At 52.4% G+C, this 57,671-nt stretch carries 48 protein-coding genes and 1 other RNA gene (1 of these 49 running past the window's edge); 34 read left to right on the top strand and 15 right to left on the bottom strand.

Annotated features, from left to right (window positions below):
• The 5 genes from OGX97_RS09570 to fucO all read left to right on the top strand — a co-directional run.
• A protein-coding gene (locus OGX97_RS09570) for a PTS transporter subunit IIC (protein ID WP_235127390.1) crosses the window boundary here: on the top strand, nucleotides 1-529 show its 3' end. Its footprint begins 851 nt before the window's first position; only the last 529 of its 1,380 coding nucleotides appear in the window; its start codon lies beyond the left edge, outside the window; the stop codon is at nucleotides 527-529.
• A 28-nt stretch (nucleotides 530-557) separates the two neighbouring features.
• Nucleotides 558-1,553: an aldo/keto reductase gene (locus OGX97_RS09565; RefSeq protein WP_279850657.1), complete on the top strand. Its 996-nt coding sequence runs from the start codon at nucleotides 558-560 to the stop codon at nucleotides 1,551-1,553.
• Between the two features lie 47 nt (nucleotides 1,554-1,600).
• Complete coding sequence (locus OGX97_RS09560; RefSeq protein WP_048216226.1) at nucleotides 1,601-2,701, top strand: mandelate racemase/muconate lactonizing enzyme family protein; 1,101 nt, start codon at nucleotides 1,601-1,603, stop codon at nucleotides 2,699-2,701.
• Between the two features lie 29 nt (nucleotides 2,702-2,730).
• Entirely contained in the window at nucleotides 2,731-3,627 is an 897-nt protein-coding gene (locus OGX97_RS09555; protein WP_235127392.1) for a dihydrodipicolinate synthase family protein, read from the top strand.
• A gap of 79 nt (nucleotides 3,628-3,706) precedes the next feature.
• The gene (fucO, locus tag OGX97_RS09550) at nucleotides 3,707-4,858 is read left to right on the top strand and encodes a lactaldehyde reductase (protein WP_235127393.1); all 1,152 of its coding nucleotides are present in this window, start codon (nucleotides 3,707-3,709) and stop codon (nucleotides 4,856-4,858) included.
• Between the two features lie 53 nt (nucleotides 4,859-4,911).
• On the opposite strand, the gene OGX97_RS09545 is transcribed toward fucO, so the two are convergent.
• Entirely contained in the window at nucleotides 4,912-5,523 is a 612-nt protein-coding gene (locus tag OGX97_RS09545) for a GntR family transcriptional regulator (protein ID WP_048216229.1), read from the bottom strand.
• A 529-nt stretch (nucleotides 5,524-6,052) separates the two neighbouring features.
• Between OGX97_RS09545 and OGX97_RS09540 the strand changes: the two genes are divergently transcribed.
• The 4 genes from OGX97_RS09540 to OGX97_RS09525 are packed head-to-tail and all read left to right on the top strand — an operon-like array spanning nucleotide 6,053 to nucleotide 9,990.
• Nucleotides 6,053-6,973, top strand: coding sequence for a helix-turn-helix transcriptional regulator (locus OGX97_RS09540; protein WP_057066756.1), 921 nt, complete (start codon nucleotides 6,053-6,055; stop codon nucleotides 6,971-6,973).
• Nucleotides 6,974-7,011: 38 nt separating this feature from the next.
• Nucleotides 7,012-8,109: a hypothetical protein gene (locus tag OGX97_RS09535; RefSeq protein WP_048216231.1), complete on the top strand. Its 1,098-nt coding sequence runs from the start codon at nucleotides 7,012-7,014 to the stop codon at nucleotides 8,107-8,109.
• Between the two features lie 46 nt (nucleotides 8,110-8,155).
• On the top strand, nucleotides 8,156-9,727 hold the full coding sequence (locus OGX97_RS09530; protein ID WP_279850654.1) for a cobalamin adenosyltransferase: 1,572 nt from the start codon (nucleotides 8,156-8,158) through the stop codon (nucleotides 9,725-9,727).
• Nucleotides 9,724-9,990 (top strand): YkgJ family cysteine cluster protein, encoded by a 267-nt coding sequence (locus tag OGX97_RS09525; protein ID WP_128612290.1) that lies wholly within the window; start codon nucleotides 9,724-9,726, stop codon nucleotides 9,988-9,990. Before OGX97_RS09530 ends, OGX97_RS09525 begins: the two co-directional genes overlap by 4 nt.
• 167 nt (nucleotides 9,991-10,157) lie before the next feature.
• Here the strand turns inward: OGX97_RS09525 and ychF are convergent, their stop codons facing one another.
• Nucleotides 10,158-11,252 carry a redox-regulated ATPase YchF gene (gene ychF / locus OGX97_RS09520; RefSeq protein ID WP_003020818.1) on the bottom strand — a complete coding sequence of 365 codons (1,095 nt, stop codon included), beginning with the start codon at nucleotides 11,250-11,252 and terminating at the stop codon, nucleotides 10,158-10,160.
• A 115-nt stretch (nucleotides 11,253-11,367) separates the two neighbouring features.
• Complete coding sequence (gene pth / locus OGX97_RS09515; protein WP_003020814.1) at nucleotides 11,368-11,952, bottom strand: aminoacyl-tRNA hydrolase; 585 nt, start codon at nucleotides 11,950-11,952, stop codon at nucleotides 11,368-11,370.
• A 274-nt stretch (nucleotides 11,953-12,226) separates the two neighbouring features.
• On the opposite strand from pth, the gene ychH reads away from it, so the two are divergent.
• Nucleotides 12,227-12,508: a stress-induced protein YchH gene (gene ychH / locus OGX97_RS09510; protein WP_003833480.1), complete on the top strand. Its 282-nt coding sequence runs from the start codon at nucleotides 12,227-12,229 to the stop codon at nucleotides 12,506-12,508.
• 126 nt (nucleotides 12,509-12,634) lie between these two features.
• On the opposite strand, the gene lysC is transcribed toward ychH, so the two are convergent.
• Entirely contained in the window at nucleotides 12,635-13,996 is a 1,362-nt protein-coding gene (lysC, locus tag OGX97_RS09505; protein WP_048224056.1) for a lysine-sensitive aspartokinase 3, read from the bottom strand.
• 608 nt (nucleotides 13,997-14,604) lie between these two features.
• On the opposite strand from lysC, the gene OGX97_RS09500 reads away from it, so the two are divergent.
• Both OGX97_RS09500 and OGX97_RS09495 read left to right on the top strand, forming a co-directional pair.
• Nucleotides 14,605-15,990, top strand: coding sequence for a diaminobutyrate--2-oxoglutarate transaminase (locus tag OGX97_RS09500; RefSeq protein ID WP_008784983.1), 1,386 nt, complete (start codon nucleotides 14,605-14,607; stop codon nucleotides 15,988-15,990).
• A gap of 15 nt (nucleotides 15,991-16,005) precedes the next feature.
• On the top strand, nucleotides 16,006-17,469 hold the full coding sequence (locus OGX97_RS09495) for a pyridoxal phosphate-dependent decarboxylase family protein (RefSeq protein WP_424953284.1): 1,464 nt from the start codon (nucleotides 16,006-16,008) through the stop codon (nucleotides 17,467-17,469).
• A gap of 97 nt (nucleotides 17,470-17,566) precedes the next feature.
• On the opposite strand, the gene dauA is transcribed toward OGX97_RS09495, so the two are convergent.
• From dauA to lolB, 4 genes are all read right to left on the bottom strand, one after another.
• Entirely contained in the window at nucleotides 17,567-19,249 is a 1,683-nt protein-coding gene (gene dauA / locus OGX97_RS09490) for a C4-dicarboxylic acid transporter DauA (RefSeq protein WP_008784981.1), read from the bottom strand.
• A 124-nt stretch (nucleotides 19,250-19,373) separates the two neighbouring features.
• Nucleotides 19,374-20,321 (bottom strand): ribose-phosphate diphosphokinase, encoded by a 948-nt coding sequence (gene prs / locus OGX97_RS09485; protein WP_001518537.1) that lies wholly within the window; start codon nucleotides 20,319-20,321, stop codon nucleotides 19,374-19,376.
• 269 nt (nucleotides 20,322-20,590) lie between these two features.
• A complete protein-coding gene (gene ispE / locus OGX97_RS09480) occupies nucleotides 20,591-21,442 on the bottom strand; it encodes a 4-(cytidine 5'-diphospho)-2-C-methyl-D-erythritol kinase (RefSeq protein ID WP_032943712.1) in 852 nt (283 codons plus the stop codon).
• Nucleotides 21,439-22,062, bottom strand: a complete 624-nt coding sequence (lolB, locus tag OGX97_RS09475; protein ID WP_279850652.1) for a lipoprotein insertase outer membrane protein LolB — start codon at nucleotides 22,060-22,062, stop codon at nucleotides 21,439-21,441. Before lolB ends, ispE begins: the two co-directional genes overlap by 4 nt.
• Before the next feature lie 211 nt (nucleotides 22,063-22,273).
• Between lolB and hemA the strand changes: the two genes are divergently transcribed.
• The 6 genes from hemA to kdsA are packed head-to-tail and all read left to right on the top strand — an operon-like array spanning nucleotide 22,274 to nucleotide 27,578.
• A complete protein-coding gene (gene hemA / locus OGX97_RS09470) occupies nucleotides 22,274-23,530 on the top strand; it encodes a glutamyl-tRNA reductase (protein ID WP_003833420.1) in 1,257 nt (418 codons plus the stop codon).
• A gap of 41 nt (nucleotides 23,531-23,571) precedes the next feature.
• Complete coding sequence (gene prfA, locus OGX97_RS09465) at nucleotides 23,572-24,654, top strand: peptide chain release factor 1 (protein WP_003020786.1); 1,083 nt, start codon at nucleotides 23,572-23,574, stop codon at nucleotides 24,652-24,654.
• Nucleotides 24,654-25,487, top strand: coding sequence for a peptide chain release factor N(5)-glutamine methyltransferase (gene prmC, locus OGX97_RS09460; RefSeq protein WP_235127397.1), 834 nt, complete (start codon nucleotides 24,654-24,656; stop codon nucleotides 25,485-25,487). Before prfA ends, prmC begins: the two co-directional genes overlap by 1 nt.
• A complete protein-coding gene (sirB2, locus tag OGX97_RS09455; protein ID WP_125362582.1) occupies nucleotides 25,484-25,876 on the top strand; it encodes an invasion regulator SirB2 in 393 nt (130 codons plus the stop codon). The genes prmC and sirB2 overlap by 4 nt, the downstream gene beginning before the upstream one ends.
• A gap of 2 nt (nucleotides 25,877-25,878) precedes the next feature.
• Complete coding sequence (sirB1, locus tag OGX97_RS09450) at nucleotides 25,879-26,688, top strand: invasion regulator SirB1 (protein WP_003020775.1); 810 nt, start codon at nucleotides 25,879-25,881, stop codon at nucleotides 26,686-26,688.
• Nucleotides 26,689-26,723: 35 nt separating this feature from the next.
• Nucleotides 26,724-27,578: a 3-deoxy-8-phosphooctulonate synthase gene (gene kdsA / locus OGX97_RS09445; protein ID WP_003020772.1), complete on the top strand. Its 855-nt coding sequence runs from the start codon at nucleotides 26,724-26,726 to the stop codon at nucleotides 27,576-27,578.
• Between the two features lie 67 nt (nucleotides 27,579-27,645).
• On the opposite strand, the gene bdcA is transcribed toward kdsA, so the two are convergent.
• Nucleotides 27,646-28,359 carry an SDR family oxidoreductase gene (gene bdcA / locus OGX97_RS09440; protein WP_008784974.1) on the bottom strand — a complete coding sequence of 238 codons (714 nt, stop codon included), beginning with the start codon at nucleotides 28,357-28,359 and terminating at the stop codon, nucleotides 27,646-27,648.
• Nucleotides 28,360-28,431: 72 nt separating this feature from the next.
• On the opposite strand from bdcA, the gene OGX97_RS09435 reads away from it, so the two are divergent.
• Both OGX97_RS09435 and OGX97_RS09430 read left to right on the top strand, forming a co-directional pair.
• On the top strand, nucleotides 28,432-29,025 hold the full coding sequence (locus tag OGX97_RS09435; protein WP_008784973.1) for a TetR/AcrR family transcriptional regulator: 594 nt from the start codon (nucleotides 28,432-28,434) through the stop codon (nucleotides 29,023-29,025).
• A gap of 91 nt (nucleotides 29,026-29,116) precedes the next feature.
• Nucleotides 29,117-29,443, top strand: coding sequence for an amidohydrolase family protein (locus tag OGX97_RS09430; protein ID WP_323849069.1), 327 nt, complete (start codon nucleotides 29,117-29,119; stop codon nucleotides 29,441-29,443).
• Nucleotides 29,444-29,497: 54 nt separating this feature from the next.
• Here the strand turns inward: OGX97_RS09430 and chaA are convergent, their stop codons facing one another.
• A complete protein-coding gene (gene chaA, locus OGX97_RS09425) occupies nucleotides 29,498-30,598 on the bottom strand; it encodes a sodium-potassium/proton antiporter ChaA (RefSeq protein WP_003833407.1) in 1,101 nt (366 codons plus the stop codon).
• A 400-nt stretch (nucleotides 30,599-30,998) separates the two neighbouring features.
• Between chaA and chaB the strand changes: the two genes are divergently transcribed.
• Both chaB and OGX97_RS09415 read left to right on the top strand, forming a co-directional pair.
• On the top strand, nucleotides 30,999-31,229 hold the full coding sequence (gene chaB, locus OGX97_RS09420) for a putative cation transport regulator ChaB (RefSeq protein ID WP_008784971.1): 231 nt from the start codon (nucleotides 30,999-31,001) through the stop codon (nucleotides 31,227-31,229).
• A 196-nt stretch (nucleotides 31,230-31,425) separates the two neighbouring features.
• Nucleotides 31,426-32,121 carry a gamma-glutamylcyclotransferase gene (locus OGX97_RS09415; RefSeq protein WP_060682116.1) on the top strand — a complete coding sequence of 232 codons (696 nt, stop codon included), beginning with the start codon at nucleotides 31,426-31,428 and terminating at the stop codon, nucleotides 32,119-32,121.
• A 54-nt stretch (nucleotides 32,122-32,175) separates the two neighbouring features.
• Here the strand turns inward: OGX97_RS09415 and OGX97_RS09410 are convergent, their stop codons facing one another.
• Together OGX97_RS09410 and OGX97_RS09405 are read right to left on the bottom strand one after the other, a co-directional pair.
• Entirely contained in the window at nucleotides 32,176-32,421 is a 246-nt protein-coding gene (locus OGX97_RS09410) for a DUF1883 domain-containing protein (RefSeq protein WP_003020763.1), read from the bottom strand.
• Nucleotides 32,422-32,683: 262 nt separating this feature from the next.
• The gene (locus tag OGX97_RS09405; RefSeq protein WP_003833402.1) at nucleotides 32,684-33,037 is read right to left on the bottom strand and encodes a DsrE/DsrF/TusD sulfur relay family protein; all 354 of its coding nucleotides are present in this window, start codon (nucleotides 33,035-33,037) and stop codon (nucleotides 32,684-32,686) included.
• 73 nt (nucleotides 33,038-33,110) lie between these two features.
• Here OGX97_RS09405 and nasR point away from each other — a divergent pair, with 73 nt between their 5' ends.
• The 7 genes from nasR to OGX97_RS09370 all read left to right on the top strand — a co-directional run bounded on the left by nasR (nucleotide 33,111) and on the right by OGX97_RS09370 (nucleotide 45,609).
• A complete protein-coding gene (nasR, locus tag OGX97_RS09400) occupies nucleotides 33,111-34,292 on the top strand; it encodes a nitrate regulatory protein NasR (protein WP_279850650.1) in 1,182 nt (393 codons plus the stop codon).
• A 222-nt stretch (nucleotides 34,293-34,514) separates the two neighbouring features.
• On the top strand, nucleotides 34,515-35,774 hold the full coding sequence (locus OGX97_RS09395) for a CmpA/NrtA family ABC transporter substrate-binding protein (RefSeq protein ID WP_057066736.1): 1,260 nt from the start codon (nucleotides 34,515-34,517) through the stop codon (nucleotides 35,772-35,774).
• A 1-nt stretch (nucleotide 35,775) separates the two neighbouring features.
• Nucleotides 35,776-36,651, top strand: coding sequence for a nitrate ABC transporter permease (ntrB, locus tag OGX97_RS09390; protein ID WP_032943702.1), 876 nt, complete (start codon nucleotides 35,776-35,778; stop codon nucleotides 36,649-36,651).
• A 9-nt stretch (nucleotides 36,652-36,660) separates the two neighbouring features.
• Nucleotides 36,661-37,449: an ABC transporter ATP-binding protein gene (locus OGX97_RS09385; protein WP_218659195.1), complete on the top strand. Its 789-nt coding sequence runs from the start codon at nucleotides 36,661-36,663 to the stop codon at nucleotides 37,447-37,449.
• A gap of 10 nt (nucleotides 37,450-37,459) precedes the next feature.
• The gene (gene nirB / locus OGX97_RS09380; protein ID WP_279850649.1) at nucleotides 37,460-41,524 is read left to right on the top strand and encodes a nitrite reductase large subunit NirB; all 4,065 of its coding nucleotides are present in this window, start codon (nucleotides 37,460-37,462) and stop codon (nucleotides 41,522-41,524) included.
• On the top strand, nucleotides 41,521-44,121 hold the full coding sequence (locus OGX97_RS09375; RefSeq protein WP_279850648.1) for a nitrate reductase: 2,601 nt from the start codon (nucleotides 41,521-41,523) through the stop codon (nucleotides 44,119-44,121). The genes nirB and OGX97_RS09375 overlap by 4 nt, the downstream gene beginning before the upstream one ends.
• A 102-nt stretch (nucleotides 44,122-44,223) precedes the next feature.
• Nucleotides 44,224-45,609, top strand: a complete 1,386-nt coding sequence (locus tag OGX97_RS09370; RefSeq protein ID WP_395227570.1) for a YchO/YchP family invasin — start codon at nucleotides 44,224-44,226, stop codon at nucleotides 45,607-45,609.
• Between the two features lie 21 nt (nucleotides 45,610-45,630).
• On the opposite strand, the gene narL is transcribed toward OGX97_RS09370, so the two are convergent.
• The gene (gene narL, locus OGX97_RS09365) at nucleotides 45,631-46,281 is read right to left on the bottom strand and encodes a two-component system response regulator NarL (protein ID WP_003833392.1); all 651 of its coding nucleotides are present in this window, start codon (nucleotides 46,279-46,281) and stop codon (nucleotides 45,631-45,633) included.
• Nucleotides 46,274-48,070, bottom strand: a complete 1,797-nt coding sequence (gene narX / locus OGX97_RS09360) for a nitrate/nitrite two-component system sensor histidine kinase NarX (RefSeq protein WP_003833391.1) — start codon at nucleotides 48,068-48,070, stop codon at nucleotides 46,274-46,276. The genes narL and narX overlap by 8 nt, the downstream gene beginning before the upstream one ends.
• 340 nt (nucleotides 48,071-48,410) lie before the next feature.
• Here narX and OGX97_RS09355 point away from each other — a divergent pair, with 340 nt between their 5' ends.
• The 5 genes from OGX97_RS09355 (at nucleotide 48,411) to narI (ending at nucleotide 56,859) form a co-directional block, all read left to right on the top strand.
• Entirely contained in the window at nucleotides 48,411-49,802 is a 1,392-nt protein-coding gene (locus OGX97_RS09355; protein ID WP_003833390.1) for a NarK family nitrate/nitrite MFS transporter, read from the top strand.
• A 394-nt stretch (nucleotides 49,803-50,196) separates the two neighbouring features.
• Nucleotides 50,197-53,940, top strand: a complete 3,744-nt coding sequence (locus OGX97_RS09350; protein WP_279850647.1) for a nitrate reductase subunit alpha — start codon at nucleotides 50,197-50,199, stop codon at nucleotides 53,938-53,940.
• A complete protein-coding gene (gene narH, locus OGX97_RS09345; protein WP_003833388.1) occupies nucleotides 53,937-55,475 on the top strand; it encodes a nitrate reductase subunit beta in 1,539 nt (512 codons plus the stop codon). The genes OGX97_RS09350 and narH overlap by 4 nt, the downstream gene beginning before the upstream one ends.
• Nucleotides 55,472-56,182, top strand: coding sequence for a nitrate reductase molybdenum cofactor assembly chaperone (gene narJ / locus OGX97_RS09340; RefSeq protein ID WP_048216248.1), 711 nt, complete (start codon nucleotides 55,472-55,474; stop codon nucleotides 56,180-56,182). Before narH ends, narJ begins: the two co-directional genes overlap by 4 nt.
• Nucleotides 56,182-56,859 (top strand): respiratory nitrate reductase subunit gamma, encoded by a 678-nt coding sequence (narI, locus tag OGX97_RS09335; protein ID WP_003833386.1) that lies wholly within the window; start codon nucleotides 56,182-56,184, stop codon nucleotides 56,857-56,859. Before narJ ends, narI begins: the two co-directional genes overlap by 1 nt.
• Nucleotides 56,860-57,417: 558 nt before the next feature.
• Here narI and OGX97_RS09330 read toward each other — a convergent pair.
• Nucleotides 57,418-57,548, bottom strand: a non-coding RNA gene (locus tag OGX97_RS09330) — RtT sRNA.
• Nucleotides 57,549-57,671: the final 123 nt, after the last annotated feature.

Here is a 57,671-nt window from a genome sequence, read left to right as displayed (position 1 = left end):
TCCAACAAAGTCACTTTATTTTGGTATCAGCGGTGAAATTGCTTTTAAAAACCCTGCGGTATTGTCTGTAGGTATTTTGATGGTGCCACTCACGATCCTGATTAGTACTATTTTGCCTTTTAATACCATGATGCCATTCGCCGATATTCCTTATCTGCCGATATTTGTTGTCTTTGGCACGGTTGCATGCAACGGAAACATGTTCCGTGGATTAATTAATGGCATTGTCATCGTGTGTGGGATCCTGTGGTTTGGTTCGGATCTCGCTGTAGTGTCGCAGGCTTTGGCCGAAAAGGCACAATTGAATGTGCCAAAAGAGATGATGGCCTCATCAATCGATGGTGGCTCACACGCTATATCTTATATCTTCTACAAAATGTTCGAGCTGTTAAAAGGAATGAATCCTGCGCTCTTGTGTCTTTTTTCTATCGTAGTAACCGGGATTATTATTTATGTGCTGAAGTTGATTTTTAATATTAATAATAAATCAACGGCCGCGGCCTCATTAACTGCAAACAAAGTTGACTAAGAATACTGATAAACATCAGGGGAATATTATGATCACTCAGAATACAATTAAAAGTGTAGGGCTTAGTGTACCTTCTTTAACCTTCGGCGCAGCCAGCCTGGCTAATTTATTCAGAACGCTGAGCAATAACGAAGCCATGGACATTGTTGATAAGGCCATTCAGGTTGGCTGGCGCTACTTTGATACTGCACCACATTATGGCAGCGGACTTTCTGAGTTGCGTTTAGGTCTGGGATTACGTGGACTGGAGCGTAGTGAATATGTTTTGTCCACCAAGGTTGGTCGCCTGCTGCAATCCCGGAAACAAGAGCCAGGCCTTGAAGCAGGAGAATTTTTTTATGATGAGAACCCTTTTAACCGACAGGCTGATTACTCCTATGAGGGCATCATGCGCTCATACGAAAACTCTATCCAGCGGCTGGGAACCCGTTATATCGACATTCTCTATGTACACGATCTCGGCACTTATACCTACGGCAATACGGAACTGGAACGCCAACATTTTAAAACCTTCTGCGAGTCAGGGCAGAAGGCTTTAGAAGAGCTAAAGCGCAATGGTGATATCAAAGCCTGGGGCGCAGGCGCGAATGAAGAGGCAATCCTGATGGAGGTGATGGATAACGCTGCCCCGGATATCTTAATGCTCGCCAACCGCTACAACCTGCTGGAAACAGACCGCCATGCGTTCTTTGCCAAATGTGAAAGCAACAATGTTTCGGTGGCTGTTGCTGCACCTTTCGCTACCGGAGTTTTAGTCGCGAAAGATAAATCGAAGGCGTTGTATGAATACGGTTCCGCGCCAGCGCAGGTTATTGAAAAAGTAAATGCGATAGAAGCGCTATGCGCAAAACATGCCGTACCGATTGGTGCTGCGGCGCTGCAATTCCCATTAAGAAACCAAAATGTGGTCACCGTAACCTGCGGCGTTCAATCCGTAGAACAAGCGTTGACTAATTTTGCCTGGGCTAACTGGGATATTCCGCAGGAATTGTGGGATGAACTGGCCAGCATTGGTATTCAGTAAGCGTCATTTGTAATTGTGCGACAAAATTAACAGATATTGAGGATGTAATGAAAATAGTTAAAGCCGAAATCTTTATGGTTGATTTGAAACCTAAAGTAAAACGTGTCGATGCGATTCAGTCTTTTGTCTCACAAGAGACGCCGATTATTCGTTTAACAACATCGAGTGGAGAAATTGGTGAGGGCTATACCTACACAATTGGCACTGGCGGCTCATCTGTGGTTGCGCTGTTACGAGATCACCTGTTACCGAAATTGATTGGTCAGGATGCGACGATGATTGAGGGCATCTGGGAATCATTGCTGTTCTCAACTCATGCGACCTCGGTTGGCGCCATTACGTCTCTGGCATTGGCAGCCATTGATACCGCATTATGGGATTTGAAGTGTAAGCGCATGAATTTGCCGCTGTATAAAGTCGCAGGTGGTGCGAAGTCGCGCATGAAGTTATACACCACCGAAGGGGGCTGGCTGCATTTAAGCACTCAGGAATTAGTTGATGATGCGCTGGCTGTTAAGGCGCAGGGATTCTGCGGTTCTAAAATCAAAATTGGTTCTGAAAGTCCGGTGCGTGATATCGAGCGTTTGACTGCTGTACGTGAAGCGGTGGGGGATGAGTACGTGATCATGACTGATTGCAACCAGGCGTTTAAATTCTCGGAAGCCAAACAGCGCGCAGCGTTGTTGGAGCATATTAATCTTTCATGGATTGAAGAGCCGTTTCTGGCGCATGATGTTGATTCTCATCAAAAATTGTGTGAGTCAACCACGATTCCTGTCGCGGTGGGTGAGTCCATTTATTCTATCCAGCACTTCAAAGAGTATTTACAGAATAATGCCGCAGATATTATTCAGGTTGATGTGGCTCGTATTGGTGGTATTACACCATGGCTTAAAGTTGCACATATGGCGGAATGCTTTAATAAAATTGTCTGTCCGCATTTCTTGATGGAATTGCATATATCATTATGTTGCGCCATTACTAATAGCCGTTGGTTGGAATATATTCCACAGCTCGATAGTGTTACTCTGAATAAGGTGAATATTCGCGAGGGATATGCTTTCCCACCAGAAGAACCTGGTTTGGGTATTCAGTGGGACTGGCAGAAAATACAGGCTGATACTGTTGTTTACCATGTCATTGAATAAAACAATTTTTATTTTCTCAGGAATATATTATGTCTGAAAATCATGCTCAATTTCACGGTGCATGGTGCCCATCAATTACGCCTTTTGATCAACAAGGAAATATTGATTTATCGGCACTGCAGCAGCATTTGCGACGGTTGGAAGAGGCTGGGACTCATGTCGTATTGCTAATGGGAAGTATTGGGGAGTTCACCGCATTAACGCTGGATGAACGACTGATGCTTATCCGTGAGGCACGGAAAATGTCATCGCTGCCGCTGGTGGCAAATATCTCAGCTACCTGTATGGCGGATATGATATGTCTGGCAGAAGAGGCCTGGCATTGCGGGTATCAAGCAGTGATGATTCTACCTCACTACTATTTTCAACAAACGCCGGCCCAACTATTGGCATACTACCGGGATCTGGGGCAGCGCCTGAATGGAAAATGGTTCGCATACAACTTTCCTGCCCGAACTGGATGCGATCTGGACGCGGTACTGGTAGCGCAATTAGCGGCAGAATTTCCCAATTTTGTGGGTGTTAAAGATACTGTTGATTGCCTCTCTCATACTCGCGCAATTATTCAGTCAGTCGCGTCCGTTAGAGACGATTTTGTTGTTCTGTCCGGTTATGATGAATATCTTATCCCAAATCTCCTGGCTGGTGGCGCGGGAGTTATTTCAGGATTAAATAATATTTGTCCCGAACTTTTTGTGCAGGCAATTAAAGCCTGGGATGAAAATGATCTTACCCAGCTTACTGGCGTACAGCGTGAGATAAGCCGGCTTTCTGCTATTTATAATATTGGTAATGATTTTGTTACTACAATTAAAACCGCAGTGGCTCATAAGTTTCAGTATTCTGGGGGGAAATCAAGAAGCTTTGCGGGGGAACTAACTCGTCAGGAATCGCAACAGATTGACATAATGTTCAGTATCAAATAATCAAAAATCAATAACAGCATACATTATGCTACGGCAATGCTGTATTGCTGTTATACCTCTCTGTTATAAGGTATAGAATATGTCTTATAGAATGATATTAAATGAAACCTCATATTTTGGCGTGGGTTCAATTAACGCTATCGTTGATGAAGTTAAAAACCGAGGTTTTAAAAAAGCGCTGGTAGTTACTGACCACGATCTTATCCAGTTTAATGTAGCGACCAAGGTACTTGATATTCTTGATAGCGCAGGGTTGCCTTACCAAATTTTTGATAAGGTCATACCTAACCCGACGATTGACGTCGTGCAGCAAGGTGTTGAGGCATTTCGTCAGGCGGGGGCGGATTACCTGGTCGCTATTGGTGGCGGTTCACCGCAGGATACGTGCAAAGCGGTTGGGATAATCATTAACAACCCTGAGTTTGCCGATGTCCGCAGCCTCGAAGGTGGGGCTGACACTAAAAATGCCGCTGTACCGATGATTGCCATTCCAACGACCGCGGGTACGGCAGCTGAGGTGACTATTAACTATGTGATTACCGATGTAGAGAACCGACGTAAGTTCGTTTGCTACGATCCTCATGCTATTCCGGTCGTTGCCATTATTGATGCTGACATGATGGCCAGCATGCCGCCCAGTTTAAAAGCGGCAACCGGTGTTGACGCACTGACTCATGCAATCGAAGGATATATTACGAAAGGGGCATGGGAATTAACCGATACGCTTCATTTAAAGGCGATTGAGATGATAGGGCGTTCGCTACGCGGTTCGATACAGGGAATCGCCCAGGACGCTGAAGGCATGGCGGTGGGGCAGTATATTGCCGGGATGGGCTTTTCTAATGTCGGATTGGGCCTGGTGCATGGGATGGCCCATCCTCTGGGTGCATTCTATGGTACGCCACACGGCGTCGCCAATGCAGTGCTATTGCCGCATATCATGGCATACAACGCCGAGTTTACAGGAGACAAATATCGCCAAATTGCACAGGCTTTGGGCAATACTCAGGCCATGGTGATGCCGATCGAAGAGGCGCGTCAGGCGGCCGTTGAAGCCGTGGCACAGCTTAACCGCGACGTAAATATTCCCGCCCGACTGCGCGATATCGGCATGAAATATGAAGATATCGATGCTCTGGCAGCCGCGGCAATGGCGGACGTCTGTACAGGTGGAAACCCTCGAGATACTTGTATTGAAGAGATTAAGGCGTTGTACCGACAACTCTACTAATTTTTAACTTTCCACATGACCGGTAGAAATACCGGTCATGTTATATGCATAGCCTATTTAAAGCTGGAGAACAGGCGGTTGTAGGAGTTGTTGACGTGATGGGCAATGGCCTCACGGGTTTGTTCTATATCGCGGGCAATAATACCGGCGCAAATTTTCAAATGTTCTTTGGATGAATCAATGATTGAATCATTTTTCATTTTGTCTGAACGCAGCATGCGTAACCGGTCATACATGAAGGTCAGCGTTTTAGTCACAATAGCGTTGTGGCAATCGGATAGCATTTGTTCATGTAGCTCGTTATCAGCTTCGAGTAATAAAGACACATTCGAATCATGAAAACCGACTTCAATTTTATCTTTAATCGTCTGGTACCGTTGCGGGTCCTGGTTCTCCCATGACAAATTCAATACCATTATTTCAATATCTTTTCTGATCTGGAAAATATCACGTATTTCACTGAGCGTAATGGGTTTAATGGTTTTCGTTTTATTTTTGGAAGGCTCAATCCAGCCTTCAGTCATCAGGCGAAACAAAGCTTCGCGCAGCGGCGTACGGCTGACATTAAGTTCCTGACATAGCTCATTTTCTGAGATAGCCCCCACCAACTCATTGGCGATGATTTTGGCCTTCAATTGATGATATGTTTTTTCGCTGATGTTCATAGTCTGGCTTTAATGAGGGTCATAATCATGTTTAATGAGATACAAATTAGCCCCTTGTCACTATGAAATCAATGGGTAAGCCCGGTTGTACAACGAATTAGCTCGTGTTTCAACGACTCAGTCAGCAGCACTAACAGCCGCCAGCGCGTCCACATCCTTCTGCAGATGATGTTTTTTTACTCAGCGTGAAGAAACCAAATACCGGCGTTCATACCACGATACTGGCCATCATCAAGAAACTCTCCTGACAATCCACCTTTGCAAACTCAACGTTGAATTTGGCTTAGTGGAAGAGATAGCCGTTAGCCAGTTTGATGAGGATGTATGTAGGTGGTCTTTTGGCCGCCATGTCTCTGGCATTTACTCCTGATGAGGAGCGCTTTTTGTCCCTAAAAATTGTCCAATGCGACTAATGGTCAAATAAATTGTCGATTTCTCTAAAAAAAATGATCAGCGTGCCGATACACTGACAGGATATGTCAGCATTTTATATATAATTCATGTCAGGAAAACAGAAAAGTAGGTGCTTATGGCTGATTCAGCAAGGAGTTGCTCAGCAGAACGTTTAGTCGATATCCTAATAGAGCTGCAAACTTGTGGCGTTGTGAATCGCTATCAGTTGATGAAGAAATTTAATATCACTGAACGAACGGTCTATCGTGATCTTAATATGCTTTCCTCCTTTATTGAGGGGTGTGGTGGTGGAGAGTATCGATTGATACCGATTCGCGCGCAGAATAATAGCGCCTATGCCCTTCATGACCCTCTGGCAAAGCTGCTGGACGCCGACGCGGTTTTTCCTGATAGAGATGAGGATTTTTGGCTTAGCTTAGAAAAACGAGCGGTAGAACAGCATGTTAGAGTTCAGTTTGGTCGCCCTGAACATTCAGTCAGAAATGATTTGCGAAAGTATTTTAACTTATTAGAAAAAGCGATTCAGAAAAACAGTGTCTGTCATATTTTATATAAAGACAAAACGCGCACCGTTCACCCTTATAAATTAGTTAACCAGAAAAATATTTGGTATCTGCAGGCGACCGAGGACGGAAAGCTAAAGTCTTTTTCGTTAAGTAAAATTCGGTGGTTGGATATCCGGAAAGAGCATTTTACGGTCGATACACCCACACTGTCATTAATTGATGAGCATCGCGATCCTTGGGTAAGTGAAGAGACGTTTGAGGTGCGGGTGCGTATTAAACACAGCATTGCTGGCTACTTCGCAAGACGAGATTTACTGCCTCAGCAAGAATTAGTGCGTGAAGAGAATGATGGAGTGACTTTGCTTTGCAAGGCAGCCCATCAGAATCAAATTATTCCATTAATTCTATTCTGGTTACCGAATATAGAAATTCTGGAACCTGAATGGTTGAAAAAAACGGTCATCAACATACTGCATAACTACATCACTGGCGATCGCGACTCTGTTCCTGTTCTGGAATGTGATGCGTAGCGGGTAACAACGACTTATTGCACAGGAGATTTTTATTTATGGCATTACCTTTCATTATTCTGGGCGTCGCGGCAGCGGCAACGGCGTTTGGTGGCAAAAAAGCTTATGATGGCTACCAGAAAAAATCAGAAGCCGACGATGTTTTAGATCGCGCGCAGCGTCGCTTTGATAAGCATAAAGAGAGCTTTGATCTGGCGAATGAAACAACGTCGAAAAAACTGGCCGAGCTGGGTGAAAAAGAACTGAAGATCGGTAAAGATTTCAATGAATTTAAAACGATTGCCGACGATCTGTTGGCGCGTATGGCTAAGGATGGACATAAAGATCTTCGTCTGAAGGTACCGCAGCACAACATCAATAAAATTCAGAGTCTGGCGATTTCCGCCACGGAATACCTGACGACGGTCGTCGGTGCCGGGGTGTCCGGTGCTGCCGCTGGTTTTGCCGTGTACAGCGGCGTGATGGCGTTTGCCGCAGCGTCTACCGGTACGCCGATTGCCGCCCTGTCTGGTGCGGCGGCGTATAACGCCACAATGGCGGCTATCGGCGGCGGTTCTCTGGCCGCAGGCGGCTGGGGAATGGCGGGCGGTGCGATGGTACTTGGCGGCGCGGTAGTGGCTCCGTTGATTGCTATCGCAGGCTGGGCTTACGATAGCCATGCCGAAAAGGCGCTTAACAATGCTTATCAAAGCTCCCGTGAAGTGACAGCTGCGGTGGAAAAAATGAATGCGGCTGAAGCGCAGCTGACGAAGGTGCAGCAGTATGTAAATAGCATTTATGAATCAATAACCCGTATGCATAGCGTCTTTGTTCAACACTACTTTGAACCGCTGAAAGCGATGCATGCCATCATTGTTGAACGTCATGAGAAGAATATAACCACCGAGATTAGTGAGTCGGAAGAGATCATGGCGATTATCGACCATGGTTATGAATTAGCCGCCATCATGACCGACGTGATCACCACGCCGCTGTTCAAGCCGGTGACGCAGGAAAACGGTGAAGCCGTTATCGAAGATGGCGTGATCCAACTGCAGACCGACAGCAACGGTATGAACCTGCTGAACAAAGAGATTCTGGACGAAAAACTGGCGGTTTCTGCTTCTGAGTTTGACGCATTTTCTTCTCGTATTTAATCGACGCGCCGGGCGAATCTGCCCGGCATTGCTATGGGCGAGCACAATGAACACAGCCAGGTTTGACTGGGGTGAAGAGTTACATCAGACGGTGGTTAAGAGTCTGACCACCTCTTTTGGGTTGGATTTTCTCTTGCTGGAGGATAAACACGGCGGCGATGTGAATACCATTCATAACGCTCGCGAGGGAGTGTATGCCACCGACGCCGAGCGTCAACGGTACGAGCTTCGTGAAGGGTATGATTCTCATCATTACCATAGCCACGAAAACTACATTGCCACCAACCGGGCGGGAAAAAAGGCGCACGAGGCCGGTACGTTGACCGATACCTACACCGGTGAGAAATTTGCGGCTAATGATAAAAAGAACCTCGACCATATTATTGCCGCCCATGAAATTCACAACGATCCAGGGCGTATCCTTGCCGAATGCGATGGTGCCGATCTGGCTAATGATTCATCAAATCTGACCTTCACGAATGAGTCGCTGAATAAGGCGAAGAAGGCGAAAACGATGGATGCCTTCGTGCAAACGCTACAAGAACAGCATGCTGTGACCACGCAGGAAATTGCCCGTTTACGCAGCCAGGCAACGCTTTCCGAGCAAGAGCAAAAACAGCTGAATAAGCTGGAAAATAAAGCCGCCGCCGATTTTGAACGGATGAAAGAGGCCGACAAAAAGGCGCGGGCAAAATACAACAGTACGATCAATCAGGAATATTACACCAGCAGTAAGTTTGCGAAGAATGTTGCCACCGCCACAATGAACAATGCGTTTCGCATGGGAACGCGGCAGATGTTGGGGCTGATTCTGGCAGAGACCTGGTTTGAGTTCCGCGAGCGTATTCCCGTGATGATTGAGAAGCATCGTCATTCATTCGATGCCGGAGACTTCCTGCAAGATGCGGGGGAGGCATTACGCGCAGTCTGGCAGCGAGTGCAGGGTAAATTCAGCACTTTCCTGACGTCCTTTAAAGACGGTGCCATCGGTGGCGTGCTCTCCAGCATTACAACGACGCTGTTCAATATCTTCTTTACGACTAAGAAGATGATGGTGCGCCTGATTCGTGAGATGTGGAACAATTTGGTACAGGCCTTTAAAGTTATGGTCTTTAACCCTGAAGGGTTAGCGCCGGGGCAGCTCGCTAAAGCGGTAAGCAAGCTGGTGGCTGCGGGTGTGGCCGTGGCTGCTGGTGTGGTGGTTAACGAAGCTTTAGCCAAGATGCTCGTCTTTCCTTTTGGTCCGGAACTGGCCGCTTTCTGCGGTGCGCTGGCGACAGGTATTCTGACGCTGGTAATGAACTACTTCCTGGAACACAGCGCATTGATGAAAAAGGTCTGGGCGTTTCTGGATACGTTTAAAGATAAGTATCAGAAAGCACTAGAGTATTATCAACAGGTGAATGCTGAACTCGATCGTTATCTACTGGAGCTTTCGGCGTTAGAGTTTGCTATTGATACGTCAGCGTTATCGCGTTTCTCGCTGCATCTTAACGCGGTGAACAGTGAAATTGAGCGTGGTTTGTTGCTGCGTGCAGAGGTTGAGCGCCGAAATATTGCGCTACCGTTTGAAGCAGGGAATACCCGCTCTGTACGTAGCTGGTTAAGTAAGCTATGACGCTCACGCCCGCGTTTCCCTGTAACCAGTGTGGCGCTTGTTGTCGCCACGTCGATCGCGCCAGTGAAACGCAATTTCTTGATCGCGGTGACGGCATTTGTCGTCACTATCAGATGGAGACAAAGCTGTGCGCGATTTATGAAACACGTCCGCTTATTTGCCAGGTAGAAAAGCAGTATCAGCTTAACTACCAACAGCAATATAGCTGGCAGGAGTTCATTATGCTTAATCGTGAAGCGTGTTTAATTCTGGAGAAACTGTAGGGCGGTGTGCTTCACGAAGGGGTCAGCGTCAATATGTACTCATTTTTGACGGTGCTGTGACGAGATGAGATGCTGTGAAAACAAAAATCCACGCAATTGCGTGGATTTTATAGCTTTTTGTGATTCTTATGAGATTCAGCGAAACCTCATGAGACAGCAGATTTTATTTAGACGTTGAACAGGAAGTTCATGATATCGCCATCTTTGACGATATAGTCCTTACCTTCGGCACGCATTTTCCCAGCTTCTTTCGCACCTTGCTCACCTTTATAGGTGATGAAATCTTCAAACGCGATGGTTTGTGCGCGGATAAAGCCTTTCTCGAAGTCGGTATGGATTTTACCGGCTGCCTGCGGAGCCGTGGCACCGACAGGAATGGTCCATGCACGGACTTCTTTCACGCCAGCGGTGAAGTAGGTCTGCAGGTTCAGCAATTCGTAGCCAGCACGGATAACGCGGTTCAGGCCCGGCTCTTCCAGACCCATTTCAGCCATGAATTCTTCACGGTCAGCATCATCGAGTTCTGCGATGTCAGCTTCAACGGCTGCGCAAACGGCAACCACAACAGAACCTTCGGCAGCCGCGATTTCGCGCACTTTATCGAGGTACGGGTTATTTTCAAAACCGTCTTCGTTGACGTTGGCGATGTACATTGTTGGCTTCAGCGTCAGGAAACTCAGGTATTTGATAGCCGCTTTGTCTTCGTCAGTCAGCGTTTTCAGCGCGCGCAGCATGCCAGCGTTTTCCAGCTGTGGCAGGCATTTTTCCAGCGCAGCCAGTTCTGCTTTAGCGTCTTTGTCGCCGCCTTTGGCCTTCTTCTGCACGCGATGGATAGCGCGCTCACAGGTGTCGAGGTCGGACAACGCCAGCTCGGTATTGATAACTTCAATGTCATCAGCCGGATCCACTTTGTTATTAACGTGGATGATGTTGTCGTTTTCAAAGCAACGCACCACGTGGCCGATAGCTTCGGTTTCACGGATGTTGGTCAGGAATTGGTTACCCAGACCTTCACCTTTGGACGCGCCTTTTACCAGACCGGCGATGTCGACGAATTCCATCGTTGTTGGCAGGATACGCTGCGGTTTGACGATTTCGGCCAGCTGATCCAGACGCGGATCGGGCATCGGGACAACACCGGTGTTCGGCTCGATAGTACAGAACGGGAAGTTTGCCGCTTCAATACCCGCTTTTGTGAGCGCGTTGAACAGGGTGGATTTGCCTACGTTTGGCAAACCGACGATACCGCATTTGAATCCCATGTTTAAATCACCTTAATCTTTTGATATTCAACCTGTTATGGAAAACAGATTGTAGAAATGTAAATAACTTTGCCTATTATACACAGCACGCGAGAAAAATGCCGCACATCGCTGCTTATTGCGCTTTAAAGGTGTGTAACCGGCTCGTCGCTTTGGTCAGGCCGTCTTTGAACAATATCTCGGTACAACGTGCCGCTTCGTCAATTGCTTCATCAATTAACTTCTGTTCTGAAACAGGCGGTTTGCCTAAAACAAATCCGACAACTTTGTTTTTATCGCCCGGATGGCCAATTCCAACGCGTAAACGATGAAAGTTGGGGTTATTACCTAACTTACTAATGATGTCTTTCAGGCCATTATGTCCGCCATGACCGCCGCCAAGCTTAAATTTGGCCACGCCAGGGGGCAGGTCTAACTCATCGTGTGCGACCAAAATTTCATCGGGGTTAATACGATAAAAACTGGCCATCGCACCGACAGCCTTGCCGCTCAGATTCATAAATGTGGTTGGCACCAGCAGACGGACGTCTTCACCTTCAAGCGTAACTCTGGAGGTGTAGCCGAAGAATTTCGGCTCATCGCGCAGGGGAGCGCGTAATCTTTCTGCCAGCAGATCGACATACCATGCGCCTGCATTGTGTCGCGTTGCCGCATACTCTGCGCCGGGGTTTGCCAGGCCGACAATCAATTTAATCGCCACGTGTTTTGTCCTGAGTGTTTCGATAAACGACGTGTAGTTTACTGTCTGACGCTGCTGTTGACAAAAAACTGCGTGCTTATCGCCAAAAGCTGAATAATTGCACAAATGGACTATTAGAAAATGAGTATGTTCAGTAGCTTATTTGTAAAGTTTTGTTGCATGAGTGTTTGTAATTGTGATCGCTCCCGCACTTGCGAACGGCAGTGTTGTCTATACTTTACACATAAGGATTAGGGGTATTCCCTGTAACAACCCAAAGTTCCGGAGGTGACACATGAAACGCAAAAACGCTTCGTTACTCGGTAACGTGCTCATGGCTTTAGGGTTGGTGGTGATGGTGGGTGGTGTTGGTTACTCTATTTTAAACCAACTGCCGCAATTTAATCTGCCACAGTTTTTCGCACATGGTGCCGTGCTCAGTATTTTTGTTGGTGGTGTCCTCTGGTTGGCGGGTGCCAGAGTGGGGGGGCACGAACAAATCAGCGATCGTTACTGGTGGGTGCGCCACTATGACAAACGCTGCCGTCGCGGTGATACCAATCACCGGCATAACTAAATAGCTCTCCCAACTCGGAGTGCAGTTGTTTGAACACAAAGTCCTGGTTTAAAAACCAGGGCTCTGCTTGTTCGTCAGTACTGGATTAAACGACTTCTACCCTTGGTGGCATACTACAAAGAAGCGTTATTCGAATAACCGATAATGTAACGCTTTGATCGCGCTGTCTGCATTGTCAGCCGGCAACAGAATACTCAGGTTGTCGTTTGACGCCCCATGGCAAATCATTCGTACCGTATGCTCTTCAAGCCAGGCAAAAACGTCTTTGCAAACTCCCGCAGCCTGTGTGAGTTGATTCCCCACCAAAGTGACCAGCGCCAGCCCGGTTTCCACTTCCACACGACAGTGGGAGGACAAGGCGGTAAACAATGCGGTGGTCAGCACATGGTCTTCACCTGAGGTTGCATGAGTGGCGTCCAGCGCAAGCGCAATACTATTCTCTGAGGTTGTAACCAAATCCACCGTGACCGCATGGCGAGCTAAAATGGCGAAGGACTGCGCCAGGAAAGAACAGGAAGGTTGCTTCTCCAGACTGTGTAACCGCAACAGCGTCTGTTTACGACGCACGGCGAGCGCGCGATAGCGAGGTGGATTATCGGTGGTGTTGTGCACCAGCGTACCTCCGGCGGCAGTATCCTTACTTGAGCCAACAAAGACCGGAATGCTTTTACGCATTGCCGGGAGCAGTGTCGCCGGGTGGAGGACCTTCGCACCGTAGGCGGCCATATCGCTGGCCTCGGAAAATGAGATATGGTCGATTCGTTTGGCCCGCGGCGCAATGCGTGGGTCGGTGGTGTAGATCCCTGCGACGTCGGTCCAGATGTCAACGCGTGTGGCGTGAAGCGCCTCACCGAGAAGCGTAGCCGTGTAATCACTACCGCCGCGTCCAAGCGTTGTGGTGTGCCCTGCGGCATCACGCCCGATAAATCCCTGAGTCACCATAATCGCTTGCTCAAGACGAGGGCGCAGGTGAGTCTCCACCTGGTGGTGCAGTGTGCCAAGCTCGGGTTCGGCACAGCCGAAGTTCGAGTTAGTACGCATCACGCTACGGGCGTCAAACCACCCGGCCTCAGCATGCCGTTCACGTAAGACTTCAGTAAACAGTAGCGAGGACATCAGCTCGCCATGGCTGACTAATTCATCGCTTAACGCATCAGACGGCGAAACCATCGCCGTTTGTGCAAGACGACGGATATTGTTTAGAAGATTATCGATTTCCGTGCTGATAACGGACGGCTGCTTCAGGCGGGAAATAATGTTGTATTGGATGGCGCGTAAAGTCTCAATCTTATCTAATTGTTGATGTGTTTCCAGACCTTCAGAAAGCTCAACCAGTAAGTTTGTCACGCCTGCCGAAGCAGACAAAACGACTAAACGGACATCTTGATCAGCAAGGACAATGCTGGCGCTGCGGTTCATCGCATCAAAATCAGCGACGCTGGTGCCGCCAAATTTGGCAACGACAGATGGTGGATAAATGCGAGTCATAACAATCTCATATCAGGGCGCCATAAAAGTATGGCTAGAAAATTTTCATTCTCGGCATAAGGGAACGACGTTCGCCTTACGAAATGTCCGCCCGCGAACATTTCTGCTGACAACCCAGGGAATACCTGTTGTCGATAACGCGTGTCGCCTGTACGCGTTATCGGGTGCTGCGCATTAATTTTATCTACATAGCCTGCAAATAAGCGCGCCATACTAAGTGATTTATATTTAGGGATCGACTTTTTTATTCGATTTATCGACAAATAAGTGAAAAATCATGGCATCACAAGATATCGCGAGCATCATTAATGGTAAAAACGTGTAAAAAAATAATAAAAACACGAAAATTCCATGGTTTTTATTAGATTGTCTGCGTTGCAATTAGCTACAACATTGTTAATTAAATAGATATATTTCTTTAGGATTTAGTAATGGTAAATAGTTGTTACGCTTTGAATTTAAAGGGAAAAGTTGTTATTTTCAATGCCGAAAAATAAATGATTGAGTCCTAAGCTAAAACAACATATATTAGCCGCGCTTTTTTACAGGTAATCCTTATAACCATTTATTCAATCAGGCGTTTATCTACACCTGGTTGTAGGAGTGATATGATGACGGATAAAGTCCGTATTGATACTTTAAGTGCTAATTCATTACCACAGAGCAATGATACCTTTTTAGCAAGACAGGCTGAGTTTGAATCTAATGTCCGCAGCTATCCACGTAAACTGCCATTAGCGATCGCTAAAGCGCAGGGCGTCTGGATTACTGATGTAGAAAATAATCAATATCTTGATTGCCTGGCAGGTGCCGGAACCCTGGCGCTTGGTCATAACCATCCTGAAGTGCTGCAGAGCATTCAAAGTGTCATCACAAGCGGCTTACCGTTACATACGCTTGACCTTACCACGCCGTTAAAAGATGAATTCTCATCTTATTTACTTTCTTTATTACCGGGTCAGGGCAAAGAATATTGCCTGCAGTTCACCGGTCCGTCCGGCGCTGATGCTGTTGAAGCGGCGCTGAAGCTGGCGAAGAAAGTCACCGGCCGTTCCAGCATCATCAGTTTCTCCGGTGGCTACCACGGGATGACCCACGGCGCGCTGTCCGTGACCGGCAACCTGTCGCCGAAAGAAGCGGTCAGCAACATGATGGCGGAAGTGCAGTTTATGCCGTATCCGCATCAATACCGTTGCCCGCTGGGTATCGGCGGCGACGCTGGCGTTAAAGCATTAACCTACTACTTCGAAAACCTGATCAACGACGTTGAAAGCGGCGTGCGTAAACCGGCTGCCGTGATCCTTGAAGCGGTGCAGGGTGAAGGTGGCGTGAATCCGGCTCCGGTCGAGTGGCTGCAACGCATTCGTAAAGTGACGCAGGAACATGGCATTCTGCTGATCATCGATGAAGTTCAGGCGGGCTTTGCACGTACCGGTAAACTGTTCGCCTTCGAACATGCCGGTATTGAGCCAGATATCATCGTGATGTCCAAAGCGGTTGGCGGCGGTCTGCCACTGGCGGTGCTGGGCATTAAAAAGCAGTTCGATGCGTGGGCTCCGGGCCACCACACTGGTACTTTCCGCGGCAACCAGTTGGCGATGGCGACCGGTCTGACAACGCTGAAGATCCTCAAAGACGACAAGATTGCCGATAAAGTTGCTGCCCAGGGCGAGTGGCTGAAAGGCAAACTGGCTGACCTGCAGAAACGCTACCCGGTTATCGGCCAGGTGCGCGGTCTGGGTCTGATGATCGGCCTGGAAATCGTGAAGCCGAACGAAGCGCAGGATCACATGGGCTGCTACCCGGCCGATGGCGAGCTGTCCGCGTTGCTGCAGAAAAAATGCTTCGAAAATGGGTTGATTCTGGAGCGTGGTGGCCGCAATGGTTGCGTGCTGCGCCTGTTGCCGTCACTGCTGATCACCAACGCTGAGCTGGAAATCTTCCTCGATAAATTCGAAAACGCCCTGCTGGGCGCTGGCGTGAAGCCGGTTTAAACGGAGTTGGATCGAATGTCAGACGTAAACCCGATTCTGTCCGGCTCGGCGCAAAGCATTGCAGCTTATCAGGACGCTATCGAGCAGAGTACGCAAGCGGTCGTTGAATGGTTGAAGCAGCCTGAGATGTATCAGGGTAAAACCGTTGAGCAACTGCGTGAACGTATCAACCTGAATTTTACGTCTCAGGGCCTGGGCAACCAGGCCGCTATTGAGCGTGCGGTTGAATACTTTCTCAAAGACAGCTTGTTGGTTCACCATGCGCAGTGCGTGGCGCATCTGCACTGCCCGAGCCTGGTAATTAGCCAGGCGGCGGAAGTGCTGATCAACGCCACCAACCAGAGTATGGACTCCTGGGACCAGAGCCCGTCGGCCACCATCATTGAGATCAAGCTGATCGAGTGGTTGCGTGAGCAGGTTGGATACCCGGCAGGCGATGCGGGCGTATTCACCAGCGGCGGTACGCAGAGTAACCTGATGGGCCTGATGCTGGCGCGTGATGCTTTTTTCGCTCGCCAGGGGCACTCCATTCAGCAGGATGGTCTGACCGGTGATCTGAGTAAAATCAAAGTGTTCTGCTCTGAAAGCGCGCACTTCTCCGTGCAGAAGAACATGGCGCTGATGGGGCTGGGCTACCGTTCCGTCACCCAGGTGAAGACCGATGCGTTTTCACGCATGGATCTGGCTGACCTGAAAGTCAAGCTGGCCCAGGCGAAAGCCAACGGTGAGCAGGTGATGGCAATCGTCGCCACTGCCGGTACTACCGATGCGGGCGCAATCGATCCGTTAGCGGATATTGCAGCGCTGGCTGCAGAACATCAGATCTGGATGCACGTGGATGCGGCATGGGGCGGGGCGTTACTGCTTTCTGATAAGTACCGTGACTTCCTGAACGGCCTTGAACTGGCAGATTCCGTGACGCTGGATTTCCACAAGCAGTTCTTCCAGACCATCAGTTGCGGTGCGTTCCTGTTAAAAGATGCGCGCCACTACGAGCTGATGCGTTACCAGGCGGCGTACCTGAACTCTGATTTCGATGAAGAGGCTGGCGTACCAAACCTGGTATCGAAGTCGCTGCAGACCACGCGTCGTTTCGATGCGCTGAAGCTGTGGATGGGCCTCGAAGCGCTGGGCAAAAAGCAGTATGCCGAGATCATTGATAACGGTGTGACGCTGGCGCGTGATGTTGCTGAGTTTGTCAAAACCCAGCCGCATCTTGAACTGGTGATGGAGCCGCAGCTGGCAAGCGTGCTGTTCCGCTTCCGCCCGCAAAGTGACGACGTGGCATTTGTCGCGCTGCTGAACCAGCGTATTGGCGACGTTCTTCTGGCTTCAGGTAGCGCCAACGTCGGCGTGACCGAAGCAGATGGTGTCACCTGCCTGAAGCTAACGCTGCTCAATCCGACGGTATGTCTGGAGGATGTTAAAGTCCTGCTGGCAAGCGTGAAGGCAACGGCTGAGCAACTGCTGAACGCGTAAGCAATAAGCTTGTTATAAAAATGGCTCCCACGTACGGGAGCCATTTTTTTGTCTGTCATTTGTAATCCGGCGGCGTTTCGCCTGGCCGGGCTACACGTCAGCGGATATCTGCTAGCGCAGCATCTTTATTCGGGAAGAACGTCAGGCGCCCGGCAATCGGCTGAATGCCCGCGCGCGCCATGGTACGTAGCGGCTGGAATTCCAGATTACTGATGCGTAATTCACAACCTTCCGGCAGACGTTTTACAAAGCGTTGGAAAGCGTCCAGACCACCGGCATCCAGTACCGGGACCGCGTCCCACTTCAAGACTACGATGCGTTTACCTTCAATACGTGACTCGAGATCGGTAAATAATCCTTCCGCCGCGGCAAAGAACAGCGGACCAATAACGCGCAGCACCAGTACATCGTCCGGTACGTCTACGTTGACCGGCGCCAGGCGAGTCATGCGCGCAATACGACGCATAAACAGCAGAGAGGCGAGAACGATACCGACGCTGATGGCAATAACCATGTCGAACAGTACCGTCAGCGACATACACATCAGCATGACAATGATGTCGTCTTTCGGTGCATGGCGCAGCAAATCCACGACTTTATGCGCTTCACTCATGTTCCATGCCACCATCAGCAGCAGGGCGGCCATGGCGGAAAGCGGTAACCAGGAAAGCAGCGGTGCAAGTACCAGCAGGGCAAGGATCACCAGAATCGCGTGGATAACCGCAGAGATTGGCGAGGTCGCCCCGGCGCGGACGTTTGCCGCAGAGCGGGCAATTGCCGCTGTGGCGGTGATACCGCCAAAGAATGGTGCCACGATGTTACCCAGCCCCTGGCCAATCAACTCGCTGTTAGCTTTATGTTTGGTGCCGGTCATTCCATCGAGTACGACGGCGCACAGCAGAGATTCAATTGCCCCCAGCATCGCCATCGAGAAGGCTGCCGGTAACAGCGCCTGTAACGAGCTCCAGCTCAGGGTAAAGTTTGACTCCGGCATATTCCACGGCAGGACCAGCTGCGGCAGCAACTGCGGGATACCATTACCCTGTGAGCCGTCAGCCAGAATGTAGTGGAACTGAGAACCAATGGTGGCGACATGGCCGCCGGTCAGGTTCACGATACCCATTACCGCGCAGCCTGCCAGCAGTGCGGGAAGGTGACCCGGCAGTCGGATCCCCAGGCGCGGCCAGAAAATCAGGATCCCCAGCGTCACTACGCCAATGGCGGCATCGCCAACGTTGATGGTCGGCAAGGCCATAAATAGCGCGCCGACCTTCTGCAGATAGTGCTCCGGGACATGGGCCATCTGCAGGCCAAGAAAATCTTTAATCTGCATGGTACCGATGGTGATACCAATACCCGATGTAAAACCTAACGTTACCGACACGGGGATATATTCGATCAGGCGGCCAAAACGAGCGAGACCGAAAAGGATCAGGAATATCCCGGACATGAGCGTGGCAACCAGCAGGCCTGCCAGCCCAAACTGTTGCGACACTGGATACAGAATCACCACGAAGGCGGCGGTTGGGCCAGATACGCTAAAGCGCGATCCCCCGGTAAGGGCGATAACAATCCCAGCGACGGCTGAGGTATACAGGCCGTACTGCGGCGCAACGCCACTGCCTATTGCCAGGGCCATTGCCAGCGGAATGGCGATGATCCCAACGGTTATCCCGGCGATCAGGTCACGGGTAAAGCGAGAGGCAGTATATTTTTCTTTCCAACAAGCGTCGATGAGGGCGCGGAAAGGCATCACATGTGAGGAAAATAATCTGTTCACAATAATGTTTCATCCATGAGCGCATCATCTGTCAACTAAATGGCAGGTGAAGGAGGCATAAGTCATACAAATAAGTATTGCAGATAAAAAAACCCGCCGCAGCGGGTTTTTGAGCCGGGCTCGATTAATGCTCGAACATAGCAGAGATGGATTCTTCGTTGCTGATACGACGAATCGCTTCGGCCAGCATACCCGACAGGGTCAATGTACGCACGTTTGGCAGCGCTTTGATTTCGTCAGTCAGTGGAATAGTGTCACAGACAACGACTTCATCAATCACTGAGTTGCGCAGGTTGTTTGCCGCATTACCTGAGAAGATCGGGTGAGTGGCGTAAGCAAATACGCGTTTAGCACCACGTTCTTTCAGTGCTTCAGCTGCTTTGCACAGCGTACCGCCGGTATCGATCATGTCATCAACCAGAACACAGTCACGACCTGCAACGTCACCAATAATGTGCATCACCTGAGAAACGTTCGCACGCGGGCGACGTTTGTCGATGATAGCCATGTCGGTATCGTTCAGCAGTTTAGCGATAGCGCGGGCACGCACGACGCCACCGATATCCGGAGAAACCACAATCGGGTTGTCCAGGTTCAGCTGCAGCATGTCTTCTAACAGGATCGGGCTACCGAATACGTTATCAACCGGTACGTCAAAGAAGCCCTGGATCTGTTCAGCATGCAGGTCAACGGTGAGGACGCGGTCAACGCCAACGCTGGACAGGAAATCAGCGACGACTTTAGCGGTAATCGGTACACGAGCGGAACGTACGCGACGATCCTGACGTGCATAGCCGAAGTAAGGAATAACGGCGGTGATACGGCCTGCGGAAGCACGGCGCAGCGCATCAACCATAACGACCAATTCCATCAGGTTGTCGTTAGTAGGGGCACAAGTGGACTGGATGATGAAAATATCACCACCGCGTACATTTTCATTAATTTGTACGCTGACTTCGCCGTCGCTAAAGCGACCTACAGCGGCGTCGCCGAGTGAAGTGTACAGGCGGTTGGCAATACGTTGTGCTAGTTCCGGGGTGGCGTTACCAGCAAAAAGCTTCATATCAGGCACGAGAAGAACCTCAGGCATGCGTCCATTGGTGGAAAGAATCTGCCGAAAACTGTGCGGGCCAGGCAGTATCCTCTCCATGCGGTGTATTAAAGAGCGCGATGCAACGTCTGGAACAGGGTGACGTTGTCACCGCAACTCAGCTTGCCCGGCTTACTCGTTGTCCTTCGCGTTTCATTTGCGCTGGCATCAATTCCTCACACCAGTTACATACTGAAGTTGTATGCACCTGGCGATTCGTCATTTCGCCATCTTCCTGAAATCCGAAGGATTTAGAGTAACGCTCTGTGCAATGGGGAGAGGTTGACGCCTTTCGCCACAAAGCCTTTGAGCCATTCCGGGGCTTGCTCAAGCACCTGGCGAGCACGAGACTCAGTGTCAAATTCAGCAAAGACACAAGCCCCTGTACCAGTCAGGCGCGACGGCGCGTATTCTAACAGCCAGGAAAGCGCCGCATCAACCTCGCGAAAACGTTTTCTTGCGATAACCTCGCAATCATTGCCGAATTCACATTTTAGTAACGTTTTTATTGACCTTTTTGGCGTGTTGCGCGGGAGGTCGGGATCGTTAAAAATCACCGGTGTCGGAATACTGACTCCCGGATGAGCAACCAGATACCACTTTTCCTCAGGCTCGACCGGCGTCAGAATTTCGCCTACGCCTTCGGCAAAAGCCGCATGGCCGCGCACGAATACGGGAACATCCGCCCCCAGCGTTAAGCCGAGTGCCGCCAGTTCATCAACTGAAAGTCCGCACTGCCAGAGATGGTTCAGCGCCACCAGAACGGTTGCCGCATTAGACGAACCTCCGCCAAGACCGCCGCCCATCGGCAGGCGTTTGTCGATACTGATGTCCGCACCGCTCCCTTTGGGAAGGCGATTGCTTTCAGATGCCGCTTTCATCAGCAAACGTGCCGCACGGACGATCAGATTGTCTTCATGCGCAACGCCTTCCACTGGGGTTAACAGGTGAATTTCGCCGTCGCTACGCGGTGCAATATCTATCGTGTCGCCATAATCAAGAAACTGAAATAAGGTCTGCAGCGTGTGGTAACCGTCCGCACGCTGTCCGGTGATGTATAAAAACAAATTCAGTTTTGCCGGAGAGGGCCAATGGGTCATCATTTCACAATCCAGTTATCCATTTTCAGCTTAATACGCTGGGAGCCGTCGGACAGCTCCATGTTTGCTGGCATCGCTGGCTGGGTTTTGCTGTCGTAGGCGCTATAGACCACTTTCCAGTTTTTACCGTCTTTGCTGTAGTTCACTTCACTCAGACGATATTGGTCGTCGAGCTTATAATCGGTGGCGTCACCAGGCAGTCCAAGGATCCACTGGCGCAGGCTGTTTAATGGGATAGGCATGCCGGTCAGTTTGCCGATCATCTCTTCAGCGTCGTCGGCGGTGTAATGCTTGCCTTTGTTATCGACCAGTTCGACGTTGCCAGGCTGCGCATTAAGTTCCAGTTCCGTGCTGCCCAGTGGGTTGGTCAGCAGGAGACGATAGCGATCCTGACCGGTTTGCTGCCAGAAAAAGCGAGCATACACTTTCTGTTGATCGGAAATATAGGCAAACGCACCACGCGTCTGATACTGGTTCAGGGCGCGAACTTCCTGTTGGTGCTGGCGCCACTGCGGAGAATCGGGGCTTTTACCGGGACCTTTAGGCGCGTTGAGCGTACAGGCAGTAAGAACCAGGACCGCCAGCGGCAGCAGGCGAATCAGGCGAAAATCAGGCAGGGTCATAATGATGACAAATCCTTGAGATACGTTGCAGTTATAACTCTTAATGCTAGCGCCGCCATCAGACATCGTCTACGTTCAAGTTATCTTAAATCGCTTAAATTTGTGCACTAAGCTATTACTCCAAAAGGGGTCAGTCTCTTTTATTGACCGCACGCATCCTGTATGATGCACCCAGTCTAACCTTATCAACGCTGGTACTATTCCCGCACACATGACCCTTTTAGCGCTTGGTATTAACCATAAAACGGCACCTGTATCGCTGCGAGAACGCGTAACGTTTTCGCCGGATACGCTCGATCAGGCGCTGGACAGCCTGCTCGCGCAGCCAATGGTGCAGGGCGGGGTAGTGCTGTCGACGTGTAACCGCACGGAGCTGTATCTCAGCGTTGAAGAGCAGGATAACCTGCAAGAAGCGCTGGTTCGTTGGCTGTGTGAATACCATAACCTCAATGAAGAAGATCTGCGCAACAGCTTGTACTGGCACCAGGACAACGACGCGGTCAGTCATTTGATGCGTGTTGCCAGCGGTCTGGATTCACTGGTGCTCGGTGAACCGCAAATTCTGGGGCAGGTGAAAAAAGCGTTTGCGGATTCGCAAAAAGGTCACCTGAACGCCAGTGCGCTGGAACGCATGTTCCAGAAATCATTCTCTGTCGCAAAACGTGTACGTACAGAAACTGACATCGGCGCCAGCGCCGTGTCGGTGGCGTTTGCCGCCTGTACCCTGGCGCGGCAGATATTTGAATCGCTCTCCACGGTAACCGTGCTGTTAGTCGGTGCGGGCGAAACCATTGAGCTGGTTGCGCGACATCTGCGCGAGCACAAAGTGAAGAAGATGATCATCGCCAACCGCACTCGCGAGCGTGCGCAGGTGCTGGCGGATGAAGTCGGCGCCGAGGTGATTTCACTGAGTGATATAGACGCGCGTTTACAGGATGCCGATATCATTATCAGTTCTACCGCCAGTCCGCTGCCGATTATCGGCAAAGGAATGGTGGAACGTGCGCTTAAAAACCGCCGCAATCAGCCTATGTTGCTGGTGGATATCGCCGTACCGCGCGATGTCGAGCCGGAAGTGGGTAAATTGTCTAACGCCTATCTGTACAGTGTTGATGACCTGCAAAGCATCATTTCGCATAACCTGGCCCAGCGCAAAGCGGCGGCGGTGGAAGCCGAAACGATAGTGGAGCAGGAAGCCAGCGAGTTTATGGCCTGGCTACGCGCCCAGGGCGCAAGCGACACTATCCGCGAGTATCGCAGTCAGTCAGAACAGATCCGTGATGAACTGACCGCCAAAGCGTTGGCCGCTCTTCAACAGGGCGGTGATGCGCAAGCCATTATGCAGGATCTGGCCTGGAAACTGACCAATCGCCTGATTCATGCACCAACCAAATCACTTCAACAGGCCGCCCGTGACGGGGATAGTGAACGCCTGAATATTCTGCGCGACAGCCTCGGGCTGGAGTAGCAGCACACCAATCTTATTTTTTACAGGGTGCATTTACGCCTATGAAGCCTTCTATCGTTGCCAAACTGGAAGCCCTGCATGAACGCCATGAAGAAGTTCAGGCGCTGCTCGGTGATGCGGGTACTATCGCAGACCAGGATCGCTTTCGTGCGCTGTCGCGCGAATATGCGCAATTAAGCGATGTATCTCGCTGTTTTACGGACTGGCAACAGGTTCAGGAAGATATCGAGACGGCTCAGATGATGCTCGACGATCCTGAAATGCGTGAAATGGCGCAGGATGAACTGCGCGAAGCAAAAGAGAAATGTGAGCAGCTGGAACAGCATCTGCAGGTCCTGCTATTACCTAAAGATCCCGATGACGAACGTAACGCCTTCCTCGAAGTGCGCGCGGGAACTGGTGGTGATGAAGCGGCGCTGTTTGCCGGCGATCTGTTCCGCATGTACAGCCGTTACGCTGAATCGCGTCGCTGGCGGGTTGAGATCATGAGCGCCAGCGAAGGCGAGCATGGCGGGTTTAAAGAAGTCATTGCCAAGATTAGCGGCGAAGGCGTTTACGGGCGACTGAAGTTTGAGTCTGGCGGCCATCGCGTGCAGCGCGTACCTGCGACGGAATCGCAGGGGCGTATTCATACCTCTGCCTGTACGGTCGCGGTTATGCCGGAACTGCCGGATGCCGAACTGCCGGACATCAACCCGGCCGATCTGCGTATTGACACCTTCCGTTCATCAGGCGCGGGCGGTCAGCACGTTAACACCACCGACTCCGCAATCCGTATTACCCACTTACCGACCGGTATCGTAGTGGAATGCCAGGACGAACGTTCACAGCATAAAAACAAAGCCAAAGCGATGTCGGTGCTGGGGGCGCGAATTCGTGCGGCCGAAGTGGCAAGACGTCAACAGGCGGAAGCCTCTGAGCGTCGCAACCTGTTGGGCAGTGGCGATCGCAGCGATCGTAACCGTACCTATAACTTCCCGCAGGGTCGTGTGACCGATCACCGCATTAACCTGACGCTCTACCGTCTGGATGAAGCGATGGAAGGCAAACTGGATATGCTCATTGAGCCGATTGTCCAGGAATACCAGGCCGACCAACTGGCGGCGTTGTCCGAGCAGGATTAATGGATTATCAGCACTGGCTGCGTGAGGCGATTAGCCAATTACAGGCAAGCGAAAGCCCGCGCCGTGACGCCGAGATTTTACTCGAGTTCGTTACTGGCAAAGGGCGCACCTTTATTCTGGCTTTCGGCGAAACGGAGTTAACCGAGGCGCAGCGTCAACAGCTTGATACGCTACTGGAGCGGCGTCAGCGGGGAGAGCCGGTGGCACACTTAACCGGTGTGCGCGAGTTCTGGTCGTTGCCGCTGTTTGTGTCTCCAGCCACGCTTATTCCGCGTCCGGATACCGAGTGTCTGGTGGAGCAGGCGCTGGCTCGCCTGCCGGCCTCAGCGTGTCGTATTCTTGATTTGGGAACCGGCACGGGTGCCATTGCGTTGGCGCTGGCAACCGAGCGTCCGGATTGTGCAGTGACTGCCGTAGACCGCATGCCTGATGCCGTGGCACTGGCCATTCGCAACAAGCAGCAACTGGGCATCGACAATGTTTGCGTGCTGCAAAGTAACTGGTTTAGCGCATTGCAGGGACAGCAGTTTGACTTGATTGTCAGCAATCCGCCGTATATCGACGAACAGGATCCGCACCTGGCGCAAGGCGACGTTCGCTTTGAACCGCTGTCGGCGCTGGTGGCGGGCGATCAGGGGCTGGCGGACATCGTGCATATCATTGACCAGTCTCAGTGCGTGTTAACGCCCGGCGGCTATCTGTTGCTGGAACATGGTTGGCAGCAGGGCGAGGCCGTCCGTGATGCCTTTACTCGTGCGGGTTACCTGGCGGTTGAAACCTGTCGTGACTATGGCGGCAACGAGCGAATTACGCTTGGACGCATCCCATCATGAGTATCTTCGGTGTGTTACTCAACGTCCATCTCATCAGCATTGCGCTTTCGGTTGGTTTGCTGACGCTGCGATTTTGGTGGCGTTACACCGACTCGCGCCTTGTCTGCGCGCGCTGGACGCGCATCGTGCCGCCGGTTGTCGATACCGTTTTATTACTCAGCGGCGTAGCGTTAATGGTTAAAGCGCACATCCTGCCATTCACTGAGCACGGGACATGGCTGACTGAAAAGCTGTTTGGGGTTATCATTTACATCGTTTTGGGTTTTATTGCGCTCGATTATCGTCGGGCGCGCAGTCAGCAGGCGCGATTAATCGCTTTTCCGCTGGCGTTGGTGGTGCTGTACATCATCATTAAACTCGCCACCACAAAAATACCGTTACTGGGGTAAGCATGAGGTCGTTAGCTGATTTCGAATTTAATAAAGCGCCATTGTGTGATGGGATGATCCTGGCGTCGGAGTCTATCCGTCTGGATTTTCCAACACAAACTGTCTATGACGAACTGGAACGTCTGGTCAGTCTGGCGCAAGAAGAAATTAGCCAGCTCCTGTCTCAGGATGAGCAACTGGAAAAACTGCTGGCACTTTTTTACGGCGAATGGGGGTTTACGGATACCCACGGCGTCTATCGTCTTTCTGATGCACTATGGCTTGATCAGGTACTGAAAAATCGTCAGGGCAGCGCCGTATCCCTGGGTGCGATCTTATTGTGGATTGCCAACCGACTGGAGCTGCCACTGGTGCCGGTGATTTTCCCGACACAACTCATCCTGCGTATTGAATCGCTCGATGGCGAAATGTGGCTAATCAATCCGTTCAATGGCGAAACGTTAAATGAGCACACGTTGGAAGTGTGGCTGAAGGGGAATATCAGCCCGGTCGCGGAGCTGTTTAACGAAGACCTGGATGAGGCGGATAATGCAGAAGTAATTCGTAAGCTGCTCGACACGCTGAAATCATCGCTGATGGAAGAGCGGCAAATGGAGCTGGCGCTGCGTGCCAGCGAAGCACTATTACAGTTTAATCCTGAAGATCCGTATGAAATACGCGATCGTGGATTAATTTACGCGCAGCTGGAGTGTGAACATGTTGCGCTGACCGATTTAAGTTATTTCGTTGAACAGTGTCCGGAAGACCCGATCAGCGAAATGATTCGTGCGCAGATTAATACTATTTCGCACAAGCAAATTGTATTGCATTGATTAATGACACTTTACCTACCGTTTAAGGCGATCCTATGAAACAAAAAGTGGTTAGCATTGGCGACATCAACGTGGCAAATGACCTGCCGTTCGTGCTGTTTGGCGGAATGAACGTGCTGGAATCCCGCGATCTGGCGATGCGCATTTGTGAGCACTACGTAACCGTTACTCAAAAGCTGGGTATCCCTTACGTGTTCAAAGCCTCCTTTGATAAAGCCAACCGTTCTTCCATCCACTCTTACCGTGGGCCGGGCCTTGAAGAAGGGATGAAAATCTTCCAGGAACTGAAGCAGACTTTTGGCGTAAAAGTGATCACCGACGTTCACGAAGCCAGCCAGGCTCAGCCTGTTGCTGACGTGGTGGATGTGATTCAGCTGCCGGCATTCCTCGCTCGTCAGACCGATCTGGTGGAAGCGATGGCGAAAACCGGTGCCGTTATCAACGTGAAAAAACCGCAGTTCGTAAGCCCGGGCCAGATGGGCAATATCGTGGACAAATTCCATGAAGGCGGCAACGACAAAGTAATTCTGTGCGACCGTGGCGCGAACTTTGGTTATGACAACCTGGTTGTGGATATGCTGGGCTTCAGCGTGATGAAGAAAGTTTCTGGCAACTCGCCGGTGATTTTTGACGTTACCCATGCGCTGCAATGCCGTGACCCGTTTGGCGCAGCAAGCGGCGGTCGTCGTGCGCAGGTTACCGAACTGGCGCGCGCAGGTATGGCGGTAGGTCTGGCCGGTCTGTTTATTGAAGCGCATCCGGATCCAGCCAATGCGAAATGCGACGGTCCATCCGCGCTGCCGCTGGCGAAACTGGAACAGTTCCTGACTCAGATTAAAGCGATTGATGACCTGGTTAAAAGCTTCGACGAGCTGGATACCGAGAACTAAGAAAGTATTGCAGTCCGGAGAGATATCTCTTCGGACTGCTGTTTGAGAAAAGTGTTAAGGATGGCCGTCAGGCGCCAAACGCACCGTCAATTGTATGCATTGCCCCCGTCACAAACCCAGCCTCAGGGCCTGCAAGCCAGGCAACCATTCCCGCAACTTCCTCTGGACGGCCATGTCGTTTTAGCGCCATAAAACTGTGCATCACCTCTTTCAGTGGGCCATTTTCCGGGTTGGCATCGGTATCAATAGGACCCGGTTGAACCACGTTTACCGTAATGCCCCGCGGTCCAAAATCACGTGCCAGCCCCCGGGCCAGCCCTTGCAGCGCTGATTTGCTCACCGCATAAGAGGCCAGGCCAGCAAGAGGCATGCGGTCGCCATTCACAGAACCAATAATGATAATGCGTCCGCCGTCAGGCATCTGTCGTGCCGCTTCCACGGCCGCATAGTATGGGGAGTGAATGTTAATCCGGAACAGACGCTCCACGTCATCCGGATCCTGCTCCAGCGCATCACCAAACAGAATAATGCCTGCATTAACTACCAGCACGTCCAGCGGGCCGCTTTCGCGTACCCGGTTGATGACGGCGTTACGATCGGCGCTATCGGTTTGCGCTGTCTGGGTACCCGTCTCATCAGCAAGCGCTTTGGCAGCGTCAGGGGAGCCTGAATAGGTAAAGGTAACCGATGCGCCATCCGCGGCAAAACGGCGCACGATAGCCGCGCCAATCCCACGACTGCCGCCAAGAACCAGAACTGACTTGCCGTTAAAAGAAGACATGAGGTACTCCTTGAACAATTATGTAGTGATCGATATATAATTGGTGCACAGTTTTCTGTCAATGGATTTGTAATGAGCACTACAAAATGCACTCGTGCACCTGGACGCCCACGTAATTTTGATCCAGAAATGGCCGTTGCTAAAGTACAACCCTTGTTTCACGCACATGGCTATGACGCGGTTAGCGTGGCGGATGTCACCGCGGTGTTGTCGATCAAGCCCCCCAGTTTCTATGCTGCTTTTGGGAACAAAATCGGTCTTTATAAACGAGTTCTTGACCGCTACGTACAAACCGAGGCGATCCCTTTTGATGACATTCTTCGCCCCGACAAACCCGTTTCTGCATGTCTTACCGATCTGCTTGAGGAGGCGGCGCGACGTTATGCCGCAGATCCGCATACGCCGGGATGTTTGGTCCTGGAGGGCACGCACAGTAACGATCCGCAGGCGCGGAAGGTCGCGCGGAATTTCTACTCGGCTGCCGAACATAAAATTCACGACTTTATCGCACAGCGGCATCCTAAAGAGGCTGACAGCCTGACTGATTACGTCAGTACCACAATGCTTGGCCTGTCGGGAAAAGCGCGTTGCGGGCATTCGTTCGAACGTCTGCTAGCCAGCGCGCGAATCGCCAGCGTAGCGGTGCGGCATCAGCTTTCCAGATGATCATCACAAGATAAGGTAGATAAATATGATGGGGAAAATGGGAACTTAATCAGGCGGTGCCTCATATCAACCCGCATCAAAGCAGGGGGTTATCGTTGTAGGTGGTACGGATGCGACGCGGATTGGCGTTGCAGGAGTATGGCATGCCATTGAATATCATGTAACAGGTAAAGCGCTCGACGGTTCGGTACGTCATGATACGCGCCAGTTAAGCCGAGAAGATGCTTTAAAAATGTATACCCTCAATGCCGCCTGGATAGCTTTTGCAGAACAGCAGAGGGGAAGTTTGCAGGCAGGTAAGCTCGCCGATTTTGCGGTGCTTAATCAGGATATTATGGCTATTCCGGCAGACAAATTGCACCAAACGGAGTCGTTATTAACGTTTGTCGATGGTCAACAGGTTTATCCGGAGCTGTGAGCGGTAAAAGAAAACGGCCCTGAGAAGGGCCGTGGGTTCTATCAGAAAGACTAATCAGGCAAATATCGTCATCAGATAGGCGATAAACAGCGCCAGATGCGCCGCACCGTTAAGCACGTTGGTGCGTCCGGTGGAGAAAGAGATGTGACACAGTACCAGTGATGAAACCATCACAATCATCTCTGGTGCGCCCAGCGCAAAGACCAAATCATTCCCGGTTGCCCATGCGATCAGGGTCACTACCGGAACGGTCAGTGAAATGGTGGCTAATACTGAACCGAAGAACAAATTCATCGCCCGCTGTACCTGATTACTCAGAACCGCTTTCAGCGCACCTAGCCCTTCAGGGGAGAGGATCAGCAATGCGACCAGGAAACCGGTAAAGGCGACCGGCGCATTCAGTTCAGTCAGCAATGTTTCCAGCGGGCTGGCGTTCATTTTGGTCACGGCAATAACAGCGATCAGATGAATGATAAGCCAGGCGGCATGCCACATATTGCTGTGGGCTGACGGTTTACCGTGATGCGGATCGTCGTCGTCACCCTCGTCTTCATGCTCATAAATGAACAGGCTCTGATGCGTTTTAGTTTGTATCAGCAAAAATACGCCGTACATCGCCGCAGAAATTAATGCCACTAATAGCGCCTGGGCGGTAGTGAAATTTGCACCCGGTAAAGCCATCGGGAACACCAGTACAATAATGGCCAGCGGAAACAGGGCGATTAAATACTGCTTAATACCAAACAGATTCATATACTGAGTGGCAAATTTACGGCCACCTAACAGTAATGAAAAACCGACCAGGCCGCCGGTTACGATCATAATGATTGAATATAGCGTATCGCGCATGAGCGTAGGCGCCGCATCGCCGGTCGCCATTAATGCGGAGATTAAGCTGACTTCAAGAATAACAACGGACAGGCTGAGGATCAGCGACCCGTAGGGTTCGCCAAGTCGATGTGCTAATACATCAGCATGACGGACAACGCTGAATGCGCTGCTTAATATACCAATAAGGGCCAGCGCATTAATACCGATGACCACTGGTAGTGACTGACTGCTCCCCCAGAAGAACAGTACTACCAGCGCCAAAATCGGGAAGACGAGAGAGGTCTCCTTGTGGCGGGTTTTTACCGCCTCATGTACGTGTGTCATTGAATTAATTCTCCGTCTCTGCAGGTATTTATACCCGTCATACTTCAAGTTGCTTATGCGTTGGCTACGTTCGCTCACTCCAGTCACATAGTTATCTATGCTCCTGGGGATTCACTCCCTTGCCGCCTTTAAGCAACTCGAATTATTTAGGGTATATAATTATAAAAAGTATTAAAGAATGTAAAAAATAACAGAAAACCTGGTTTTGTAGGTGACATTTTACGAAATTTTACTACATCGCTTATTTTTCCTCTCAAAGCGGTCAAAAACAAAATTATTGTTTATAGACTGTTTAATTAACAGAAGGTTAGATGAAGAAATTTTCTATAAATGTCCATTATTGGCGCATCGCCGCATTGTTAACCACACTTAAGGTTTAGCCTAAAAAGAGGAGTTCACAATGCCATATAAATCCAAAAGCGATCTGCCTGAAAGCGTGCAGCATGTTCTGCCAGCCCATGCTCAGGACATCTACAAAGAAGCTTTCAACAGCGCCTGGGAACAGTATAAAGATAAATCTGACCGTCGTGATGATGCTACCCGTGAAGAGACAGCACACAAGGTGGCGTGGGCCGCGGTCAAAAATGATTATCAAAAAGGTGATGATGATAAATGGCATAAAAAGGCGTAACAGTATCAATTATAATGCCTTTATGAACTAGCCAGCATCAGGCGTTAGCGAATCGTGCTACGCCGCGCCGTTGCTGGCTTGCAAGCGAGCGGTGAATTGCCTATTGTCCAGCTATTGGTTTCAAAATGAGCAGTAAAAAAGCCCGGAAGGCGTCAAAAAAGTTGTCGCAGGGAAGCTGCAGTGGCGGAGGTGTAAGGTGTTAACGCGTGATTTTTTATTGAATGCCGACTGTAAGACGGCATTTGGTGCTATTGAAGAATCACTACTCTGGTCAGCGGAACAACGTGCAGCCTCACTGGCCGCCACGCTCGCTTGCCGACCAGATGATGGACCGGTGTGGATCTTCGGTTATGGATCGTTGATGTGGAACCCGGCCTTAGAGTTTGAAGAGTCCTGTACCGGGACGTTAGTCGGCTGGCACCGTGCTTTCTGTCTGCGCCTGACGGCGGGGCGAGGAACGGCGTGTCAGCCAGGACGTATGCTGGCCCTGAAAGAAGGGGGACGCACCACCGGTGTGGCCTACCGCTTGCCGGAGGCATCCCTGGAACAAGAGCTTTCGCTGCTGTGGAAGCGAGAAATGATCACCGGCTGTTATCTGCCGACCTGGTGTCAGTTGGCGCTTGATGACGGCAGGACGGTGAACGCACTGGTCTTTATTATGGATCCGCGTCATCCGCTGTTTGAGTCAGACACGCGCGCGCAGGTGATTGCGCCGCTTATCGCCGCGGCGAGCGGACCTTTAGGTACCAACGCCCAGTATCTGTTCTCACTGGAACAAGAGCTGGTCAAGTTGGGGATGCAGGATGATTGTCTTAACGATCTGGTGATCACGGTTAAACGATTGTTGGGAGAGAACCTGCCGGAAGGCGTTATGCGGCCTGGGTTTGCCTGAACCCAGCCTGGAACTGAATGCCCGAAAGCCAGGCGCTTTTCGGGCAATTAACGCTTAGGCTGCAATATAACTTATTGAATGCTCTAGCGACTGGCTGTGGCTGTCAATCAGCACATTCCAGATGCCGGTATAGGGCACGGTCAACCATGCGTTATCACGATCCTGCACGCTTAAGATGTCGGACTGCGTGTCTTTGACGTGATTTTTCTCGCTCATCAGATGGATGTGACAACGCTCGGAACAGCGCACAACCACCGTATCGCCACCAAATAACTTTAAACTCGCCTTCACTAATGCCATTTTTCACCCCGTTCTTGAAAACAACGTACTTTCTGTCGAAAGTGCTGCGTGATGTTGTTCACATTTCACTCATTGCATAACACCAAAGGGGGAGCAACGGGATGCTGATTTTGATCAAAAAATGGCATAACGATTAAACAAAAGTGACAAAATTCCTTAAAAGGGTTGAAAGGGCGTGCTAACGTTCAACGAAACCGCGCCCATCTACGATTAAATCCGGAAATTATCGACACTTTCAGTGTGCTTGCCTGAAAACGGTGTATCAGAAGGTCAGCACTTTATCTGCAGCCAGCGTCCATTGAGCCAGTTCAACCAGCGTGCCGACGGCCACTCCGTCAATTAACGGCAGCGTCGTGATCCCACGGCCATCGGTGCAGGTTTTGCACAGTTTGACCGGCACATTTTGCGCCGTCAGGATCTCCAGCATTTGCTGAATATTGTATCCTTCTGCAGGTTTCTGACCTCGTAATCCCGCGGTTACCGCGTCCGACATTAAAAACAGACGCAGGTCGAGATCCGCTTCCTGTTCGCGCAGGGCGATTGCCAGACGCAGGCTGTTAAATAACGATTCGCTTCCATAGGCCGCACCGTTCGCGACGATCACTATCTTTTGCATTTTTACTCCTGTTGTCAGGGGGGCATGGATATTGCTTGTCCTCAGGGATAACCCGTTATCGGTGAGGGCAGAGATGATGACAAATGCACAAAATTCCGGCGCGACGCAATGGTTTCGCCATGCCCGCCAGCTTGAGAACACCCAGCTTCGCCAACTGGCACAGTCCGGTAAGTTGGTAATGCGTATTAGCCATCTGGTGCATATGCTACAGTGCGAACGCGGTGCATCCAATATCTGGTTGTGTTCTCAAGGTACGCTTTATGAGCGGGAGGTCCGTGCCAGTCGGGCGCTGGTGGATGAAGAGTGTCGGCAACTGCATATCCTTTTCCAGCACATTATGCCGGTGGCGGGCAGTGCGTTGTGCCACCGCATTGCTGGCACCGTCTGGTGCCTCGATCAGCTAACGACGCTGCGTGAGTCTGTCAGCGGGCAGACTATCGATGCTCAGCAGGCGATGGAGCAGTACAGCCGGACGTTACGCCATCTGCTGGGTATTGTGCCGCAGCTTAACGACAGCATCGATTATCCCCATGTCGCAGGTGGGCTGGTGGCGCTATACAGTTTTATGCAGGGTAAAGAGCTGGTAGGACAAGAGCGGGCGTTAGGGGCCATTGGCTTTACCCAGGGCGAGTTTAACCCTCAAATGCGCCAGGAGCTGGTGGACAGAATAGACGGGCAGCAGCCGTGCTTTGATACCTTTATCTCCCTGGCTTCGCCTGTACTGGTGCAGCATTTTCGTCAGCAATGCGAGGCATCGGGCGCCATCGAACAACTGCGGCGCCAGGCCTGTACGCGACAACCTCAACTCGATAACGGTGAACACGCGCTACGCTGGTTTACCCTACAGACGCAGCGCCTTGAACAATTACGCCATCTCGAAGAGATGTTGATTACCGAATTGCTGAACGCCGTGGCGCGTCGGCTGGCGGAAGAAACCTACGCCTTGCCGCTCGACAACTGGCTTGACGACCGTGCTGACGAACCCCTCTCGCTGCGCCGGGATAAACAATTATTGTGGGTTGTTCGCCAGCAGGCTCGCCAGCTGGAGCAAATGAGCGCCCAACTTGCCTCATTGCAGGATGCCTTAGAGGAGTGCAAGGTGATTGATAAAGCAAAAAGCATCCTGATGAATTACCAGCAGGTCAGCGAAGAACAGGCGTGGCAGCTATTGCGAAAAATGGCGATGGATAAAAACCAACGGATGGTCGATATCGCCCGGGCATTGCTTACCGTTAAATCCCTGATGCAGGGATAGCGACTGCACAACAGGCGGGCAGTGTCTGCCATATTTGGGTGCACCGCGGCGTCTGGTACGCGTCGAACCCGCTAAAACCGCCAGTGTAATTCTGGCATCTGAATTGCATTCACTCATACATACAATTTAGCAGCAGGCCAACGGCGGTCTGACTGTTTTGAGGATAAAGGCGTCCCGCAATGCTTCGGCATTGTTGGACGCCTTTTTTTATGGGGAGCATGTATGGGTGACAGAACAGTTTCGTTAACGCGGCGGCGGTTTTTACAGGCAAGTGCCGTGATGGGGGCCAGCTCGCTGATTCCAGGACTGATGTCTTCGGTCTGGGCGGCAGGGTCTGATGCGCCGGAGATGACTACCGTTCGGGTCGGTTTTATTCCGCTAACCGACTGCGCGCCGCTGGTTATCGCCACGTTGAAAGGTTTTGATAAAAAATACGGCATTACGCTGGTGCCGACCAAAGAGGCCAGTTGGGCTGCAGTGCGTGACAAACTGGTCTCTGGAGAGCTGGATGCGGCTCATGTTCTGTACGGCCTGTTGTATGGTCTGGAACTGGGTATTGCCAGTAAAGCGCAGCCCATGGCCAATCTGATGACGCTCAATCAGAACGGGCAAGCGATCACGCTCTCCGCAACGCTGCTGGAGCAGGGGATTACCGATGCGTCTGCGCTGAAGAAACTGATCGTCTCGCAGGCGCCTGGAACCTATACCTTCGCGCACACCTTTCCCACTGGCACACATGCCATGTGGCTCTATTACTGGCTGGCCAGCGCTGACATCAATCCTTTCACCGATGTTCGCACCGTTGTGGTACCGCCTCCGCAAATGGTGATGAACATGCGCATTGGCAATATGAGTGGCTTCTGCGTCGGCGAACCGTGGAATGCGCGGGCGATCAATGACCGCATCGGTTTTACCGCGGCGACGTCCCAGGATATCTGGCCCGACCATCCGGAAAAAGTACTCGGTACGCGCCGGGAGTGGGTAGAAAAATATCCACATACTGCCCGGGCACTGGTTAGCGCGCTGCTTGAGGCATCGCGCTGGATAGACGCCAGTGAAGCCAATAAACGCGAAACAGCACAAATTCTGGCGCGCCGGGCCTGGCTCAATACCAAAGAAGGCTATCTGACGGCGAGAATGCTGGGCGAGTACGACAACGGTGCCGGTCGTCGCTGGCAGGATCCGCATGCCATTCGCTTTTTTCGCGACGGCGAGGTGAGTTTCCCCTGGCATTCCGATGGCATGTGGTTTCTGACCCAGTTCCGCCGTTGGGGATTGTTGAAGCAGCAACCGGATTATGCAGCCATTGCCGCGCGCATCAACCGGACCGACATCTGGCGCGATGCGGCAGCGGCGGTTGGAGGGATAACACCTCCTGCGAAATTGCTACGAACCAGTACGCTGATGGACGGTTCCGTATGGGATGGCCGCAATCCAGAAGCCTATGCCAACAGTTTTACCCTCCACCGTACAGGAGCCTGAGATGAAACAAAATACGCAGCTTAAATCCCCTGAGCCGGTAGTCGGTGAGGTCATCACGCTATCAACGATGAAGGTCAGAAAGCGCAAAATGCCATGGTCAATGAGGCTTAGTACATGGCTAAGACGCGCCGTACCCGCTCTGTTGGGGATTGCCTTGCTGGTGGTGTGCTGGCAACTGGCCGCCATCAACAGCAAAGGCTTTCCGACGCCGCTGAGCACCCTGGATTCAGCCCTGACGTTGTTTGCCGATCCGTTCTATAACGGCGGGCCGAATGATATGGGTATCGGCTGGAACGTGCTGGCGTCGTTGCAACGGGTCGCGATCGGTTTCGGATTAGCGGCGCTGGTGGGGATCCCGCTGGGCTTTCTGATTGGGCGTTTCACCTTCTTTTCGCACATGTTTTCGCCGCTGATTGCGCTGTTGCGCCCGGTCAGTCCGCTGGCCTGGCTGCCGATTGGACTGCTGTTGTTTCAAAAAGCGGAACCCGCATCGAGCTGGACCATCTTTATCTGCTCTATATGGCCGATGGTGATCAACACCGCCGAAGGGGTGCGGAGAATCCCTGACGATTACCTCAACGTTGCTCGCGTACTGCAACTCTCTGAGTGGACGGTGATGCGGCGGATACTTTTCCCCGCCGTGCTGCCGGCGATCCTCACTGGCGTACGCCTGTCGATCGGCATCGCCTGGTTGGTGATTGTGGCAGCAGAAATGCTCACCGGCGGGTTGGGGATTGGTTTTTGGATCTGGAATGAGTGGAACAACCTTAATGTCGAAAACATTCTCATCGCTATCGTCATCATCGGCGTTGTCGGTCTGCTGCTTGAGCAGGGGCTAATGCTGGTGGCGCGTCGTTATAGCTGGCAGGAAAAATAAGGAGACAACATGAAACCCATTATTCAGGTCCAGGCGGTCAGCCAACGTTTTTCGACCGCCAGCGGTGAGTTCCTCGCGCTACACAATGTTTCTTTTGATATCCATGAAGGGGAGACCATGAGTTTGATTGGTCACTCCGGTTGCGGAAAGTCGACGCTTTTGAATCTGATTGCCGGCATTACGCTGCCTACTGAAGGTGGCCTGATTTGCGATAACCGCGAAATCGCCGGGCCGGGGCCTGAGCGGGCGGTCGTTTTCCAAAACCATTCGCTGCTGCCGTGGCTGACCTGTTTCGACAACGTAGCCCTGGCCGTCGATCAGGTCTTTCGCCACACCATGAGTAAAGCCGAGCGACGTGAGTGGATCGAACACAACCTGCACCGCGTCCAGATGGGCCACGCGATGCACAAACACCCCGGTGAAGTCTCTGGTGGGATGAAGCAACGCGTGGGCATTGCCCGGGCGCTGGCGATGAAACCCAAAGTCCTGCTTATGGATGAACCGTTTGGCGCACTGGATGCGCTCACCAGGGCGCATTTGCAGGATACGGTGATGCACATCCAGCAGTCGCTGAATACCACCATTGTGCTGATCACTCACGACGTTGATGAAGCGGTGCTGCTTTCCGACCGGGTTCTGATGATGACCAACGGGCCAGCGGCGACGGTGGGCGAGATCTTGACGGTTGATTTACCGCGCCCACGCAATCGGGTCCAGCTTGCCGATGACAGCCGATACCACCACCTGCGACAACGCATTCTCCATTTTCTGTATGAGAAACAGCCGAAGGCGGCGTAAGGAGGGGAAGATGACGCGACTGGTCATTGTGGGTCATGGCATGGCGGCAACTCGTCTGATTGAGGCGCTTGTTATGTACAAAAACGGCGGCATTTCCGTCACCGTTATTGGTGAAGAGCCGCAGCTTGCCTACAACCGGATCCAACTTTCCCCGGTGCTGGGGGGAGAAAAGCCCTTTGCGCAAACTTTGCTTCATCCGGCGCAGTGGTATCTCGATCACGGCGTGACGGTTCTGAGCGATGAAGCTGTGTTGGCCGTTGATGCCACCAGCCGCAGCCTGACCACCACAAAACGGCTTTTGTTCTGGGATGAGCTGGTATTTGCCACCGGATCGTATCCGTTTATTCCGCCCATTCCCGGCGTCCAACAACCGCATGTTCATGCTTTTCGCACGATGCAGGATGTCGAGGCGATTCTCCAACGGTCTGGGCCAAAGGTGGTGTTGGGTGGTGGCGTTCTCGGCGTGGAGGCCGCGACAGCCTTACGTCTTCACGGTGACGATGTCACGTTGATTCATCGCGCGGGACGGCTGATGGAACAACAGCTTGATCAACAGGCCAGCGATCTGTTGCAGGCACAACTAACAGGACGCGGTATTCGCTGCGAGCTTAGTTCCGGGCTCGTCAGTATCGAAGCCGACTGCGTAACGTTGCTCGATGGCCAGCGTATTGCGGCGAATGGCGTGGTGATTGCCACGGGGGTCAAACCCAATATCCCCCTGGCGCAGGCGTGCGGTGTTGTTTGTCAGCAGGGGATCGTGGTGGATGAACAGCTTCGCACCTCAATGCCCGGCATTAGCGCCGTTGGGGAATGCTGCGAGATTAACGGCCAGACGTGGGGACTGGTTGCGCCGTGCCTGAAACAGGCTGAGGTGTTGGCTGCGCGACTGGCGGGTTTTACCGGTGCCGGATTTGGCTGGCAGGCGAGCGGAACGCGCCTCAAGGTGACGGGAATTGATCTGTTTAGTGCAGGCGTAACGGACACGACGGCGACGGATGCCACCCTGAGCACATACGATCCGCTCAGCGGGCACTATCGCCGCTTGCTGACGCGTGATGGAAAACTCCATGGTGTGCTGCTGATGGGCGATTGCCATAGCGCAGCGCCATTAACCGATTTGCTGGCCCAGGGGGCGACAGCCCACTCCGACTGGCTCTTCGACCGCTTTGATACGCAGCCATCGGCTGCAGGACAGATGACGATGACAAAACCGACGCTGGCTGTTGTGGGACACGGTATGGTTGGCCACCATTTTCTTGAGCAATGCGTAAGCCGTAATCTGCATTTGCATTATCACATTGTGGTGTTTGGCGAAGAACGTTATGCCGCCTATGACCGGGTGCATCTGTCAGAGTATTTCGCCGGGCGCAGCGCGCAATCACTTTCGCTTGTCGCTGATGATTTCTTTGCCCGTAGTGGCATAGAGCTACGTTTGGGGCAATGCGTGACCGAGATCGATCGTGAGATGCGCGTCATCCGCAACGCCGACGGACATGAAACCCACTGGGATTCGCTGGTGCTTGCCACCGGATCGTATCCGTTTGTCCCCCCTGTGAAAGGTGGGGACTCACCCGCCTGCTTTGTTTATCGTACGTTGGACGATTTGGATGCCATTGCAGCGAAAGCGAAAAGTGCGCGCCGCGGGGTGGTGATCGGCGGTGGCCTGCTTGGTCTGGAGGCTGCGAACGCGCTGCGTCAGCTTGGGCTGGAAACGCATGTTGTTGAGTTTGCCGCTAATCTGATGGCGGTGCAGCTGGATAACGCCGGTGCCGCGATGTTACGAGAAAAGATAGAGGCGCTCGGCGTTGGCGTCCACACCGCAAAATCGACCACGGAAATTGAAAGCACCACTGACGGACTGGTACTGCACTTTGCCGACGGCGAAAAGCTGGAATCCGAAATGGTGGTTTTTTCTGCGGGTATTCGTCCGCAGGATGCGCTGGCGCGTCGCAGCGGTTTAGATATTGGCGAACGCGGTGGGATTTGTATCGATAGCCACTGTCGCACGTCAGATGACGCCATTTTTGCGATCGGCGAATGTGCGCTGTGGGAAGGGCGAGTCTTTGGCCTTGTCGCGCCGGGATATCAAATGGCGCGGGTAGTCGCCGCACAGCTGGCCGGAGAAGATGTCAGTTTTAGCGGTGCGGATATGAGCACCAAGCTCAAGCTGCTGGGCGTTGATGTCGCTTCTTTTGGCGATGCGCATGCCCGTACGCCGGGCGCGAAAAGCTATCAATGGACGCATGGTCCCGAGCAGATCTACAAAAAGATCGTCGTCAGCGCAGAGGGCAAAACGCTGTTGGGCGGAGTGCTGGTTGGCGATGCTGGCGATTACGCCACGCTATTGCAAATGATGTTGAATGGGATGCCGCTTCCTGGTCAGCCGGAATCGCTGATCCTGCCCGCGCTGGCGGGCGATGCGCCAAAAGCGCTTGGGGTTGCGGCATTGCCCGATACAGCGCAAATCTGCTCTTGTCATAACGTCAGTAAGGCCGATATATGCCGGGCGGTAAGTGCTGGTGCGACGGACATTGGCGCCATCAAACAGTGCACTAAAGCGGCGACCGGTTGTGGCGGATGCAGCGCGCTGGTGAAACAGGTGATGGAGCACCAACTTGCGGCCCAGGGCGTTGAGGTCAAAAAGGATATCTGTGAACATTTTCCCTGGTCGCGCCAGGAGATTTATCACCTTGTACGGGTGAACCATATCCATACTTTCGAACAGTTGATTAGCCGTTACGGCCAGGGTCACGGCTGCGAAATCTGTAAACCTCTGGTGGGGTCAGTGCTGGCGTCCTGCTGGAATGAGTATCTGCTTAAACCAGCGCACTTACCGCTGCAGGACACGAACGATCGCTATTTTGCCAATATTCAAAAAGACGGTTCCTATTCTGTGGTCCCGCGTATGCCTGCGGGAGAGGTCACACCGGACGGCCTGATCGCCATAGGACAGATTGCGAAACGTTATCAGCTGTACAGCAAAATCACCGGCGGGCAACGGGTGGATCTTTTCGGCGCGCGTCTGGAACAGTTACCCGATATCTGGCGCGAACTGGTGGCTGCGGGATTTGAAACAGGACATGCGTACGGGAAGTCGTTGCGAACGGTGAAGTCCTGCGTTGGATCGACCTGGTGTCGCTACGGCGTACAGGATTCAACGGCAATGGCGGTGATGCTTGAAAATCGCTACAAAGGGTTGCGTGCACCACACAAAATTAAAATGGCAGTGTCCGGTTGTACCCGGGAATGTGCCGAGGCACAGAGTAAGGATGTGGGCGTCATTGCGACGGATAAAGGCTGGAATCTCTATCTGTGCGGCAATGGAGGAATGAAACCACGCCATGCCGATTTGTTTGCCAGTGATTTAGATGATACCGCGCTGATGCGCACTATCGACCGTTTCCTGATGTTCTACATTCGCACCGCGGATCGTCTGCAACGTACCAGCACCTGGATGGATAACCTGGAAGGGGGCATTGCGTATTTGCGTGAAGTGATCCTCGACGACAGTTTAGGGATTGCCAGTGAACTGGAACAAGAGATGGCGCGGGTTGTGGAAAGCTACCAGTGCGAATGGCAAACCACGCTCAGTAGCCCGCAGCGTCTGGCGCTGTTTCGTTCATATATCAATAGTGATGAGGCGGATGAGACGGTTGCCCGTGCGCCTTTACGCGGGCAACCGCAGTTGGCTAAACCTGCATCCAGGGGCCGTGAGTCATTACCGACAAAACCCTGGCAGGAGATATGCGCCCTTGATGCTATCCCTGAGCAGGCGGGTATTGGCGCACGTCTGGGAGATGTGCAAATTGCATTATTCCGCTTTGGGCAGACGATTTATGCCCTTGATAACCTTGAACCCGGTAGCGCTGCGCAGGTGTTATCGCGCGGTATTCTGGGGGATGTGCAGGGTGAGCCGATTGTTATCTCGCCGCTGTATAAACAACGTATTCGTCTGCGCGATGGCCGCCAGTATGACAGCGGAGAACAGGCGGTACGCGCCTGGCCGGTGAAAGTGGAGGCGGGCAAAGTGTGGGTGGGAACTCAGGCGTTGATCCTGCGGGCGGAGGCATCATGAGTGAGACTCGTACAACGTGCCCGTACTGTGGCGTTGGCTGCGGCGTGATTGCGCAGGTAGACGATAATGGCGTCACCGTCAGAGGCGACCCCGAACATCCGGCAAACTTTGGCCGCTTGTGCGTCAAAGGCGCGGCGCTGGCTGAAACCACAGGACTTAGCGGCAGGTTGTTGCAACCGACGGTGGATGGCGAAACGGCGAGTTGGTCGCAGGCGCTGGACACCGCCGGTGAACGTCTGCGCGCTATCATCGCTCAGCATGGACCGCATGCCGTGGCCTTTTATGCCTCTGGGCAACTGCTGACGGAGGATTACTATGCGGCGAATAAGCTGATGAAAGGCTTCATTGGCGCGGCCAATATTGATACCAATTCGCGGCTTTGTATGTCGTCTGCGGTGACCGGATACAAGCGGGCGCTGGGAGCGGATGTCGTGCCCTGCAGTTATGAGGACATCGAACGCAGTGATTTGGTGGTATTGGTGGGATCGAATGCAGCATGGACGCATCCGGTGCTGTATCAGCGTCTGGTGCAGGCGCGTAATGCTAATCCGTCGATGAAAGTCGTGGTTATCGATCCTCGTCGCACCGCAACCTGTGATATCGCCGATCTGCATCTTTCCCTGCTGCCCGGTAGCGATGCTGGGCTGTTTGTCGGCTTACTGAACACGATTGTGGCTGAGGGGAATGCGCAAAGTGAATTTGATGACGCTGTAGAAACGTTTGCTATCGCGCACGACTGGAGCCTCGCGCGTGTGGCGCAGTTTTGCGGGCTGGATGTTGCCGATGTTGTCACCTTCTATGACTGGTTTATGCGCGCGCCAACAGCCATCACGTTATACACCATGGGCATTAACCAGTCTGCCAGCGGTAGCGATAAGTGTAATGCGATTATTAACGTGCATTTGGCCAGCGGTAAGTTTGGTCGACAGGGGTGCGGTCCATTTTCGCTGACCGGGCAACCCAATGCGATGGGCGGCCGGGAAGTTGGCGGGTTGGCGACGCAGCTGGCGGCGCATATGAATTTTGAACCCCAGGATCTTGCCCGCCTGTCCCGCTTCTGGGGGACTGAAAGGTTGGCGCAGACGCCTGGTTTGATGGCCGTGGATTTGTTTGAGGCGATCGGTAAAGGCGACGTTAAAGCGGTATGGATCATGGGGACAAACCCGGCGGTGTCATTACCGGACAGCCATGCCGTGTGCCAGGCGTTGGCAGCCTGTCCACTGGTGATCGTCTCTGAAGTCGTGGCAGACACGGACACCAGCCGCTACGCGCATATTCGGTTTCCGGCGCAGGCCTGGGGCGAAAAAAACGGTACGGTGACGAACTCAGAACGACGGATCTCGCGCCAGCGTGCATTTTTACCTGCGCCGGGTGAGACGAGGGCGGACTGGTGGATCGTTGCGCAAATGGCGAAACAGTTGGGTTTTGCCCATGCGTTTGGCTGGCAAAGCGCATGGGAGGTATTTTGTGAACATGCGGCGCTTTCCGGTTATGAAAACAGGGGGGAACGTGCATTTGATATCGGCGCGTTAGCGGAGCTGACGCATCAACAGTGGGATGAGATGACGCCGGTTCGCTGGCCAGTGAGTACCGGCTCATCAACGCTAAATTTTTGGCAGGGGTGGCGTGGTAACCAACGTTTACGCCTGGTATCTGTTACACCACAGGGTATGAAAACGGCCTGTGATGCCCTCTATCCATTGGTGCTAAACAGCGGTCGCATTCGCGATCAGTGGCACACTATGACGCGGACGGGGACGATTTCACGCCTGATGCAGCACATCAATGAACCGCTGGTAGAAATTGCACCAGAGGATGCCTATCGCTTCAAGCTGAATGAAGGTGCGCTATGCCGGGTTAACTCCCCGCTCGGCGTAATGGTTGGTAGGGTGACCATTCACCGTGGACAGCGGCCAGGGAGCGTCTTCACTTCAATGCATTGGAATAATCATTTTGCCCGTCAAGGGCGGGTAAATGCATTGGTGGCGCCGATTTGTGATCCTGACTCTGGACAGCCGGAAAGCAAACAGACAGCGGTGCGCATTATGGCATGGCAGCCCCGGTGGCTGGGAGAGCTGTTTTGTCGCTCCGCGCTGACGTTTCCGGGGTTCGTTCACTGGTGGCGCAAAAGTGCTGACAATGCCTTGCGTTATACGCTGGCGGGCGACAGCGATATTTCTACGTGGCTGCAACAATATTGTGTGACGCAAAGCTGGCAACTTCAGCAGGCGAAATGGGAGCAGGGACTGAATCTGTTGGCCTGGCATGAAGGAAAGCTGATGCTTGGGCTCTGGTCAGCGGCAACGCTGCCGCAGATTGATGATGCGGCGATCCTCAGCGCATTCGTGCAAACGCCGGAAAATGCTCAGACTCGTCACGCACTGTTGGGCGGGAAACCCGGTGGTATTACGGCTGATAAGGGCGCGACTATTTGTAGTTGTTATAGCGTAGGAGAAAAGGCCATTACCCAGGCTATCGCTAACGGTTGTGATACGGTTCAGGCATTGGGAAAAGCGTTACGTTGCGGGAGTAATTGCGGATCGTGTATTCCGGAACTGAAGACATTACTGGCACAAAAAATCACACTCAATGATTAAGGATATTCCTGAAAATTTGAGAAAAAGCTGCAAAGGGGACGTCGGACAGGTAGGATTTACGCTGTGGTCCCCAAATTCAATGATATAAAAGCCAGTAACGATTTGAGCCGTTTTGTTTGCTGCAGATTTTCTCTTCTCCTACTCTTGCCGCTGGCAGGCGGTATTGCCAGCGCGCAGCCATCTTTTGTGCACCAGGCTGAAAACCCTTTCGATAACAATAGTGATGGCTTGCCCGATCTCGGTATGGCGCCGGAGTCGCGGGCAGGCGAAAAGCACTTTGCCGAAATGGTCAAAGCGTTTGGTGAAGCCAGCATGACCGATAACGGGCTTGATACGGGTGAACAGGCGAGGCAGTTCGCGTTTGGTCAGGTGCGTGACACGGTCAGCGAACAGGTTAATCAGCAACTGGAATCCTGGCTCTCTCCCTGGGGAAACGCCAGCGTTGGATTGCAGGTGGATAACGAAGGCAGCTTTACCGGAAGTCGGGGAAGTTGGTTTATCCCATGGCAGGACAATCAACGATATTTAACCTGGAGCCAGTTGGGGCTGACGCAACAAGACGAAGGTTTAGTCAGCAATGCGGGGATTGGGCAGCGCTGGGTACGCGACGGCTGGTTTCTGGGTTACAACACCTTTTATGACAACCTGTTGGATGAAAATCTGCCCCGGGGAGGCCTTGGCGCCGAGGCGTGGGGCGAATACTTGCGCTTATCCGCTAACTATTACCAACCGTTGTCCTCCTGGCAGGAGCGTTCCACAACCCAGGAACAACGGATGGCCCGCGGCTACGACCTGACTGCGCAAATGCGCATGCCGTTCTATCAACACCTCAATACCAGCGTCAGCGTGGAACAGTATTTTGGCGACCGGGTGGATTTGTTTCATTCCGGAACCGGGTACCACAATCCTGTGGCGGTGAATCTGGGATTGAGCTATACGCCGGTGCCGTTGATTACCGTGACGGCACAACATAAGCAGGGGGAAAGCGGAGTCAGCCAGAATAACCTCGGCTTAACGCTGAATTACCGCTTTGGCGTGCCGCTAAAAAAACAGCTGATGGTCAGCGAGGTGGCAAACAGCCGATCGCTGCGCGGCAGTCGTTATGACGATCCGCAGCGTAACAATCTGCCGACGCTGGAATATCGCCAGCGTAAAACATTGTCGGTATTTTTGGCCACGCCGCCCTGGGATCTCAAGTCTGGTGAGACGGTGGCGCTGAAGCTGCAGGTGCGTAGTTTGCATGGGATCCACCATTTGACCTGGCAGGGTGATACTCAGGCGTTAAGTTTAACGGCGGGTAGCGATAACCGAAGTACGCAAGGTTGGACGATTATTATGCCGAAGTGGGACAGCAGCGAAGGCGCGACAAACCGCTGGCGGTTGTCTGTGGTGGTAGAAGATGAGCAGGGTCAGCGTGTCTCTTCCAATGAGATCACGCTATCACTGACCGAACCGTTTATTACCGTTTCGGAAAATGATCCTCGTTAGCAATGAAGCATCAACGCGTTATCAGAAAATGCGTTCCTGATGTACCCATACCGCGGCTTCGACGCGTGATTTGAGCTTCATTTTCTTCAACATATGCTTCACATGGACTTTTACCGTACTTTCAGTGATGTCCAGACGACGGGCGATCATCTTGTTCGGCAGCCCCTGGGCAATGAGCTTGAGAATGTCGCGCTCACGCGGTGTCAGTTGGGTGACATCACGGTCCGACGTTGCACGATTAGCACGCAGGCTGGCGGCCAGAACCGGCGTTAAGGCCTCACTCAGCACCATTTCACCGGCCGCTGACTGCTGTAAGGCTTTGAGTAAATCTTCAGGCTCCATATCTTTCAGCAGATAACCGTCAGCGCCGCGTTTCAGTGCGGTAACTACGTCTTCTTCATGATTGGATACGCTAAACACAACGATACGGCCCGACAGTGACTTTTCACGCAGCTTATCGAGAGTTTCCAGGCCGTTCATGCCGGGCATGTTGAGATCAAGCAGGATCAGATCGGGATCAAGGGATTCAGCCAGCTCGATACCCTGCTCACCATTGCTGGCTTCGCCGACAACGGTAATATCGGGCGCCATGCTGACAAGCTGTTTTACACCGGTTCGCAGCATCGGATGATCGTCGATCAACAGGATGGTTGCCGGTTCCAGATTACTCATGGGTATCTCCTTGGACTTCTGTGAAGTTTGTTTCGGGAATAAAAGTGACAGCAACTTCAGTACCGCCCGTCTCGCGACGGCGTACGCGGCAATCGCCGCGCAAGCTCTGCGCACGATCGCGCATTATAATCATGCCGTAGTGGTTACTGCGTTCGGCGTTTTCCGGTACGCCGCAGCCGTTATCTTGCACTGTTAGTTTGACCTGCTTGCCATTTTGCACCACCGTCACGACCACTTCATTGGCCTGAGAGTGTTTAAGTGCATTACTCAGGGCTTCGCGCGCAATTTGTAGCAGGTGAATCGCCTGATGCGAAGGGACCAGGCGTGGCGGTAGCTGATAATCCAGCTTAACCGTAAATCCAAAACGGGCGCTGTACTCCTGACAGCTGGCTTCCAGCGCCGGCCGTAATCCAGGTTCTGTGAGCTGTAAACGGAAGGTGGTTAACAGCTCACGCAGTTGTGCCCACGAAGCATTCAGCTCGTTACGAATCTGGCTGAGCAACTCGCGACAGTTATCTGAAAGCGCATCGCCCTGCATCTGCAAACAGCTAACCTGCATCTTCATACAAGAGAGCGATTGTGCAATAGAATCATGAAGTTCGCGTGCAATGGTGGCACGCTCTTCCATCACGATCAACTGCTGCTGACGCTCCTGATGTCTGTCGAGCGCGAGCGTTGCGGTCAGTTGCTCAACCAAGGTATCAACCAACTGCTGCTGATCGTGGCTGAGATGGCGTCCGTTCGGCAAGGTGGCGAGCAGAATACCATATTGGGTATGCGCATCGGTCAGCCGCCATTTCAATGTGATCCCGCCGTCAATCGCGGGCAGCGTTCCGCGAGGACACAGATGGCAACCTTTTTCATCACAGCTGGCATTGGACTGACAGGTAAATTCCTGATGATTGTCTTCATCTTCCAGGTCGTAAACCCGGAGTTCAATATCATGCAGCAAGGTCAAATTTTGCAGACCGTTCAGTACCGGAGAGAGGCGTTCGCACAACGGCACCTGAGAGTGCAGGCGGCGGTTGGCTTGCCACAGAAAAGAAAGGATCTGATTTTTGTGCTCCAGTCCCGCCGTTTTTTCCTGCACCCGCTGTTCCAGCACGGCATAACTTTCGGCCAGTTCTTCCGACATATTATTCAGTGCCGAGCCCAGAGCGGCCATCTCATTACGCCCGCTGATACGCGCGCGTTGGGTAAAATCACGTTGGCTGACGGCTCGCGCCATCGCCAGCAGCTGCTTCCATGGCTCTAACAGGCGCACGCGCAGCCAGATAATGGTAAAAACCAGCAGCAATGCCATAAATATGGCCATCAGGCGATGCAGCAGGACGACGCGTTCAATGCGTAATTCGGTGGTATGGTCAAAGGCGGTAACCAGCTTATCCAGACCGCCTACAAAGCGCGTTACATCCTGCGCTACCGCATCAGGCGTTTGCGCATGCGCAAGCCCCGGCGCCAGTTCAGTGTGCCAGTAATCCTGTAGTGCTTTTAACTGCGCCTGTTGTCCGTCTCGCTTTGCGGCACGCGTCAACTCCGGGCTAAACGCCGTTTTCTCCATTTCATCCAGAAGCGGTTGATCGCTAGCGTCCAGCGGTACGGCTGCCAGCAGGCGATAACTCTGCATGCGCAGCGATCCCGCTTTGTTGATTGCATGGGCGCTACCCTGAACGCCCTGAACCAGCCAGCCGGAGACAGCCATACCAGCCACGCCGATGGCTGTGGACAATAAAACAATCAGCGCCACCTGGTTGACCAGCGTAAGCGGGGAGAGACAACGTTTAAACATGGTGACTTGTTCCTTCGGGTTTTCGTCGAACAGAAAACCTTATTGAATGACGATTCTGCTGCAGGCAGTGGCGTTATTCTCGGCGATACACTGGAGTATACCCATACCTCAAACGGGCTACCTCTTAATTGCCAGCGGAGGGAGGGATCCCAGGCGAGGGGGAGTAGGGGGCGACAGAAGCGTGAAAAACCACATCTTTTTTACCGAAGTTATGTACTCATTTAGGGTAATGATAAATTTTAGGCATGAATAATGACACCTTTTCCTTTGATTTATATCAACTTACCTCCAGCTGTAAACCCTAATGTTGCAGGCATCGAAACAAGTATCAGAGGTGTCTATGAGTCACTCATCTGCCCCGGAAAGGGCATCTGGAGCTGTAATTACCGAATGGCGGCCGGAAGATCCCGCCTTCTGGCAGCAGCGTGGTCAACGAATCGCCAGCCGTAACCTGTGGATTTCAGTCCCTTGCTTGCTGCTGGCGTTTTGCGTGTGGATGTTATTTAGCGCCGTGGCGGTGAACTTACCGAAAGTCGGTTTTGATTTCACCACTGAACAGCTGTTCATGCTGACGGCATTACCTTCGGTGTCCGGCGCGCTGCTGCGTGTTCCGTACTCCTTTATGGTTCCCCTGTTTGGTGGACGTCGCTGGACAGCGTTTAGCACCGGTATCCTGATCATTCCTTGTGTATGGTTAGGTTTTGCGGTGCAGGATACCTCCACGCCGTTTAGTACCTTTATTATTATCTCTCTGTTGTGCGGTTTCGCCGGTGCGAACTTTGCGTCCAGCATGGCAAACATCAGTTTCTTCTTTCCAAAACAGAAACAGGGTGGTGCGCTGGGTCTGAACGGTGGCCTGGGCAACATGGGCGTCAGCGTGATGCAGTTGGTTGCGCCGCTGGTGGTTTCACTGTCAATCTTTGCCGCATTTGGTAGCCACGGGGTTGAACAACCGGATGGTACGCAGCTGTATCTGGCAAACGCCGCATGGATTTGGGTACCGTTCCTTGCGGTGTTAACGCTGGCTGCATGGTTTGGTATGAATGAACTGGCAACCTCAAAAGCGTCGCTGAAAGAGCAATTGCCGGTGCTGAAACGTGGGCATCTGTGGATTATGAGCCTGCTGTATCTGGCAACCTTCGGTTCATTCATCGGTTTCTCTGCCGGTTTTGCCATGTTGTCAAAAACGCAGTTTCCTGAGGTACAGATCCTGCATTACGCCTTCTTTGGACCGTTGATTGGCGCGCTGGCTCGTTCAGCGGGCGGCGCAATCTCTGACCGTCTGGGCGGAACCCGTGTAACGCTGGTGAACTTCGTGCTGATGGCTATTTTCAGTGCCTTACTGTTCCTGACGCTGCCATCAAACGGTGTTGGCGGCAACTTTATCGCCTTCTTCGCGGTGTTCCTGGCATTGTTCCTGACGGCTGGTCTGGGGAGTGGTTCAACCTTCCAGATGATCTCCGTTATCTTCCGCAAGCTGACGATGGACAGAGTGAAAGCTGAAGGCGGATCAGAAGAGAAAGCAATGCGCGAAGCAGCAACCGACACCGCGGCAGCGTTGGGCTTTATCTCAGCCATTGGTGCGATTGGCGGCTTCTTTATCCCGAAAGCATTTGGTACGTCTCTGGCGTTAACTGGTTCGCCGGTCGATGCGATGAAAGTCTTTCTGATCTTCTATGTCGCTTGTGTGGTTATCACCTGGGCGGTATACGGACGTCATTCTAAAAAGTAAAAAAGTAGTAGCAGTTGATTATCCATTGCGCGGTGTTAGACCGCGCTTTTTTTTGCTCTAAATTAGTTACAACATACTTATATGTGAGCTCATGACGAAAGTCTGCGAAAACGGTGCTGGTAATATGCCTGGCAGGGGGATACCCCTTAATACCCACTTATAAAGAATTTAACATTTGTATGATAAGTGAATTATTTAAAATTCTTTAAATTCAAAGCATTACGCCAAAAACCAATATCCCACTTTGGGGGTATGTAAAAACCAACCTTCATTTTTCATCCCTGCATGCCTTGATCGTTATCAATTCTCACGCCCTTTCAGAGCGTTACCTTCGCTCTCAATCAAGCAATGTCGATTTATCAGAGAGCCGTCAGGCTCCTACAGGAGAAAACCGATGAGTAAATTCCTGGACCGGTTTCGCTACTTCAAGCAGAAGGGCGAAACCTTTGCCGATGGGCATGGCCAGCTTCTCAATACCAACAGGGACTGGGAGGACGGATACCGCCAGCGTTGGCAGCATGACAAAATCGTGCGTTCAACCCACGGGGTAAACTGCACGGGCTCATGCAGCTGGAAAATCTATGTGAAAAATGGTCTGGTGACCTGGGAGACCCAGCAAACTGACTACCCACGCACGCGTCCAGATATGCCTAACCACGAGCCTCGCGGCTGCCCACGTGGTGCAAGCTATTCCTGGTATCTCTACAGCGCTAACCGTCTGAAATACCCACTGATGCGCAAACGTCTGATGAAGATGTGGCGTGAAGCAAAAAGACTGCACAGCGATCCGGTAGACGCATGGGCATCCATCATCGAAGACGCCGACAAAGCAAAAAGCTTCAAACAAGCGCGCGGTCGTGGTGGATTTGTTCGTTCTTCCTGGCAGGAAGTGAATGAACTGATTGCTGCATCTAACGTTTACACCATCAAAACCTATGGCCCTGACCGCGTTGCAGGCTTCTCTCCGATCCCGGCGATGTCGATGGTTTCTTATGCTTCCGGCGCACGCTATATGTCGCTGATTGGCGGTACCTGCCTGAGCTTCTACGACTGGTACTGCGACCTGCCGCCGGCTTCCCCGCAAACCTGGGGCGAGCAAACCGACGTACCGGAATCTGCCGACTGGTATAACTCCAGCTACATTCTTGCATGGGGCTCTAACGTACCGCAGACCCGTACTCCGGATGCACACTTCTTTACTGAAGTTCGCTATAAAGGCACCAAAACGGTAGCGATTACTCCGGACTACGCAGAAATCGCCAAACTTTGCGACCTGTGGCTGGCACCGAAGCAGGGAACCGATGCTGCGATGGCAATGGCGATGGGCCATGTCATGCTGCGCGAGTTCCACCTCGATAACCCGAGCCAGTACTTCACCGACTACGTTCGTCGTTATACTGACATGCCAATGCTGGTGATGCTCGAAGAGCGTGACGGTTACTATGCTGCTGGTCGTATGCTGCGTGCGGCGGATCTGGTCGACTCTCTGGGCCAGCAAAATAACCCAGAATGGAAAACTGTCGCTATCAACAGCAACGGCGAAATGGTTGCGCCAAACGGTTCAATTGGTTTCCGTTGGGGCGAAAAGGGCAAATGGAACCTTGAGCAACGCGACGGTACGTCCGGTGATGAAACCGAACTGCAGCTCAGCCTGCTGGGTAGCCAGGACGATATCGCTGAAGTGGGCTTCCCGTACTTTGGCGGCGAAGGTACCGAGCACTTCAGTAAAGTAGAGCTGGAAAATATTCTGCTGCACAAACTGCCGGTTAAACGCCTGCAGTTGGCCGATGGCTCTACCGCGCTGGTGACCACCGTTTACGACCTGACCATGGCTAACTATGGCCTGGAACGTGGTCTGAACGACGAAAACTGCGCGACCAGCTACGATGACGTGAAAGCGTACACGCCGGCATGGGCAGAAAAAATCACTGGCGTATCACGTTCTCAGATCGTGCGCATTGCCCGTGAATTTGCGGATAACGCCGATAAAACACACGGTCGTTCGATGATCATCGTCGGTGCGGGCCTGAACCACTGGTACCACCTCGATATGAACTATCGTGGCCTGATCAATATGCTGGTGTTCTGCGGTTGTATCGGTCAGAGCGGCGGCGGTTGGGCCCACTACGTCGGCCAGGAAAAACTGCGTCCGCAAACCGGCTGGCAGCCGCTGGCGTTTGCTCTTGACTGGCAGCGTCCGCCTCGTCATATGAACAGCACTTCCTACTTCTATAACCACTCCAGCCAATGGCGCTATGAGACGGTTACTGCGCAGGAACTGCTTTCCCCGATGGCAGACAAATCCCGCTACAGCGGTCATTTGATTGATTTTAACGTTCGCGCTGAACGTATGGGCTGGTTGCCATCTGCGCCGCAGTTAGGGACTAACCCACTGCATATCGCCGAAGAAGCGCAGAAAGCAGGTATGACGCCGGTGGATTACACCGTTAAATCCTTGAAAGAAGGTTCTATTCGCTTTGCGGCAGAGCAGCCGGAAAACGGTAAAAACCATCCGCGCAACCTGTTTATCTGGCGTTCTAACCTGCTCGGTTCTTCCGGTAAAGGCCACGAGTACATGCTCAAGTATCTGCTGGGTACTGAACATGGTATTCAGGGCAAAGATCTCGGCCAGCAGAGCGGCGTGAAGCCTGAAGAAGTGGAATGGCAGGATAACGGCCTGGACGGCAAACTGGATCTGGTTGTCACACTGGACTTCCGCCTGTCGAGTACCTGCCTGTATTCCGACATCGTGCTGCCGACCGCAACCTGGTATGAAAAAGACGATATGAATACCTCGGACATGCATCCGTTTATTCATCCTCTGTCTGCGGCCGTTGACCCGGCCTGGGAATCGAAGAGCGACTGGGAAATCTACAAAGCCATCGCCAAGAAATTCTCTGAAGTTTGCGTGGGCCATCTCGGTAAAGAAACCGACGTCGTTACGCTGCCAATTCAGCACGACTCTGCCGCAGAACTGGCACAACCGCTGGACGTGAAGGACTGGAAAAAAGGTGAATGTGACCTGATTCCTGGTGTTACCGCACCGCACATCATGACCGTTGAGCGTGATTATCCGGCAACCTACGAGCGTTTCACCTCCATCGGCCCGCTGATGGAAAAAATCGGTAACGGCGGTAAAGGGATTGCCTGGAATACCCAGAGCGAAATGGATCTGCTGCGTAAGCTCAATTACACCAAGGCTGAAGGTCCGGCAAAAGGCCAGCCTTGGCTTAATACCGCAATTGATGCAGCCGAGATGATCCTGACGCTGGCGCCGGAAACTAACGGTCAGGTAGCCGTTAAAGCCTGGGCTGCGCTGAGTGAATTTACCGGTCGTGACCATACGCATCTGGCACTGAATAAAGAAGACGAAAAAATTCGCTTCCGCGATATTCAGGCGCAGCCGCGCAAAATTATCTCCAGCCCGACCTGGTCAGGACTGGAAGATGAACACGTGTCTTATAACGCCGGCTATACCAACGTTCACGAGCTGATCCCATGGCGTACGCTGTCTGGTCGCCAGCAGTTGTATCAGGATCATCAGTGGATGCGTGACTTTGGTGAAAGCCTGCTGGTTTACCGTCCGCCAATCGACACCCGTTCGGTGAAAGCGGTGATCGGCGAGAAATCTAATGGTAACCCGGAAAAAGCGCTCAACTTCCTGACGCCGCACCAGAAATGGGGTATCCACTCCACTTACAGCGACAACTTGCTGATGCTGACGCTGTCACGCGGTGGCCCGATTGTGTGGATGAGCGAAGTCGATGCGAAGGATCTGGGAATCGAAGATAACGACTGGATCGAAGTCTTCAACAGCAACGGTGCGCTGACGGCACGTGCAGTTGTCAGCCAGCGTGTACCGGCCGGGATGACCATGATGTACCACGCGCAGGAACGTATCGTTAACCTGCCGGGTTCAGAAATCACCCAGCAGCGCGGTGGGATCCACAACTCGGTGACCCGTATTACACCGAAACCGACCCATATGATCGGCGGCTATGCGCAGCTGGCCTACGGCTTTAACTACTACGGCACCGTCGGTTCAAACCGTGATGAGTTCGTAGTTGTACGTAAGATGAAGAACATTAACTGGTTGGATGGCGAAGGCAATGACCAGGTACAGGAGAGCGTAAAATGAAAATTCGTTCACAAGTCGGCATGGTGCTGAATCTCGATAAGTGCATCGGCTGCCACACCTGTTCAGTGACCTGTAAAAACGTCTGGACCAGCCGTGAAGGTATGGAGTACGCCTGGTTCAACAACGTCGAAAGTAAGCCTGGCGTTGGCTTCCCGAACGACTGGGAAAACCAGGAAAAATGGAAGGGCGGTTGGATCCGTAAAATCAACGGCAAACTGCAGCCGCGCATGGGTAACAAAGCGCTGCTGTTGGGTAAAATATTTGCTAACCCGCATCTGCCGGGCATGGATGATTACTACGAGCCGTTTGATTTTGACTACCAGACGTTGCATAACGCCCCGGCAGACAGCAAAGCGCAGCCGATTGCTCGTCCACGCTCGCTGATCACCGGTCAGCGAATGGATAAAATTACCAGCGGTCCGAACTGGGAAGAAATTCTGGGCGGCGAGTTTGAAAAACGCGCCAAAGACCAGAACTTCGAAAACATGCAGAAGGCGATGTACGGTCAGTTCGAAAACACCTTCATGATGTACCTGCCGCGTCTGTGTGAGCACTGCCTTAATCCGGCGTGTGTGGCGACCTGTCCGAGCGGCGCTATCTACAAGCGTGAAGAAGATGGCATCGTGCTGATCGACCAGGACAAGTGCCGCGGCTGGCGTATGTGTATCACCGGCTGCCCGTACAAGAAGATCTACTTCAACTGGAAGAGCGGGAAATCTGAGAAGTGCATTTTCTGCTACCCGCGTATCGAAGCTGGTCAGCCGACCGTTTGCTCCGAAACCTGTGTAGGTCGTATCCGTTACCTCGGCGTACTGCTGTATGACGCAGATGCGATCGAAAGTGCAGCAAGCACCGAGCACGAGAAAGATCTGTACCAGCGCCAACTGGACGTGTTCCTCGATCCGAACGATCCGGCAGTCATTGAACAGGCGCTGAAAGATGGTATTCCACTGAGCGTCATCGATGCTGCACAACAATCTCCGGTTTACAAAATGGCGATGGACTGGAAGCTGGCGCTGCCGCTGCATCCGGAATACCGCACACTGCCGATGGTCTGGTACGTGCCGCCATTGTCACCGATTCAGTCAGCTGCTGATGCGGGCGAGCTGGGCAGCAACGGTATTCTGCCGGATGTTGACAGCCTGCGTATTCCGGTTCAGTACCTGGCGAACCTGCTGACTGCAGGTGACACCCAGCCGGTACTGTTGGCCCTGAAACGTATGCTGGCGATGCGTCACTACAAACGTGCGGAAACTGTTGACGGCAAAGTTGATACCCGTGCGCTGGAAGAAGTGGGCTTAAGCGAAGCGCAGGCACAGGAAATGTATCGTTACCTGGCAATCGCGAACTACGAAGATCGTTTCGTGGTACCGAGCAGCCATCGTGAACTGGCGCGTGACGCGTTCCCGGAGAAAAGCGGTTGTGGCTTTACCTTCGGCGACGGTTGCCACGGTTCTGATACTAAATTCAATCTGTTCAACAGCCGCCGCATCGACGCTGTCGATGTGACCAGCAAAACGGAGCCGCACCAATGATTGAACTCGTCATTGTTTCGCGTCTGCTCGAGTACCCGGATGCTGCCTTGTGGCAGCATCAGCAGGAACTTTTCGATGCACTCGCGTCATCTGAGAACCTGGATAAAGAGGATGCCCAGACTCTGGGCGTTTTCCTGCGCGATCTAACCGCGCAGGACATGCTGGATGTGCAGGCCGCCTACAGCGAACTGTTTGACCGTGGCCGCGCGACATCGCTGCTGCTGTTTGAACATGTTCACGGTGAATCCCGCGATCGCGGTCAGGCTATGGTTGACCTGATGGCACAGTATGAGCAGCACGGTTTGCAGCTCGACAGCCGCGAACTTCCCGATCATCTGCCGCTGTATCTGGAATATCTTGCGCAACTGCCGAAAAGCGAAGCGCTAGGTGGCTTACAGGATATTGCGCCGATTCTGGCGCTGCTCAGCGCTCGTTTGCAACAGCGCGAAAGCCGTTATGCGGTGCTGTTCGATCTGCTGTTAAAACTGGCGAATACCGTTATCGACAGCGATAAAGTGGCTGAAAAAATTGCGGATGAAGCCCGTGACGATACTCCACAAGCGCTGGATGCGGTCTGGGAAGAAGAGCAGGTAAAATTCTTCGCCGATCAGGGGTGTGGCGAGTCGGAAATCTCCGCTCACCAGCGTCGTTTTGCCGGGGCCGTTGCGCCGCAGTATCTGAATATCACCACCGGAGGACAGCACTAATGCACTTCCTGAATACGTTCTTCTTTGACATCTATCCGTACATCGCGGGTTCTGTCTTTCTGATCGGCAGCTGGCTGCGTTATGACTATGGGCAATATACATGGCGTGCGGCTTCCAGTCAGATGCTGGATCGCAAAGGGATGAACCTGGCGTCAAACCTGTTTCACATCGGGATCCTGGGAATCTTTGCTGGGCACTTCCTTGGCATGTTGACGCCGCACTGGATGTATGAAGCCTGGCTACCGCTTGAAGTGAAACAAAAGATGGCAATGTTTGCGGGCGGTGCCAGTGGCCTGATGTGTCTGATTGGTGGTGTACTGCTGCTGAAACGTCGTCTGTTCAGCCCACGCGTGCGGGCCACCACCACCGGAGCGGATATTCTGATCCTCTCACTGCTGGTGATCCAGTGTGCGCTGGGCCTGCTGACCATTCCGTTTTCCGCCCAGCATATGGACGGTAGCGAGATGATGAAGCTGGTGAACTGGGCGCAGACAGTGGTGACCTTCCAGGGCGGAGCGTCTCAGTATCTCGATGGTGTTGCGTTCATTTTCCGTATGCACCTGGTGCTGGGTATGACGCTGTTCCTGTTGTTCCCATTCTCTCGTCTGGTACACATCTGGAGCGTCCCGGTCGAATATCTGACACGCAAATACCAGATTGTTCGCGCGCGTCACTAATCGTATATTTGAGAATGACAAAACCCTGCTTCGGCGGGGTTTTTTTATGCCTGTTTGCCGGATGGCGGCGCAAGCGCCTTATCCGGCCTACGAAGGTATCAGCGAGCGCTGTAGGCCTGATAAGCGCAGCGCATCAGACAAATAGCGGGCACGTATCGAGTTCGTAGGCCTGATAAGTGCAGCGCATCAGACGAATAGCGGGCACGTATCGAGTTCGTAGGCCTGATAAGTGCAGCGCATCAGACGAATAGCGGGCACGTATCGAGTTCGTAGGCCTGATAAGCGCAGCGCAGCAGACAAATTGCGGGCACGTGTCGAGTTCGTAGGCTTGATAAGCGCAGCGCATCAGGCAAATTGCGGGCACGTGACGAGTTCGTAGGCCTGATAAGCGCAGCGCATCAGGCAAATTGCGGGCACGTGACGAGTTCGTAGGCCTGATAAGCGCAGCGCAGCAGACAAATTGCGGGCACGTGTTGAGTTCGTAGGCCTGATAAGCGCAGCGCATCAGGCAAATAAAGGGCATTGCAGAGGAATTGAGTGTGTTGATTTATGAAGTGATGGTGGTGGGGGAAGGATTACTCAGCGCTACGCGCTTCGCCCTTCGGGTCGTTGCCTGTGGCAACGCTTTCTCGCTACGCTCGAATCGAACCTTAGTCAAAGCTTCTCATCCTTCCCGCATGGGCAGAATATGGGGCATTAGAGATTGATTTGCTGTTGGTGCTTTATGAAGTGATGGTGGTGGGGGAAGGATTCGAACCTTCGAAGTCGATGACGGCAGATTTACAGTCTGCTCCCTTTGGCCGCTCGGGAAC

The organism is Citrobacter sp. Cpo061, from assembly GCF_030332845.1.
Lineage (GTDB): Bacteria > Pseudomonadota > Gammaproteobacteria > Enterobacterales > Enterobacteriaceae > Citrobacter > Citrobacter portucalensis.
This window is presented reverse-complemented; position numbering and strand designations above follow the sequence as displayed.

Excerpts from the sequence above, each read along its gene's own strand:
- OGX97_RS09525 (WP_128612290.1), top strand. The coding sequence starts at position 9,724 with ATGACGCTCACGCCCGCGTTTCCCTGTAACCAGTGTGGCGCTTGTTGT.
- OGX97_RS09535 (WP_048216231.1), top strand. The coding sequence starts at position 7,012 with ATGGCATTACCTTTCATTATTCTGGGCGTCGCGGCAGCGGCAACGGCG.
- kdsA (WP_003020772.1), top strand. The coding sequence starts at position 26,724 with ATGAAACAAAAAGTGGTTAGCATTGGCGACATCAACGTGGCAAATGAC.
- OGX97_RS09560 (WP_048216226.1), top strand. The coding sequence starts at position 1,601 with ATGAAAATAGTTAAAGCCGAAATCTTTATGGTTGATTTGAAACCTAAA.
- OGX97_RS09395 (WP_057066736.1), top strand. The coding sequence starts at position 34,515 with ATGGGTGACAGAACAGTTTCGTTAACGCGGCGGCGGTTTTTACAGGCA.
- chaB (WP_008784971.1), top strand. The coding sequence starts at position 30,999 with ATGCCATATAAATCCAAAAGCGATCTGCCTGAAAGCGTGCAGCATGTT.
- ntrB (WP_032943702.1), top strand. The coding sequence starts at position 35,776 with ATGAAACAAAATACGCAGCTTAAATCCCCTGAGCCGGTAGTCGGTGAG.
- narX (WP_003833391.1), bottom strand. The coding sequence starts at position 48,070 with ATGTTTAAACGTTGTCTCTCCCCGCTTACGCTGGTCAACCAGGTGGCG.
- narI (WP_003833386.1), top strand. The coding sequence starts at position 56,182 with ATGCACTTCCTGAATACGTTCTTCTTTGACATCTATCCGTACATCGCG.
- ispE (WP_032943712.1), bottom strand. The coding sequence starts at position 21,442 with ATGATGACCCATTGGCCCTCTCCGGCAAAACTGAATTTGTTTTTATAC.
- sirB2 (WP_125362582.1), top strand. The coding sequence starts at position 25,484 with ATGAGTATCTTCGGTGTGTTACTCAACGTCCATCTCATCAGCATTGCG.
- OGX97_RS09530 (WP_279850654.1), top strand. The coding sequence starts at position 8,156 with ATGAACACAGCCAGGTTTGACTGGGGTGAAGAGTTACATCAGACGGTG.
- nasR (WP_279850650.1), top strand. The coding sequence starts at position 33,111 with ATGATGACAAATGCACAAAATTCCGGCGCGACGCAATGGTTTCGCCAT.
- narL (WP_003833392.1), bottom strand. The coding sequence starts at position 46,281 with ATGAGTAATCTGGAACCGGCAACCATCCTGTTGATCGACGATCATCCG.
- OGX97_RS09540 (WP_057066756.1), top strand. The coding sequence starts at position 6,053 with ATGGCTGATTCAGCAAGGAGTTGCTCAGCAGAACGTTTAGTCGATATC.
- OGX97_RS09495 (WP_424953284.1), top strand. The coding sequence starts at position 16,006 with ATGTCAGACGTAAACCCGATTCTGTCCGGCTCGGCGCAAAGCATTGCA.
- sirB1 (WP_003020775.1), top strand. The coding sequence starts at position 25,879 with ATGAGGTCGTTAGCTGATTTCGAATTTAATAAAGCGCCATTGTGTGAT.
- OGX97_RS09355 (WP_003833390.1), top strand. The coding sequence starts at position 48,411 with ATGAGTCACTCATCTGCCCCGGAAAGGGCATCTGGAGCTGTAATTACC.
- OGX97_RS09410 (WP_003020763.1), bottom strand. The coding sequence starts at position 32,421 with ATGGCATTAGTGAAGGCGAGTTTAAAGTTATTTGGTGGCGATACGGTG.
- OGX97_RS09385 (WP_218659195.1), top strand. The coding sequence starts at position 36,661 with ATGAAACCCATTATTCAGGTCCAGGCGGTCAGCCAACGTTTTTCGACC.
- OGX97_RS09375 (WP_279850648.1), top strand. The coding sequence starts at position 41,521 with ATGAGTGAGACTCGTACAACGTGCCCGTACTGTGGCGTTGGCTGCGGC.
- OGX97_RS09435 (WP_008784973.1), top strand. The coding sequence starts at position 28,432 with ATGAGCACTACAAAATGCACTCGTGCACCTGGACGCCCACGTAATTTT.
- OGX97_RS09565 (WP_279850657.1), top strand. The coding sequence starts at position 558 with ATGATCACTCAGAATACAATTAAAAGTGTAGGGCTTAGTGTACCTTCT.
- fucO (WP_235127393.1), top strand. The coding sequence starts at position 3,707 with ATGTCTTATAGAATGATATTAAATGAAACCTCATATTTTGGCGTGGGT.
- narJ (WP_048216248.1), top strand. The coding sequence starts at position 55,472 with ATGATTGAACTCGTCATTGTTTCGCGTCTGCTCGAGTACCCGGATGCT.
- OGX97_RS09405 (WP_003833402.1), bottom strand. The coding sequence starts at position 33,037 with ATGCAAAAGATAGTGATCGTCGCGAACGGTGCGGCCTATGGAAGCGAA.
- hemA (WP_003833420.1), top strand. The coding sequence starts at position 22,274 with ATGACCCTTTTAGCGCTTGGTATTAACCATAAAACGGCACCTGTATCG.
- lolB (WP_279850652.1), bottom strand. The coding sequence starts at position 22,062 with ATGACCCTGCCTGATTTTCGCCTGATTCGCCTGCTGCCGCTGGCGGTC.
- chaA (WP_003833407.1), bottom strand. The coding sequence starts at position 30,598 with ATGACACACGTACATGAGGCGGTAAAAACCCGCCACAAGGAGACCTCT.
- ychH (WP_003833480.1), top strand. The coding sequence starts at position 12,227 with ATGAAACGCAAAAACGCTTCGTTACTCGGTAACGTGCTCATGGCTTTA.
- OGX97_RS09500 (WP_008784983.1), top strand. The coding sequence starts at position 14,605 with ATGATGACGGATAAAGTCCGTATTGATACTTTAAGTGCTAATTCATTA.
- prmC (WP_235127397.1), top strand. The coding sequence starts at position 24,654 with ATGGATTATCAGCACTGGCTGCGTGAGGCGATTAGCCAATTACAGGCA.
- ychF (WP_003020818.1), bottom strand. The coding sequence starts at position 11,252 with ATGGGATTCAAATGCGGTATCGTCGGTTTGCCAAACGTAGGCAAATCC.
- nirB (WP_279850649.1), top strand. The coding sequence starts at position 37,460 with ATGACGCGACTGGTCATTGTGGGTCATGGCATGGCGGCAACTCGTCTG.
- OGX97_RS09555 (WP_235127392.1), top strand. The coding sequence starts at position 2,731 with ATGTCTGAAAATCATGCTCAATTTCACGGTGCATGGTGCCCATCAATT.
- prfA (WP_003020786.1), top strand. The coding sequence starts at position 23,572 with ATGAAGCCTTCTATCGTTGCCAAACTGGAAGCCCTGCATGAACGCCAT.
- OGX97_RS09545 (WP_048216229.1), bottom strand. The coding sequence starts at position 5,523 with ATGAACATCAGCGAAAAAACATATCATCAATTGAAGGCCAAAATCATC.
- lysC (WP_048224056.1), bottom strand. The coding sequence starts at position 13,996 with ATGACTCGCATTTATCCACCATCTGTCGTTGCCAAATTTGGCGGCACC.
- OGX97_RS09350 (WP_279850647.1), top strand. The coding sequence starts at position 50,197 with ATGAGTAAATTCCTGGACCGGTTTCGCTACTTCAAGCAGAAGGGCGAA.
- narH (WP_003833388.1), top strand. The coding sequence starts at position 53,937 with ATGAAAATTCGTTCACAAGTCGGCATGGTGCTGAATCTCGATAAGTGC.
- bdcA (WP_008784974.1), bottom strand. The coding sequence starts at position 28,359 with ATGTCTTCTTTTAACGGCAAGTCAGTTCTGGTTCTTGGCGGCAGTCGT.